Below are 41,352 nucleotides of genomic sequence, written 5' to 3'. Positions count from 1 at the left end.
AACAAAAGCTACGTGGTAGTGCAAAGCTATCCTATGCCCGGGCGTTCATACAGAATTTCATTTCAAATAACTATATAACAATAAATCCCATGAAACAGATTAAACTTAATTACCTATTTATCGCGTTAGCATTTGTAACGATACTGGCATCATGCCATAAAGATAAAGTAGCACCAACTCCCGAAACACCAACCGCGCAACGTGCCGGAATTTACGTATTAAACCAGGGTGGGTTCAGTAAAAACAACAGTACCCTAACTTATTATGATTATACCACCAAGCTGTTGGTACCAGACCAGTTTACTATAGCCAATACAACCAAATTGGGCGATACCGGTAATGATTTAGGCATATATGGTGCTAAAATGTTTATAGTGATAAACAACTCTAACCTGGTAACAATTGTTAATGCTAAAACAGCAAAACTCATCAAAACTATTGCCCTTACTCAGCCCCGTAGTGTTACTTTTTATAAGAGCAATGCTTTTGTTACTTCCTATAACGGAACGGTATCTGTAATTGATACTACATCATTAACCATAACCAAAACCATTACTGTTGGCAGCGACCCGGAACAAATGGTAGTAGCAAATGGTAAATTGTATGTAGCAAATTCGGGCGGATTAGACCCAACTCCGGGTACAACCTTATCTGTAATTGACCTGACTACTTTAACAGAAACGAAAAAGATAACCGTTATTGCCGATCCGGTTTCTGTTACTACAGATATTTATGATAATGTATACGTGCTATCATTAGGCAATTTCTTTAATGTGCCTGCCGGTATGACCGTAATTGATGATAAAACTGATCTTGTAAAATCAAAACCTACGGTAAACTTAGGGTATAATGTGCCGATTTTTGTTTTGGGCGATTTTGTTTACTATCCAAGTGCTGATAACAAAATAGCGGTATATAATGCAAAAACACAAACAGCAGCATCTGTCAATTTTATTACCGATGGTACGGTTATTAATACACCTTATGCTATTTCGGGCGATCCATTAACCGGCGAAATATTTGTTACGGATGCTAAAGATTATTCATCAAACGGAACATTAACAGCTTTTGATAAAACCGGTAAAAAGGAATACTCGATAGTTGTTGGTATTAGCCCGGGCAAAATAGCGTTGGTGAATAAATAATATTGTTAGTATTTTAGTAGAAATATGTAATTTTACCATTATGTCATTAAACAAAATAAATACCCGCAACATTGTATTGGCTTTGGTAATAGTTGCCATGGCAGCAATACGCCTGTTAACCTTAAAATACCAGGTTTGGAGTAATTTTACACCGGTTGGCGCCATAGCCATTTTTGGCGGCGTATATTTTAATGATAAATGGAAAGCGTATCTAATAATACTATTGACATTTTTTGTGAGTGATGTTATTATTAATCATTCGTACACGTCGCAATGGTCATTATGGAGCAGTTATACATTTTGGAACTGTGTATGCTTTTCGATAATTGTATTTGTTGGTTCACAGATAAAAAAGCTGAACTTTGTTAGCGGATTAGTGATCTTATTAGTACCCGTAACTACACATTGGTTAATTATGGACCTCCCGTGGATAAACGGCGCTTCATCGCTTTACCCTAACAGTTTATTAGGCTATTGGGAAGCTCTTGTAGCGGCTATACCATTTGAAAGAAATATGCTTTTAGGCGATGCTGTATTTGGCGTTATATTGTTTGGCGGTTTTGAACTGGCAAAAAGCAAATACACCGTATTGCGTACTAACAGAGAGATAGCACTTTAAACTAAACTTATTATAATTAAAAGCGGTCAGTTTACACTGATCGCTTTTTTTATGAAATTTATACCGATGAAAAAGATTGTTGTATTAACCGGAGCAGGTGTTAGCGCCGAAAGCGGTTTAAGGACGTTCAGGGACAGCGATGGTCTTTGGGAGGGTTATGATATACAAGAGGTGGCAACGCCCCAGGCATGGCAGCGCAATCCGCAACTGGTGCAGGATTTTTATAATATGCGCCGTAAAGACGCTATGAATGCAAAACCCAATGCCGCACATTATGCTTTAGCTGTGTTAGAGGAGCAATATGAAGTAACCATTATCACGCAAAATATTGATGACCTGCATGAAAGAGCAGGATCAACCAACGTAATACATTTGCATGGTATTATTACCCGGGCACAATCCAGTTTAAACGCTGCCTTAACTTACCCAATGGAAGGGTGGGAGCTTAAAATGGGAGAGGTGTGCGAATTAGGCTCACAACTACGGGCGCACGTAGTTTGGTTTGGTGAGGATGTACCCATGATTGAACCATCAATGCGGGTATGCCAGCAAGCGGATATATTCATCCTGGTTGGATCATCGTTAGCCGTATATCCCGCTGCCGGACTGATCAATTATGTACCTAACAATGTGCCTAAATACATTGTTGATCCCAACATCCCGGATATAAACCGGCTGAATAATATGATTAAGATAGAGGAGAAGGCAACCATTGGCGTACCGGAGCTGGTAAGGCGGTTAATGGAGTCTTAAAAAAATGCAAGCGAAGTGTTTCATAAAAATATGAAACACTTGAAACACTCTTTTAGCTTAACTTATTGATATATAATAAATTAAAAAAATGAGTGAAACACTTTGAAACAGTACAAAAGCTTTAGGTAAAATAGTATAAGTGTCTTACAATAAGTAATTTATGCTGTTTTACCGATTTTTGTAAATTTAGGGTGAAACACCTGATGTGAAACACTTTTTTTTGCCTGAAACAGTCTGCGAAAAAAAATTAGGGAACTATTTCACAATCTTATAAATAGTTCCTTTTGTATTTCCCGGTGAGGTATCGGGCGTGGTTATCACATACATTTCGCCTGATGGGTCCTCGCCCCAGCCGGTTATTTTTAAATTGGCCGGGTAGTTTTGCAGGGTAACTTTTCCTCTTTGCCATGCTTCGCCGGTTTTTTGTATATAATATATCGGGCCGGTCCAGTCGGCAAAAAAGTATTTGCCTTTTATGGCCGGTAATTGTTTGCCATTGTATACATATCCGCCAATAACACATACGCCGTCTGTGTGTTTATACTCGGCAATTGGTTTTATTGTTCCGGTAAAGTCACAGTTTAGTTTGGGGTTAAAGCAATGGACGCCTTCGGTTATGCGCCAGCCATAGTTGCCGCCTTTTTCAATAATATCCATTTCTTCCCAGGTGCTCTCGCCAACATCGCAGGTAAATAGTTGCTTTGTCGCCTTATCGAACGAAAACCGCCAGGCATTGCGCAGCCCATAGGCCCATATCTCCGGTTTTGTATCTGCTTTGCCAACAAATGGATTATCCTTTGGTATGGTATAGGTCGAATCGCTATTAACATTCAGTCGTAATATCTTGCCAAGCAGTGTATTCATATTTTGCCCGTTACCAATTGTGCCGTGTTTATCGCCGCCACCACCACCGTCGCCCATAGAAACGTATAAATAGCCATCAGGGCCAAATCTTATACAACCGCCGTTGTTGCCTTGTCCCGGTTCGTCGGCGCTAAATATAATTCGCCCGCTGTTGGGGTCTACTTTAGTTGAATTATTAGATAACGTATATTCGGCCACCACATCTTTATGATCTGATTTAGGCGCTACAGGAGGCGCGCAGTAAAAAATATACACTTTCCTATTCGTAATGAATTTGGGGCTTATAGTAAAGCCTAAAATACCCCTGACGTCAAATCCCTGGTTGATATTAACCAGCTTACTGGTAATATCTAATAACGGCGCGTCTGTTAGCTTACCATCTTTTACCAGGCGGATCTTGCCGGTTTGCTCTGCTACCAAAATATCACCATTGCCGGGAAAAGCCATATCCAGAGGCGCCTGCAGATCAGATGTTACCTGCCGGGCGTTTAAAGTTAAGGTTGGTGCCGTTGCTTCATCATCAACTAACGGAGCTTTGTGAAAAATATAGGAGGGAAGTATGAGTACGGTCGCTAACAGCGACAAAAAAACAGGTACAAATAACAATGATTTGGTTAGGGTAATCTTCTTCATGAATTAATTGGCATTATAATTTGGTGCAGCAATGTAGGTTTTTATTATGGTATTGGGTGAGGGTTGTGTATAATTACAGGGAAATCGCTTTTAAAAATTGACTGTACCAAACAGGTCATTTACCCATAATGGCGATTTTTTGGCTAAAGCCGGTGCTAATTCTTTTACGGGTCCGTCACATAAATGTGACGGCAATGATAGCAAAATAGTTTTTTCATTGCCGTTTGGCTTCAGCCAACGGGCTAAGATTATAATTATAGACGGGCTTTAGCCAAAAACCGGTACTTATATTTTGGAGTTATACCTGCCTGCAATTTTAAAAGCGATTGCCCTGATACAATTACCCCATATTCACCATAAAGTCACCGCCAAATATAATTTTGTTTAGATATTTTATAATTTATATATATTTATAAATCAATAGTTTACATACATCACCTCAACTAATAGTTATACCTAAAGTACGCGCCCTTAAAATCCTTAGCCATCTCTGCAAAACGAGCAGCTACCGTCTTTAAAAACTCCTCATCAAGCAATTCAAATACACTGTTAACGCCTTCGGTCAGGTCCATTTCGGCTATTTTGTAGCTTTGTTCCAATACGCCTTTCTCTATTTTCACAATGAATTTTTGGTTCATATTAAAGATGGATATCTTAAATTCAGGGTGCGGTAATTCTGCTATTATTCTCATTTTGTAAAAGTAAATTGTTTAAATTATTCAACGGGTCCTTCCCATTTATGGTACCAAAGGCAGCCACCGGTTTAAACCTGGCAAAAAGCTCTTCCTTGTACCAATTTTCAGTACGTGTTTTCTTAATAACCTCACTATGCTCGCGCGATTGGTAGGCAAAAGCCTTAACATCATCCAGACTTTCCCATACAGAAAACGTAGCCTGCCGGTATACCGGCGCCTCACCAATGCCAAATGAAGCCACATAGCCCTTTGCTACGGCCATTAAACGGGCAACGTCATCCACATTACTCCAAAATCTTTTAAGTTTGTTAAAACGAATGGTAGCGCGTGTAAGCACGGCTACCGGGCCCGTATAGTCGGCTACGTTAGGTGCGCCAAATGGTTCTTTGCCGTTCCATTTACCATGACTTTGCAATGGTTCGCAAAGTATTGTCCATTGCTCAGTCCGAAATAATTTCCACCAAGATACAATGAATGAATGTTTATAGAAGCTATTAAAATCTTCGCGGTTATTCCAAACAGCTAACAGTCCCCATTGTTGCCAGTCGGGTTGCAGGTCAAAGGTCCCGTTTTGACCGCTGCCCAATAGTTTCCAGAAAGTACATCCCTTTTGCAATCGCATAGGCAAACGATGTACAGCCATTGCCAGCAGCGCGAAAGGGATAAGCAATTTTGGATAACGAACTATGGTGAGGCTAACTATCATTGAAGTACTAAATAAAAGATTAAATATGATATTTGCCTTATTTACTTTTAAGAGTACGCACTTACCTTTGTTTTATGGCAGAAGATTTAACAATTATCACATCAGCAGATAAAGAAGAACAATACAGATCACTTATACCGCAGATAGAAGCATTGCTATTTGGCGAGACATATCTAATTGCTAATCTGGCAAATATATGCGCCGCATTAAAGGAACAGTTTAAGTGGTTATGGGTAGGGTTTTATTTGGTTAAGGATGGCAAATTGGTATTGGCGCCCTTCCAGGGACCGGTTGCCTGTACGCGTATTGCTAAAGGCAAAGGTGTTTGCGGCGCGGCATGGGAGCAGGCTAAAACATTAATTGTGCCCAATGTTGATGAGTTTCCCGGGCATATCGTCTGTAGCTCTGCATCACGGTCGGAAATTGTTTTGCCGTTATTTCACAACAATGAAGTAGTTGGCGTGTTAGATGCAGACAGTGAAAACTTAGCTCAGTTTGACCATATTGATGCTAAATACCTGGAACAGATTATAAGGCTTATAAACTTTAATGAGTAAGATATATTTAATAGCCGGATTAGGCGCCGATACCCGGCTTTTTAATAATATTGATCTGCATGACCATGATGTAATCCCTGTAGACTGGATAGAACCCAATGAATGTGATACTTTAAGTACTTATGCACAAAAGATTATATATCAATATAATATAAGTAAAAATTCTGTTGTAATTGGCGTTTCATTAGGTGGAATACTTGCTATTGAAATTGCTAAGTTGATGCCGTTAAATAAAGTGATCCTGATATCAAGTATTAAGACAATTGATGAAGCTCCATTGTATTTTAAGCTATTTAAAACTTTACCTGCTTACAAATTATTGCCTGGTAGGTTAATGGCTAATTTAGGGTTGCTTATAAAGCCGGTATTTGGCAAAATGTCTGCACAGGATGCGTGGTTATTTAATGATATGCTGAAAAAATCATCTCCTGTATTTATAAAATGGGCAATGAATGCGGTCCTTCACTGGAAAAACACCACCATACCGCCCAATGTTTACCATATAGTGGGTGATAAGGACCTGGTATTTAATTATAAAAGAATAAAAAATGCTACCGCGATTAAGGGCGGAACCCATATTATGGTATTTGATAAAGCAAAGCAGATAAATAAATTGTTAAAAGATATTTTAAAGAAAAAATGAAACTGCCCGAAAGCTTTTACCGGCGTAATGATGTAGTGACCATTAGCCGCGAGTTGTTGGGTAAATATTTATTTACCTGCATTAATGGTATAGTTACAGGTGGTTATATTGTTGAAACAGAAGCTTATAACGGAATTATTGATAAAGCTGCCCACAGTTACGGTAACCGTTTAACCCACCGAACTAAAACCATGTATATGCATGGTGGTGTAGCCTATGTGTACCTATGTTATGGCATACATGAAATGTTTAATGTGGTAACGGCTGTTGAAGGTGAGCCTAAAGCTATTTTAATCCGGGCGATACAACCAACCGATGGGACAGACATTATGTTACAGCGGCGCAAGATGAATGTTATTAAACCTGCCATAACTTCCGGGCCCGGATCTGTGGCGCGGGCATTAGGTATATCACGCGATATAAACGCTATCAGCTTGTTAAGCGATACGTTATGGATAGAAGACAGGGGCATGATAATTCCTGATGAAGCTATCGCGGCAGTGCCCCGGATAGGGGTTGCCTATGCAGCCGAGGACGCGCAATTGCCTTACCGGTTTTATATAAAAGGAAATGTTTATGTAAGCAAACCGAACAAATAAAGCGATCATATTCAATTTAAGCGCATTTTTAATGCCGATGTATTCTTACCGACAAAAGAATAAAAGTTGTTTATAAGACGTAATTCCGCCCTTATACTCAATTTTAATCGCGGGCAATAATAACGGGCCGCTTATCACGGTGATGTTTGCTGATGATTTTAAAACGGATATAAAGCAAAATCGCGGATACCATTAAACCTAATACCAGGCCGTACCATACGCCGGCAATACCCCAGTGTAAATGTATCCCCAAAAAATACCCTAACGGTAAGCCAATTACCCAATACGCTAAAAAAGTAATTACAGTAGGCACATTAACATCGCCCATACCCCTTAAAATACCAAGACCAACCACCTGGGTTCCATCAAATAATTGAAACATCGCGGCCAGTATAAGTAACTGTGATGCAATAAGTATCACTTGGTTATCTGAAGTATATATCCAGGGTAATGCATGATTGCCAACTGTAAATATGAGTGCCGTTATACACATAAACACAATTACCACATGGTAGCTTGCCGCGGCTGACAACCGCAAATTTTTATGATCTTTTGCCCCGAAATAATTACCCGACTTAATTGCTGCCGCTGCTGATAATCCGCTCGACATCATGTAAGTTATCGATGCCAGGTTAATTGCAATTTGATGTGCCGCGAGCTGAACCAATCCTATACTTCCAATAATAACGGCCGCGCCACTAAAAGCGCTTACTTCAAATCCGTATTGCAAAGCAACCGGTGCGCCTATGCCCAGAATTTTTAAACTACGCACCCGGTCAATATTTTTTAATGCAAAGCCTTTTAGGTATTGTTTAAAATTGTTTGATCTGAATACATATATACCCATCACCAAAGCCATTATACAGCGATCTATCAAAGTACTGTAACCAACGCCCATAATCCCCATTGGATAAACGCCAAATAAGCCTTTTACAAAAGTTATTCCTAAACATATATTAAGCACATTACCCCATATAGAAATAAGCATAGCTTGTTTGGTAAAGCCTAAACCCTCTGCAAACTGTTTAAAGGTATTAAATACCAGCATGGGTATAATTGAAAGGGCCAGTAACAATAAAAATGGTTTTGCCTGCCTCACAACTTCCGGAGACTGATGCAGATGATCCAGAAAGAAAATAGATCCCAGGGAAACAATGGCAAACAGCGCTATCCCGCTTAGCACATTAATAAATAAACTATTGGATAACAACTGTCCGCATTCTGCAAATTCTTTGCGCCCGTTGTTCTGCGCAATTAGTGGTGTAGAACCATAAGATACTCCAATACCTATAACTAACGGCACAACAAAAATGCTTGTAGCTAATGATACTGCAGCTAAACTAACAGTTCCGGCAAAGTGGCCAACTATAATTGTATCAGATGTTTGTACTAAGGTATGACCCAACTGAGATATAACAACAGGGATAGCAAGTTTTAAATTGTCGCCATAATAGGATCGGTATTTATTGTAGGTAGCTCTCATGGATAAGTGAATACTATGGCCATTAAGCAGCGGTATAATATTCTTCTTTTTCTGTTGTATGAATGCGGATAACACCTGAAAGTACCATATTCACCAATATTCGCTGAGCGGCCCTACGTCCAACTTTTATTAAATCGCAATATTCTTTTACTGTAATACGGCTGGTTTTTTCCAGGTATTCCAGTAATGACTTTTCTTTTGAAGAATATTCAATTAATACACCGTTAGTATTAGCCGAACGTTTAAGTACATCAACAACAATTTTACTGGCCAGCACACTTTTATCTTTTACACGTACATATACCCACCATTTACCGTCTTCTGCTAACGCGTAATGGGGTTTAAGCGAGCTTTGGGGAGTGTCAACTACCAATACCAGCTTATCATCAACATATACCTCTTCAAATATGGGTTCAAGAGCGGGCCTGGCAAACAGATGAGCCGCCCGGGTTATCATATACCGTTCTTCATCTTCAGATTTTACACCTTTTATGGTGCCATCGTCGGCAACGCCTATTAATAAACGCCCGCCCTTGTTATTGGCAAATGATACCATTGTCCGCGCTATTTTTTCGCAACTGGTAATGGTTTTTTTAAAATCAAGTGTTACGCCCTCGCCTTCAAAAATTTGCTTTTTTATGTTCATCTTCTTCTCCGTTAGGCATCTGGTAAGGCGTAAATATTTCCATCCAACTTTCAGGACGGGTTATCTCTGTAAATCCAAACTGACTATATAATCCATGGGCATCAGCGGTAGCTAACGACCATCGCCTTAATCCCTGCAATTCGGGATGTCGGGTAATGGTTTGTATTAACCATTTTGATAAGCTTTTGTTTCTAAATTCAGGCAGGATAAACACATCACAAATATAGGCGAAAGTGGCCTTATCGGTAACAATACGTGCAAAGCCGGCTTGTGTTTTATTATGATAAACACCAAAGCAAAAGGAGTTTTCAATCGCTATTTTAAGCTTTTCCACAGGTATTCCTTTTGCCCAATACGACTCCTTATCCAGGTAATTATAGATCGCTTCAAAATTAAGCAAGCTTTTATCTGTAGATATAGAAAATCCTTTTTTTAGGAATGCATCATTATTTATAAATACTTTCATCGCTTACAAATTTTCTTTAAAATTTAGGTTTCGCAAATAGACCTCGTTCATTAAGGTTACACATATTTCGCCATCGGTGTTATAAATATCAATAGGGTGCGACTTTGTGTATTTACCGCCGGTATTTAATACATGCTCGGCCTCGGCAATCTCCTCATCGCTTAAGCTGATATTAAAATACAATTTAGCTAACGCCGGCTTTATAAACTGTATCTCTGATGATTTTGACCAGGCAATTACATTATACCCCTTATGACTAAATAACTGGTGAAAAAGCAATGGATAAAATGGGTCTGCTGCTGAAAATATGGTGCCGCCGAATATAGAATTATTATAGTTCCGGTTAAAAACACTCTTGTTGATCTTTACCCTTACACCCTTAAATCCTCTATCAATTTTAACTACCCAAATGCGTTGGAAGAAAAGAGGAGGGTAGAAGCGCATTCCCCATTTTGATAAACTCTCTGATACCACCATAACGGCTAAATATCAGAAATTTAAACCGAATACAATTAAACAGATAATTGATTTTTCAACATTAGCATATGTAAATCACTCACGCTTAATTTTATAGAAGAAATAATTTAAACAATACCACATAAGATGGGTTATAAACTTAGGTTAAGTAAACACATTTTAATTACCAAAATTATCTATGAAAAAACATATTTTAAGTTTTGCGCTTGTCGTGGTGATGATTGGCGCAATTGCAGCAGGCTCAGGCTGTAGTTCAAAAAAGAAAACGAGTGGTTCTGATTCAACATCAACCGACACTGCTAAAATGACAAAACCCGATACTATGAAAAAAGATACCGGTAAAATGCCAATGAGGGATACAACAAAAAAACCGCCAATGTAGTGTCTGTTTTTTTGTTAAGGCTCAATATTTATTGGGCCTTTTTTATGTTAGATTATATTGATAACAATGAAATAAATTATAAGATGACATGTGTTATTTGTTAACCTTTATTTATCCCATAATTAACATTATGTTAAGTAGTATTGTCTTTTAAAAGCCTGCTTAATCAAAGCAGGCTTTTAGTATGTCTCCTATTATTATTTAATAGCGTCTATTCTTTTCTGAGTTTCTGTGGCCTTAGCAGGATTTTTAGTACCTAAATAGTATGTTTTTAAATTAGCCAAAGCATCTACTGATGTTGGATTTAACTCAACTGCTTTTAATAAATATGGTTTAGCCAATTCAAACTGTGCTGTTGCTTTTATAATTGCAGCATCATACTCTTTTTGTTTGTTTACAGGTAATTGATTAGCGGCATTATATTGATCAATTGCAGGGCTCAGCATAACATATCCCAAATTTAAATTAGCTTCAAAATAGCTGGGGTCTAATTCTATGGCTTTTTTGTAAAAATCAGCAGCTTTTGCAAAAAATTCAGCTCTTTTAGCTTGTAAAGAGGCTTTTGTGGCTGCATCCTTAGTTTTGGCAATTTCTTTTGAAACACCTTCGGCAAATAGTCCGTTTGTTAAACCTGCATAATAATATAGCAATTTGTTTTTAGGATCATTAACAATTGCGCTCTGTATTTTACTAAGTACTTCTTGTTGTTTTCCTGTTTGCAGGCTTATTTCAATTTCTCTTTTACGTAAATCAGCGTTTGTAGGATATTTCTGTATTCCTTCTCCAGTAATTTTTAACGCTGCTGCAGTATCTTTCTGTGTTAAATAAATAGATGAAAGTTCAAAATATATAGCAGGTTTTTGTGAAAATTTGGTTGTAAGAAGTTTGGTATAATTACTAACAGCCTCAGGATATTTACCTGATGAGGCTGCAGAAAGACCGGTATAATAAATAGCATTAGTATCCTCTGGTAGTGTTTGGCGATAATAATCAAATGAATTATAAGCAAGGTTATACTTTTTTTCCTTAAATTCTTTTACACCTTTATTTAATTGGTACTGGGCAAGAGTAACATGGGCTTCGTCAATTATCTTCTTATATTCAACTTTTGTATCTAATTCTTTAGCTTTTTTTAAAGCTTCGTCGGCAGTTGCAAATAAAGGAGCTGTTCTGGATACCGAAGTATCGGCAAGGGCTAATGACGCATAAATAGCTCCCTTTAAAGCATACGTTTCCGCAAGTCCGGATGTTTTTGCATTTGCAGAGGCATTATCAATTGATTTTTTAGCCAAAGCCAGGCTGCCATTAGCTAACATAGCCCCTGCTCCAGATCTGCTCAGTGTTGAATATTTATCATACGATTCTTTAGCATCCTTTAATTCGCCTTTTTGCGCAAATGCTGTTGCTGTAACTAAGCCCAACAGGCCTGCTATCAAAAATTTAATTCTCATGGTTAGTTTTATTGATTTGTTAACTGTTTTAGTTTGTTATTTATATTATTCAATTGGTTTTTACTACCGGTTTGCGCGTAAATAAGCTTCAAAATTTCTAAACACTTAATATTATTAGGTGATATTTCATTTGCTTTTTCTATCCACTGCCGGGCATAGCTTATGTTTTTTTCTTTATCACCCTCTTTTAAAGTACTTTTCTTTAAATAAAGCAGGCCCAAATCAAATATAGGGTCATAGGCCGAACTATTTAAATCTATTACATGCAAATAAAGCGATTCTGCTTTATCATATTGATATAAATGTTCGTAACAATTTGCTGCTACAAATACAATATCGGGGTTATTTATATTAATATCAAGCAATTTGGTCAATAATGGCGCTAATGATTTATAATCTTTCTTATTATTATAAATATTAGCCTCGTCAAGCAGCAAAAATTTATCTCCCGGTAATAATTTTCTCCCTTTTTTTAATACATCAATAGCTTTACTGGTATCTCCTATTGCTTTATAAATAGTGGATGCGGCTTCAATATATGCTGTTTTTGTACTATCGGTTTTAATCAGGGCATCATAATACCTGGCAGCAGCTTCTAAATTACCTAATTTATTATAGGTATAAGCTATATAAGCATTAAGGGGCTTAAATGAGGGAACATACCTATGTGCCCTTAAAAAAACATATTCGGCGTTGGAGTAATCAGAATTGTTTATGTAGGCAAACCCTTTGCGTATATAAACATTTGCCAAACATTGCCTGGCAAAATCCATTTCGGGTTGGTATTTATATATCTTTTTCCTGGTATTCAATAAATCAACCAGTGCAACAGTTTTGCCGAAAAAATCGGCAGGCTGATTAAGTTTATTTAAAGAATCAATATATAAAATACTGGAGTTTACCACGGCCCGATAAACATTTTTCTCCAAATTTGTAGAGTCAGGGCCAACCTTTATCAGGCTATCAATAGTTTTTTTGGCATTGCCTAAATATTTAAGCTCATTTTTTTGCTTGTAAAACGCCAAACTATTAACTACACCTTTTAGCACTTCTGTTTGGCAAAAGGCAAAAGATGTAGTTAATAATACTATTGAAACCGATAATATAATTTTACGGCCCTTCATTGTTTTTATTCAGTTATATCGCCCGGTGATGTTGGTTCTGTATCAGCATCCGGTGTTGATCCGGTAGGTGAATCAGGTGTTGGTTCTTCATCAGAATTTTCAACTGCACCTTCTTCGGCTTCTATATCTTCCTCATCATCATGCTCAATCTTAGCTACTGATGCTATTTCGTCATTACCTTTAAGAGTTATCAGCCTTACTCCTTGCGTTGCACGGCCCATGGTTCTTAATTCGCTAACTGCAATACGGATAATTACACCTGATTTATTAATGATCATCAGGTCCTCATTATCTGTAACACCTTTTATAGCTACCAGCTCGCCTGTTTTTTCAGTAACGTTAAGTGTTTTAACGCCCTTACCGCCGCGATTAGTTACCCGATAATCATCAATATCAGTACGTTTACCATAACCTTTTTCAGACACCACCAATACGGTAGTGTCAGGGTTATCAATGCTTATCATACCTACTACCTCATCATTATCACTATCAAGTGTTATACCTCTTACACCAGTGGCAGTACGGCCCATTGGCCTAACTTTAGCCTCGTTAAAGCGTATTGCCCTGCCCGATTTTAAAGCCATTACAATCTCGCTGGTACCACTGGTTAAGCTTGCTTCTAACAGTGAATCGCCATCGTTAACATTTATAGCATTGATACCATTTGCACGTGGACGAGAATACGCCTCTAACGACGTTTTCTTGATCACACCCTTCTTGGTACACATAATTATAAAGTTGTTTTCCAGATAATCTTTATCCTTTAAGTTTACAACCTTAATATAAGCCTTAATGTTTTCTTCCTTAGGAATATTAATGATATTCTGAATAGCACGGCCCTTTGATGTACGCGATCCTTCCGGAATTTCGAACACCCTTAGCCAGAAACATTGCCCCGACTCGGTAAAGAACAACATGTAGTTGTGGTTAGACGCGATAAGCAGGTGTTCAATAAAATCCGCATCACGGCTATTGCTGCCTATTGATCCTTTACCACCCCTGCCCTGCCTGCGATATTCTGTAAGCGGCGTGCGTTTAATATAACCCTCGCGCGAAATTGTAATTACAACATCCTCATCCTCAATAAAATCCTCGGTTTGCATTTCTGCTGATGAGTGTACCATTTCGGTTTTACGCTCGTCGCCATATTTCTCTTTTATCTCAATCAGCTCGTCTTTGATGATCTGCATCCTTAAACCTTCATCAGCTAAGATGGAGTTTAAATGATCTATCAGTTTCATCAAACCTTCATACTCATCTTTTATCTTATCACGCTCAAGTCCGGTTAACCTTCTTAGGGTCATATCCAGGATTGCGCGGGCCTGTATATCGCTTAAGCCAAACTGTGTAATTAAACCTTCGCGGGCCTCGTCAGGAGTTTGCGATGCGCGGATCAATTTAATTACTTCATCCAAATGATCTAAAGCGATCAATAAACCTTCTAATACGTGTGCGCGTTTTTGGGCTTCGGCCAGTTCAAATTTTGTACGGCGAACAACCACCTCATGCCTGTGCTCAACAAAATGATGTATCAGATCCCTTAGGTTCAACATCATTGGCCTGCCATGCACCAGCGCAATATTATTTACGCTGAATGATGTTTGCAGCGCTGTATATTTAAACAGGTTGTTCAACACAATGGCTGCGTTAGCCTCGCGTTTTATTTCATAAACAATACGTATGCCTTCACGGTTAGATTCGTCACGGATGGCAGATATGCCTTCCAGTTTTTTATCGTTAACCAAATCAGCAGTACGCTCAATCATTAGCCCTTTATTTACCTGGTAAGGTATTTCGGTTACGATGATGCGTTCACGGTCGCTGCCATGGGTTTCAATTTCGGCACGGGCTCTTAACACAACACGGCCACGACCGGTCTCTAAAGCCTCGCGCGGGCCTTCAAAGCCATAGATAATACCACCTGTTGGAAAATCGGGGCCCTTAACATGCTTCATCAACTCGCTAACTTCAATATCTCTATTATCTATTAAAGCCATTGTGGCATCAATTACTTCTGATAAGTTGTGAGGCGCCATGTTAGTGGCCATACCTACCGCAATACCAGATGCACCGTTAACCAATAAATTAGGGAATCTTGCAGGTAACACTGTTGGCTCTTGCAAAGAGTCGTCAAAGTTTAGTTGGAAATCAATAGTATCTTTATTGATATCAGCCAGCATTTCTTCAGCAATCTTTTCCAACCTTGCCTCGGTATAACGCATTGCCGCAGGGTTGTCACCATCAATTGAGCCATAGTTACCCTGGCCCTCAACTAACGGATAGCGTAAGCTCCACTCCTGCGCCATACGTACCATAGTATCGTATACAGAAGCATCACCATGCGGGTGATATTTACCCATCACCTCCCCTACAATACGGGCAGATTTTTTATAAGGTTTATTGTTATTTAAACCCAGATCGAGCATGCCGAAAAGCACGCGCCTGTGTACGGGTTTTAATCCGTCGCGGACATCCGGTAATGCCCTGGAAACGATAACCGACATTGAATAATCAATGTAAGCCGATCGCATTTCCTCGTCAATATTTATTGAAATTATCTTGTCTTCTTTGTGTGGATTATCGTTCTCTGTTCCTTCAGCCATTTTTATTTATTTGTAGTATTTCGCTTTATAATTGATCGTAATAAACAGGTTTTTTATTTGACCTGCGAAGTTAAGAAAATAGTTGATTTCTCGCACCTGTTTTGGTAACAAAATAGGTGCGAGAATGACAGCAAAGTATCCACATTTTGCTACTTACCAACTATATGCAGCGTTATGCCCGCCACAACGGGTTGCTTGTTTCACAATTGGTGAACAAAATGTAACAAGTGAAACAAGATTTCGACTTAAATTATTGTTTATGAGACAATTGATAAAAAGTGATGTAACAAAATGTAACAACGTATAAGTCGGTAAGGATAAGCATATATTTTTATTTTATCATTGATAATCAATGTATTGCAAATCGGTTAATTTGCATGTAGTGAAACAACATTTTTTGGGAAATATTAAAATATAGATCAGGGTTTTATTTTCTTCCAATAATCCTCTACCCTTGCGCCATTTGGCAATGTCGCATTTAAAAATAGGGTATCGTCTTTTACCCGGTACGAATATCGAACAACAACCCCAACCATTTCTTGCGATTGCAGGCAATACGTCTGGATTTCTAAACATGTATCGCCTTTCAGTGAATAATTACCGGCTTCATATTTCACCGGTTTTTCGCCTTTTTCTAACAAGTAGGCCTCGAAGCCTTTGTCGGTATATTTTCTTTGTTGTGAATATCCTTTAGGTGCCGGGGATATTTTGTTGTTGAATTTACCGCCGCGATATTCCCAAGTGCCTTTAAGTGTATTATCTTTTTGAGATGAAGATAATACCAGCATTGCCAGTAATGAAAACATCAACCTTTGCATATCTACACCCAATCAATTCCTTTTTTCAATAACGACAAAGTTCTCTCCTCTTCACTACCCGGTTTAGGCTGATAGTTATATAACCATTTAGCAGTTGGCGGCAGGCTCATCAGTATAGATTCAATACGACCATTTGTTTCCAGGCCAAATTTGGTACCTGCATCATAAACCAGGTTAAACTCGGCATAACGGCTGCGGCGCTGGTATTGCCATTGCTGTTGGTCGGCTGTAAAGGTTTCTTGTTTGTGGCGATTAGTCAGTTCGGTATAAATCGGAATAAAAGACCGACCCAAAGCTTTAGAAAATTCAAATATATTCTCCCAGCTCATATCTTCATTTGCTGTTAACCGGTCATAAAATATGCCGCCTATGCCGCGGGTTTCGTCGCGGTGCTTAATAAAAAAATAATCATCGGCCCATTTCTTAAAACGGGTATAAAATTCGCTGTTAAATTTATCGCAGACAGCTTTTAAACTACTATGGAAGAATCTGGCATCCTCATCAACAATATAATGCGGTGTAAGGTCTATTCCACCACCAAACCATCTTACCGGCTCCTTCCCTTCTGCAAATGATGAGGGCATTTCGAAATAACGAATATTCATATGGATAATAGGCACCAACGGATGATTTGGATGGATCACGATAGATACACCGGTAGCAAAGAAATCATCACTATCTATCTTCAGGCTCTTTTTAATGGCTTCGGGAAGCTGTCCTTCAACGGCAGAAAAGTTTACACCGCCTTTTTCAAATATATTACCATCCTGTATAACCCGGGTACGACCGCCACCACCGCCTTCGCGCTCCCACTTTTCTTCTTCAAATTTTGCTTTGCCGTCTACCTGCTCCAGTGCCCGGCATATTTCATCCTGGATGGTCTGGTAATCGGCCGCTATTTGTTCTTTATTAATCATTGTTGCAAAAATGGGTTTTTTTGTGATTATTAAGTGTCATATTACCCATTCATTGCCTGAGTGATCAATATAAAACTAAAGCCTTGAGCGATTCCCTCCCAACGGGAGGGTGCAGGGAGGGTTTTATGCGCTAACCATTCACCTACTTTAAGGACTGGAATTACATAAAGCATGTGCTTATTAATTATCTAATAAAGTAGTATCAAAACTCTTGGGCAATTTAATATTTGGTTTATGTTTAATAATTTCAATGATCTTTCCTTCAATAGCTCTTATAGCATTTATCATATCTTGCTTCATTTCAGCTTCGGTAAAACGGATAAATTTTATCCCAAACCTCTCTAATTTTATTTGTCTAACTTCATCTTTTGCAAAAGCCTCTTCATTGTTATGAGACATTCCATCTATCTCAATTGCTAACATCAGCTCTTTGCAATAAAAATCAACAATGTAATTGTCAATGCACCGTTGCCTGTCAAAATCAAAACCTAAAAGTTTATCTTCTTTTAATTGGTTCCAAAGTAGTACTTCGCCATAGGTCATGTCTTTTCTTAGCTTACGGGCTAATTGTTTTAACTTGGAATTATCTTACTCATTTCTTTGCAGGTTTATTAACCCCTCCTTGCACCCTCCCGCTGGGAGGGAATCGCACAGGGCCTTGCTTTAAGTAGTCATATTCAAACCATCTTCCTCTTCCACATAATTCAAATCCTTATGGAACGACTCTTTTAGCTGGCTCAAGGCAAATAATGCTATTGCGGTAAGTACAAACATTACAATATAGCCGCTTTGTATCATGCCGTAATGTATTACACATATATTGAACAGCGCATTTACCGGTATTAATGATCCTCTTACGAAGTTGGGCACCGTTGTAGTAACAGTCGACCGTATATTGGTACCAAACTGCTCGGACGCGATAGTAACAAATGTTGCCCAATAGCCTACAGCGAAACCCATAAACAGGCAAAGCCATATAAATTGCGAGGTGGTAATTCCCTTTGCATTGAGGTAAAGCACAACGCTTACTACAGAGAGTAATAAAAACACCAGCATGGTAGTTTTGCGTGATCTGGTTAGCTGTGCCAGTAAACCCGCAAATATGCCACCAACAGATATACCTACATAAGTATACAAAATACCATCACCTGCGCTAAGCGGAACTTTGGCACCTAAAGCTTTTCCAAACTCGGGCGATTGGGTAACCAAAACGCCTACAACAAACCATAACGGCGCGCCAATTAGTATGCAATACAAGTATTTTAAAAACCTTTTACCATTACTAAACAACATTAATATATTTCCTTTTGATACGTTGCTGTCTTTAATATTTTTAAACATGCCCGACTCAAAAGTACCCATACGTAATAACAGCAGCACAATTCCTAATCCGCCGCCTACATAATAAGCTGTGCGCCAATCATACTTACCAACCCAGGCAGCAGCAACCGCGCCTAAAAGGCCTATCATCGCTACAATTGTGGTACCGTATCCCCTGCGCTCTTTACTTAGTGTTTCGCTAACCAGGGTAATGCCTGCACCTAATTCGCCGGCAAGCCCTATGCCTGCAATAAGCCTTATAAACGCGTAGCTGCTAACATCATGCACCATTCCGTTTACAAAATTTGCAACAGAATATAAAAATATCGAGCCAAAAAGCACTTTAATACGGCCCAGTTTATCGCCTATTATGCCCCACATTATACCGCCAAGCAGCAAACCGAACATTTGCATATTGATAACATACACGCCCTGTAAGCGAATATCGGTTTCAGTAACCCCAATATCTTTCAGGCTTTTAACCCTTACTATTGAAAATAGCACAAGGTCATAGATATCAACAAAGTAACCTAAAGAGGCAACAAGAACTAAAAAAATAATGTTTCTGGTAGTTTTGGCCGAAGCAGCGTCAGTCATATTTAATTTATTACAATAATTGGTTGGGCCTAAAGTAACAGGAATTAAGCTATTTTTAAATTTTATGGCAAAAAAAAACCCCTGGGTTTACAGAGGTTCTTTTGTGCAGCTTAGTAAATTATATCTTTTTTACATTTACAGCCTGTAATCCTTTTCTGCCGTCTTCCACATCGTATTCAACGTTATCATTATCTTTTATGGCATTTACGCCGCCTTGTACATCTTTAAAGTGTACAAAAAGATCTTTGCCGTCTTCGGTAACAATAAAACCGTAACCTTTTTGTGTGTTAAACCATTTTACTTTTCCAGTTTTCATAATATTATTATAGTATTAAAATTTGTTTAAGATATATAATTAAGCCAAACTGAATACAAAACGGTATTAATAATCAGTGGAATAAATATACTGCTTTTCCAAATATATAAAAATAATTAATTAACCAAATAAAATTATTTATTGGGTTGCGGAGTAAGGCGCAAGTATGGTTTTACCTCTCTGAAACCTTTTGGAAATTTCGCGGGTATATCTTCAGTCTTTATTGCAGGTACCACAACCACATCTTCGCCATCCTTCCAATCGGCCGGTGTGGCTACGCTATGATAGGCTGTAAGTTGCAAAGAATCAATAACGCGTAATATTTCCTGGAAATTCCTTCCGGTTGAAGCAGGGTAAGTGATGATCAGCTTAATAGCTTTATCGGGGCCAATAATGAATAGGGAGCGCACAGTAGCATTTACAGAAGCATTAGGATGTATCATATCGTAAGCTTCGGCAATTTTACGGTCCTCGTCGGCAATGATCGGGAATTCAACTTCAACTCCTTGTGTTTCATTAATATCCTTTATCCAGCTTTTATGTGATTCAACCGAATCAACACTCAATGCCAGTACTTTAACATTGCGCTTGGCAAACTCATCTTTTAATGCAGCTGTTCTGCCCAGCTCTGTAGTACAAACCGGAGTATAATCTGCCGGATGTGAAAATAATACTCCCCAGCTATCACCAAGATATTCGTAAAGATTTATCTCTCCTACTGAGGTTTTTGCTGTAAAATCGGGGGCTTTGTCGCCTAATCTTAAACTCATAATATTTATGTTTTAATTGAATTTGTTTTTAAAGTTACGGCGATTGTTTTAATAATCAAGTGTTATATTAAAAATATTCTACTATTTACATAGACATTACATAATTTATTGGCAATCCTAAACAAACAAAAAGCCCCGTCCCGACAACTGTCAGAACGGGGCTTTTAAATTAATAAATTAATGGGGTTACTTATTTAACTCTTTTAAAATAGCTAATGTTGTTGTCATCTGTTACTTTCAGTACAATTTCACTGGTAGCGTTTTTAACATCAACAAAATATACCACAGGCTCTTCAATGTTTCTTGTATCATATTTTATAACATCGCTAACCTTATATCCCTGATAGTTTTTAGCTATCTTGGTTCTAACAGAAGCAGCTAACGTAGTATAGGCAACATTTTGTGTAACGCCTAAGTAATCGCCGCTTAAGTTATAAAATGCGGTATAATCTATATTATTATCAACAAAACTAACTTTCTGGCAGCTTGGTGTTACTGTCCAAAGTACATTGTCGGCACTTTTAAAATCACTTTTAAATTGATTAAGAGCAGCGAGCGTTACATTTTTTTCGCTTGCTTCAGTAGAAGGCTTTTTTCCGCCATCGGCAAATGCAGTTACGCTAAACATGGTAGCGATTGCTGCGGTGATAAATAGTTTTTTCATAGTTCTTAAATTTTAAATCCATAACAAAAGTACAGTCTTGTTATCAATATTTATAATAAAATTTAATTTTTATGAATATTTCATAATTTATGATGAATAATTATAGTAATTTGAAATTATATCAATTTACTTAGTGTATAAATTACAATATCTAAATTTAAAAAATGATAAAAAAGTACCTTGTTTTTATTGTAACGGGCTGTTTACATTAAATTAACATGAAAAGCATTTGATATTCATTGGTTTTTGGTGAAAAAAGACAAACCAATCTTGATGCATAGTATGGCGCTACTCTTAACGCCAAGCATAGTTGCTTGGCAAGGGTGTATAAGATCTCGCTCTATGAGGATTTTAATTATATTGATAGTCAATAACTTACAATATGTCATTATAAAATAATGGAGGTTAATACACAGTCATTTTACCCGTAACGCACATTTTGGCATAAACCTACAATGCCTTTACATAATCCAGAAATAAGTGCAAGGCTTTCTTTTTGCTATCGGTTAGATCAAAATCAAGTTTATACATTAAATAATCTTCCAGATCAAAATCTGCTACGGCTGGTAATTCCTTAAGCAGCTCTGCCCTATGGTCAAGCCCTATCTTTAGGGCTTTATTAAACTCCTCTATAAAATCCTGCGAAATGGATTTATTAGCTATCCAAGCAGCAAATACAAATGGTAAGCCGGTAAACTTTTGCCACTTTTCGGCCAAATCATACACAAACGGGTATTTATCTTTCTTACCAAAGGTACGATCACCTATCTGCACAAAGGCTGTGGTTGCATCGTCAGCAATTGAATAGTCTTTTGCGTTGGTAATTAATTCAGGGTCTACCTTCCAAAAGTTTTTAAGCAATACCCTGGCTAAATTATTTGATGAGCGCGACTGGGGGTCCAGTTGTAATTTAGTGATATCATGTATATCGCAATTGCTGAATATAAATACCGAATTAACTGCACCAACAGCGCCAATACAGTAATCTGATACAATTTCCCAATGCGGAAGGTTTAGTATGGCAGCTACCGGGATAAGGCCAATATCCACCCGGTCATCGATCAGCTTTTGGGCACAATCTGCAGGGATATCAAGGCTCAGGTCTATTTTATTAATGATGTCGGTATGTTGTATACCATATAAAAATGGTTTGGTATTAGTATAGCTTACAGCTGATATTCTTATTTTTTTCACAGAAGTGTTTAATCGTGTTTTAAATGTTCGGAGTTGTTAAAGCTGATGATATCGAATTTTTCACCATCAAAGGTTACTTTATACAATACCAGGTTTTGATGCGGGAAGCTATCCATTTCGGTAAGCGGCTTGCCGGTAAGCAGGCACAAAAATAAGCGCATCGCGCGGCCATGCATGCAAATTAATACATTTTCCTCTTCGGTATGGCTCATGATAATTTGCAGCGCCTCTAATTGCCTTAACCTAACCTCGTTGGGGCTTTCGCCATGTTCGAATTTATTATCCAATCTTCCGGCAACCCAATCGCGCATTATCTTTAAAAACGCGGCCTTGGTTTCGGGTGTATTTGGCTGGCCCTCATAAATACCCCAGGCCAGTTCATCCAGTCCTGGTAGTTTTTCATAGGGAATACCCAGGTCAATAAATTGTTGTATACTTTGCTGCGTGCGTTTAAGCGCTGATATGTATATCTTATTAAAAGGTACAGATTTGTACGCATTGTAAAACAAATTAGCCTGTTTGCGGCCTTCATCATTCAGATCAGTATCCCTGCCACGGCCTTGTACAATGCCTTGTTTATTCAGATCAGTTTGCCCGTGACGGACGATGTATAGCGTTTTTATCATTTATATTGTGTCATTAAGTCATTGTTCATTGAGTCATTGGTTTTTTCATTAAAATAATGACCTAATGACTCAATGATTTAATGACTAATTTATAACCGGCAGCTTATAATACTGTGGCTTCACCTCTTCGGCAAATTGGTAATCGTTGTAATCAGTAATTACATTATATAAAGTATCGCGCTCTATCGGGTAGCGGCCAACTTGTTTTATCAGCTCAACCAATTGTTTGGTGCTCATCCCCGGGTTTTGCTCTTCGGCGCCGGCCATCGAGTAAATTTTGGTGGTATCATCAAGTGTACCATCAATATCATCTACACCAAAGTTTAAAGATAATTGTGCCGTAGTACGGCTTATCATGGCCCAGTAAGCCTTAATATGATCAAAATTATCAAGATAGATACGTGATATAGCATAGTTACGCAGATCCTCCACCACAGTTGTTTCCGGAATGTGCGACATCTGGTTATCCTTGTTCCTGAATTTCAAAGGAATAAACGTTTGGAAACCTCCGGTTTTATCCTGTAACTGGCGCAAACGATCCATATGGTCTATCCGGTGCCAGTATTTTTCAATATGGCCGTATAACATGGTAGCGTTTGAGCGTGCGCCCAGCTTGTGCCATTCTTCATGTATAGCCAGCCATTGGTCGGCTGTACATTTATCTTTAGCTATTTGCTCGCGTATTTCAGGGTGAAATATTTCTGCACCACCACCCGGTATAGATTCCAGGCCGGCATCCAGCATCATTTTCATGCCAGTCGCATAATCAATCTTAGCTTTCTTGAATATATAATGATATTCTACAGGTGTTAATGCCTTAACGTGCAATTCGGGGCGATGCGCTTTTATTCTTTTGAACAGCTCTACATAAAACGGAACATCATATTGTGGTAATACACCACCTACAATATGCACCTCGGTAACCGGTTCGTTATCGTATTTGGTAACGATATCAAACATTTCATCCATAGTATATTCCCAGCCTTCCTCTTTTTGCTTTAGCAGGCGCGAGTATGAACAAAATTTACAATCGTAAACGCAAAGATTGGTAGGTTCTATATGAAAATTGCGGTTAAAATAGGTTTTATCACCATGGCGCTTTTCGCGGATGTAATTGGCTAAAACGCCCAGGTATCCTAACTCACCTTTTTCAAAAAGTAAAACACCTTCGTCAAAAGTTATACGCTCCTGATTGAGCACTTTTCCGGCAATGTGTTTTAAATCAGCAGATAAATCCGGATCCTGCAATAATACCTGTAAATTATTTTCAGCTCCCATTAAAAAACTTTTGCCAAAAATAAGAAATGTTAATGTAATGATGGTGTAACATTTATTAACTCATCATAAAACTTTAAGTTTGTGTTATGAAACCGGAAACCATAGCTATACATGCAGGCAATCAAAAAGATGATATAACAGGGGCAGTAATACAACCTATTGTATTGTCAACTACGTTTGAACGTAAAGAAGATGGCAGTTACCATGAGGGTTATATATATAGCCGTTCGGCTAATCCAAACCGTACATCGCTTGAAAAAGTATTAACGCAGTTAGAAAATGGTGCCGATGCTGCCGCTTTTTCATCGGGCAACGCTGCCGGGATGGCTGTTTTTCAATCTCTGCAACCGGGTACACATATTATAGCGCCTGATGATATGTATCATGGATTACGCAATCAGCTTAAAAATTTATTTGCCGGGATTTTAGAATTTGATTTTATTGCTATAGATAATACCGATGTATTAAACGCGCATATCAAACCCAATACCGGCTTAATATGGTTAGAAACGCCATCAAATCCGCTACTTAAAATAACTGATATAAAAAAGGTGGTTGCTATTGCAAGGCAGCAAAATATTAAAGTTGTTTGCGATAATACTTTCGCTACCCCTATTTGTCAGCAGCCATTGGCATTAGGTGTTGATATAGTAATGCACTCTACCACCAAGTACTTTGGTGGCCATAGCGACCTGATGGGTGGTGCATTAATTGCCGCCGAAAAAAACGACTGGTGGCAAAAAATACGCCAGGTACAGGAATTGGGTGGCGCCATCCCCTCGCCTATGGATTGCTATTATTTAGTAAGAAGTATAAAGACACTACCGTATCGTGTACGCGGCCACGTACAAAATGCGCAGCTATTAGCGGCGTTTTTACAGGTGCAGCCAAGTGTAGAGCAAGTACTCTACCCGGGTTTGCCTTCACATCCTAATCATGCAGTTGCAAAAGAACAAATGTTAAGCTTCGGCGGTGTATTATCTTTTTGCTTAAAGGGCGGTAAGGAAGAAGCTAACCGCGTTATAAACAAATTGCAATTATTTACCCGTGCTACCAGTTTGGGCGGTGTAGAAAGCCTTATTGAGCACCGAGCAATGGTTGAAGGGCCGGATACTAAAACCCCATTTAATTTACTGCGGGTATCCGTTGGTTTAGAACATATTGATGATTTGATTGCAGATATAAAGCAGGCATTAGCCTGAGGTAAAAGGCGAAAGACAAAGGGTTAAAGGTGACGGTCGTATTCTTTAATAAAGCTCACCTTTAACCTTTTCACTTTTTACTTTTCGCCTCAAATAAAATAAATTTGGTAATTAAAATATTATCACCTTATATTTGTAGCATAATCGGTAGCAATACCACGATCAATTCCCTCATACGGTTTTGGTTTATAAAGAAGCGGCGAGAGATCAGGCTCAATGACCCGCTGGCAACCCTCTAAGGTTAGAGAAGGTGCCAATTCCTGGCCCGGTAAATATCCCGGGAAATATAAATTAACAACATGGAAAATTTAAAAAACACTCATCCTGAAAATTCTATTAAAGCCGCTCAAGGCTTAGCATTTGTTTATAGCAAAATTTGCTATATGTGCCGCTGTTGCTAATACACAGTTAATACGTTTCCTTTTCTCTTTCTGAAAAAATACGTGCACTGTAAATGGATCAATTTATCCGTTCACTAATCCCAACAGCTAATCAATTACAAGAATCACTATGAATACGCAACTATATAAATACCAACAAACATTCGAACTGGAATCGGGCTATAAACTACCTGAGCTTGAATTAGGCTACCATACTTATGGCACACTTAATAAAAACAAAGACAATGTGGTATGGGTATGCCATGCTTTTACAGCCAACTCTGATGTTTTAGACTGGTGGAAGGGCCTTTTTGGCAAGGAAGATTATTTTAATCCGGCAGAACATTTTATTGTATGCGCCAACATGTTGGGCTCTGCCTATGGTTCAAGCGGGCCGTTAAGCATTAATCCTACTACCGGTCAGCCTTATTATTTAGCATTTCCGCAAGTTAGTGTTAGGGATATGGTAAAGGCACAGCAATTATTGGCTAAACACCTTGGCGTAGAAAGCATCCATACTTTAATTGGCGGTTCGCTTGGCGGCCAGCAAGCAATGGAATGGGCAATTATTGAGCCTGATTTTATTAAAAATCTAATTCTCATCGCTGCAAACGCGCGCCATTCGCCATGGGGAATCGCCTTTAATGAATCACAGCGTTTAGCTATTAGTGCCGACAGAACATTTTATGCCGGCAGCCCTAATGGCGGTAAAAAAGGATTAAAGGCGGCACGTAGTATTGCCCTGCTCTCTTATCGTGGTTATAAAACTTATAGCATCAGCCAGCAGGAAGATAATGATACGGTTATTGATAGTTTTAAAGCAGCAAGCTACCAAAACTACCAGGGCGACAAGCTGGTAAACCGTTTTAACGCTTATAGTTATTGGTACTTAACTAAAACTATGGATTCGCACAACGTGGGCCGTAACCGCAATAGCATTGAAAAAGCGTTAAGCTTAATAAAAGCACGTACACTGGTTATCGGTATAAAATCTGACGTATTGTTTCCTATAGAAGAACAGCAATACCTGTTCAGGCACATACCAAAATCAGCCTTTGCCGAGTTTGATTCGTACTACGGCCATGACGGTTTTTTAATTGAAACAGAAGCATTAACAAATATTATCACATCATTTTTTAAAACAGACGTAAAAGGAAAGATCATCCAATTACAGCAAATTGCATAATGAGCAAAAAACTAAATATCGGCCTGTTTGGCTTCGGAGTTGTTGGCCAGGGATTACACGATATCATCCGAACAAAAAATTTAAATCTTGAGATAAAAAAGATAGCGATTAAAGATAGTCATAAACAACGCTCCTTACCGGCACATTACTTTACTACTGACAGGTATGAATTACTGAATAATCCGGAGATTAACACTATTGTTGAATTGATAAATGATACCGAAGCTGCATATGAAATTGTTTCTACTGCTTTAAAGTCGGGTAAAAATGTGGTATCGGCCAGTAAAAAAATGATTGCTACTTACCTGGATGAATTAATAGCGATACAACATGAATATGGTACTTCCTTACTATATGAAGGAGCTGTTTGTGGTAGTATACCTATTATCCGTAACCTGGAAGAATACTACGATAATGAACTGCTGCATTCTATAAGCGGGATATTTAATGGTTCATCCAATTATATCCTGTCAAAAGGATTTTTGGAGAATATGGATTATGATACAGCGTTAAAGCAAGCGCAGGACCTTGGTTTTGCCGAAACCGACCCAACTATGGATGTTGGCGGATATGATGCCAAATACAAGCTTATTATTGCGGCGGCGCATGCTTATGGTGTGGTGATAGAACCTGAAAAGGTATTCAATTTAGGCATACAAAACCTTGCTGCAAATGATATCCAATATGCTCGTGAAAAGAACTTAAAAATAAAGCTGGTGCCGGTGGCAAAAGAGTTGGATGACCAGCATGTTACCTTATTTGTATTACCAAAATTTGTAAACGAAACCGAGTTTTTATATAATGTGGAATATGAGTATAATGGCGTAACCGTGCAGGCCGCTTTTGCCGATCAGCAATTCTTTTTTGGGAAAGGAGCTGGTGGCCACCCTACCGGATCGGCGGTATTGTCAGACATAGCCGCTCTGCGCTATGATTATCAATACGAGTACAAAAAAACCAAAGGAAGTAAGGGCTTAAATTTCACCAATGATATTGAGCTAAACGTTTATCTCCGTTACGAAAATGATGATTTGATTGATCTGTTGAAGTTTATAGAAATAAAAGAACGTTACTATTCGGGCACTTATAAATATGTTATAGGAAAAGTGAATCTTCAAAATCTCATTGACAATCAAGCCAGTATATACAAAGACAAGGCATTTCTTGCCTTCGCCGATCAGCTAACAGGGGTCAGTTTAGCTACGGGACAAAATTAAACGCGATAAAATTTTTCAGTAGTTTTATTTAAAGAAAAAAAGAGCTCTTAAAAGGAGCCTTTTTTATTATAAAGCGTTTTTAATACAAGTAGAGTCCTGCTCTATTTTTACATTTTTTAATCTATTTTTGCACAACCAAATTTCATATCCCATTAATGTTTAAACTCGCTAATATTATAAAATACAAGCCGCTGATAATTGCCTTATGGTTTGGTTTAAGCCTGTTCGCGGTAGGTAAGAGCGTTGTTTTGGGGCACAGCCATATACATAATAACTATTTTGTGTATAAATATAACTTCATCAATGTTATACATCAGCATAACTTATATCAGCATCAGCCGGAGCATTATTTTGATCTGAACCATTACGGCCCAATATTTTCATTCATTATAGCTCCATTTGCCTTAATGCCCGATAGTTTGGGTGTAGTTTTATGGGTAATGTTTACAGCATTCATCTTATTAATTGCTATACAGCAACTTCCCATTAAAAAAAACCATTCGCTGTTAATTGTATTACTTTGCGCGCATGAATTAATGACCTCGGCTGCTAATGTGCAGATCAACCCGCTTATTGCCGCATTGATATTGTTCAGCTATATATTTATTAAAAATGAAAATGATTTCTGGGCAGCATTAATGATAGCCTTAGGTACATTCATTAAGCTTTATGGCATTGTGGGGCTGGCTTTCTTTTTCTTTTCGAACAACAAACTAAAACTGGTTGGTTCATTTATATTTTGGTCGGTAATTTTGTTTGTTTTGCCGATGGTTATTTCCTCGCCGGCCTTTATTGTGCAAACTTATAAAGATTGGTATGCCGACCTTGTGCATAAAAACCTAAACAATATAGCTTCAATACGTGAGGATGTTTCTGTTATGGGGATGCTCAGGAAGATCTTTTTTCCGCAATTATCAAATATGTTTGTTTTGTTTCCGGGAATTTTACTTTTTGCTTTATCCTATATCCGCATCAAATCTTTTAATAATTTAAATTATCAATTACTTATTGTTGCATCGACATTGATTTTTCCGGTGATATTTAGTACAGGATCAGAATCACCCACTTATATTATAGCTTTTGTTGGCGTGGCGGTATGGTATATAAACAGTGAGCGACCGGTAACTATATTGGACATATCTTTGCTTATTTTTGCTTTAATACTAACCAGTCTGTCACCGTCAGATCTTTTCCCGCGATACCTGAAAGATCATTATGTTGATCCGTACGCGTTAAAGGCGCTGCCATGTTTTTTAATATGGATAAAAATTATTTATGAAACTTTATTCAGAAAATTCGATAAAAAGGATTTAATTGCAGTTGCGGTATGAAAAAGAAACTTTCCATAATAATCCCTGCTTTTAACGAGGAAAAGAATATCAGCCATCTTGTTGCCGAATTGAATAAAGCATTAAATTCAACTGGCTATGACTATGAATATATTTTTGTAAATGACGGCAGCAAGGATAATACGCTGAATGAAATTAAGCTGCAGGCAGAAATACAGCCAAATGTATTTTACATAGAACTATCTAAAAATTTCGGTAAAGATTATGCTTTAAAAGCGGGTATAGATATGGCGAATGGCGATGCTATTATAACCATGGATGCTGATCTGCAACACCCTCCTCACCTATTGCCGCAAATGCTAAAATATTGGGAAGAGGGATATGATATTGTTTACACCTATCGCGAGGATGCTAATCCGCATGTGAGCGGCTTCCAGAAATTGGCGTCAAAATTGTTTTATAAAGGTATAAACGCTATATCAGACATTACGCTTGAAAACGGCATATCAGATTTCCGGTTACTTGATCAAAAAGTTGTTAATGAATTAAAGCAAATTGATGAATACGAGATATTCTTCAGGGGGATGGTTAAATGGGTTGGCTTTTTACAAATAGGCATTCCCTACACCCCGGCAGCCAGGCATACGGGCGAGGCAAGCTATTCATTTTTTAAATTGGCTAAGTTGGCTATAGGCAGCATAATGGCCTTTAGTGTCAGGCCATTATACATTGCTACCGGGTTGGGTTTATTTTTTTCGGTATCAGCTTTGCTGTATATTCCTTATATTTTTATCAGCTATTTTTATGGCTATGACAATCTTTCTGGCTGGGCATCATTAATTGCTACTGTAGCGTTCTTTGGTGGCTTACAACTGCTTGTTTTAGGTATTATAGGCTCATACCTGGGTAAAATATTTTTGCAAACCAAACACCGGCCCAATTATATTATCCGTTCAACAAATCTGTTAAAAGCAAAAAATGATTCTGTTAGGGTTTGATGTTGAAGAGTTTGATATGCCGTTTGAATATGGTAAAACCATACCGTTTGACGAACAATTAGCCATATCAACAACGGGGACGCTCTTAATATTAGAACTATTAAAAACAACCGGAATAAAGGCTACTTTTTTTTGTACGGCCAACTATGCCGTTAATAAACCTGATATTATTTCAAAGATTGTAAATGATGGTCACGAAATAGCATCACATGGTTATTATCATTCTGATTTTAAGGTTGAACATTTAGCACAATCAAAAGCTAAGCTCGAAGAAATATCCGGCACTAAAGTAACCGGTTTTCGTATGGCGCGGATGATGCCGGTTGATGAAAAGGAAATACAAAAAGCGGGATATGCCTATAATTCATCCCTTAACCCTACTTTAATTCCCGGACGCTATAATAATTTAAAAAAGCCGCGCGCCTGGTTCTTTGACCACGATGTTTTGCAAATACCTGCTTCTGTATCACCATTAGTGCGCTTTCCTTTATTTTGGTTAACCTTCCATAATGTTTCACTATCCATGATAAAATGGATAAGCGGGGCGGCGCATCGTAAGGACGGTTACCTTAATCTATACTTTCATCCCTGGGAATTTACCGACCTGAAACAGCCGGAAAGATTTGGCTTTCCGAAATATGTTTCTAAAAACTCGGGAACAGACTTTGTGAAAAAGATAAAAAATTTTATTCTTTGGGGTCAATCTAAAGGGTATGAATTTGCAAGGACCGGTGATTTTGCGGAGGAAATTATAAAAAAAAGAGCCACCCCTTAAAGGCAGCTCCTTAATATATGATGCATTATTTGTTTTATTATTTATCAGCTGTTGCAGCTTCATTGGTGTTTAAAAACACAAATTGATTATCAAACATATCCAGTTTAATCTTACTGTCTTTATCCACTTTACCGGCTAATATCTGCTTAGATAATTCATTCAGTATTCTCTTTTGAATTACCCTTTTCAATGGCCTTGCACCAAACTGTGGATCGTAGCCCAATTGTGCCAGCCAATCCAATGCTTCATCTGATGCTTCTATGGATATGCCCATTTCGGCCAATGTTTGCTGCACATGTTTAAACTGTAGCTTCACAATATCACTTATCTCGTCACGGCTAAGCGGGGTAAACATAATGATCTCGTCAATACGGTTTAAAAATTCGGGCCTGATGGTTTGCCTTAACAGCTCAAACAATTGGCTCTTTGTTTTAGCCATCACTTCATCCTTATTATTATCATCAAAATCCTGGAAATTTTCCTGGATAATGTTGGAACCGATGTTTGAGGTCATGATGATGATGGTATTCTTAAAGTTTACCACCCTGCCTTTATTATCAGTTAACCGGCCATCGTCCAAAACCTGCAGCAATATGTTAAATACATCAGGGTGCGCTTTTTCTATCTCATCTAATAGTATTACACTATATGGTTTCCTTCGCACAGCTTCTGTTAACTGGCCGCCTTCATCATAACCCACATATCCCGGAGGCGCGCCTATTAATCTTGAAACCGCATGGCGCTCCTGGTACTCAGACATATCAATACGGATCATTGCGCCTTCGTCATTGAATAGATATTCGGCCAATGCTTTAGCTAATTCTGTTTTACCAACGCCGGTGGTACCTAAGAATATAAAAGAACCTATTGGTTTTTTCTTATCCTGCAGGCCAGCCCTACTTCTGCGTATAGCGTCACTTATAGCTTCAATAGCTTCCTGCTGACCGGCAATACGTTTATGTAACTCATCTTCCAGGCTCAGCAACTTCTCGCGCTCGCTTTGTATCATTTTAGAAACCGGGATACCTGTCCAGCGGGATACTACGCCTGCAATATCTTCGGATGTAACTTCCTCTTTTAACATTCTGCTATCCGACTGATTAGTCAGTAGTGCTTCTTTCAGTTTTTCAACCTCTTCCTGTGCTTCACGGATACGGCCATAGCGCAGCTCGGCCACTTTGCCATAATCGCCCGCGCGTTCTGCCTGATCTGCTTCTAATTTATAGTTTTCTATCTGCTCAACTTTTAGGTTGATGCCATCAACCACGTCTTTTTCACCCTGCCATTTGGCACGTAAAGAATCACGCTCGGCTGATAGGTTGGCAATTTGTTCACTCAACTCTTTTACTTTCTTATCATCCTTTTCACGCTTAATGGCTTCGCGCTCTATCTCTAATTGCATTATGCGGCGCTCCAGCTCATCCACTACTTCGGGTACCGAATCCATTTCTAAACGTAATTTAGAAGCAGCCTCGTCCATCAGGTCAATAGCTTTATCCGGCAAAAAACGATCAGCTATATATCGTTGCGACATTTCAACCGCGGCAATAATAGCCTCATCTTTAATACGCACTTTATGGTGAGCTTCATAACGTTCCTTTAAACCGCGCAATATGGAAATTGCATCAGCAGTATCCGGCTCATCAACCAGTACCATTTGGAAACGGCGCTCTAACGCTTTATCCTTTTCTACGTATTTCTGATATTCGTTTAAGGTTGTTGCACCAATGGCCCTTAATTCGCCGCGGGCCAATGCGGGTTTTAATATATTGGCAGCATCCATAGCGCCTTCGCCACCACCTGCACCTACCAGGGTATGTATCTCATCAATAAATAAAACAATCTCACCGTCGGCTTGGGTAACTTCTTTAATAACAGCTTTTAAGCGTTCTTCAAATTCGCCTTTGTATTTAGCGCCAGCAATAAGGGCACCCATATCTAACGAATAAACTGTTTTTGTTTTCAAACTCTCAGGCACATCACCCTTTATTATTCTGAAGGCAATACCTTCGGCAATGGCTGTTTTACCCACGCCCGGTTCGCCAACCAGTATAGGGTTGTTTTTTGTACGACGCGATAATATTTGAATTACGCGGCGGATCTCTTCATCACGGCCAATCACCGGATCAAGTTTTCCAGATTCGGCATATTCATTTAAGTTGCGGGCATACTTATTTAAAGCATTATAAGTTGCTTCTGCATTTTGGTCAGTTACCTTATTATCGCCGCGCAAGCTTACTATGGCTTTTTTAAGATCCTTTTCGTTTACACCAAAATCTTTTAGCGCAGTACTTGTTTTATCGCTTACTGATAGTATTCCTAACAGGATATGCTCAACAGAAACAAACTCATCCTTAAATTCTTTAAGATAAGCGTTTGCCTTTTGCAATACCGAATTAGAGGTAGATGATAAATAAACATTACTACCACTTACTTTAGGGAAGGATGCAATCTGTTCATCCAATATATCGTTTAGTCTGTTTAGGTTGACGTTTAATTTCTTTAATAAATAAGTTATAACATTCTCATCAACCAATAACAATCCCTTAAGCAAGTGTGCAGGTTCAATAGCCTGCTGCTGATTGCCGGTTGTTATCTCCGAAGCTTTTTGTACAGCTTCCTGAGCTTTTATGGTAAAGTTGTTAAAATTCATAGCGAAATGGTTATATCGGTTATAGTCAAAATACTTGCCATGCTACTTATTATGAAATAATGGCATTTCATAATACATTTCATGTGCCTTTTTGTCAAATCCATTATTACTAATAACACATTAGTTTAATAAAAGTTATGGCATGATGAATGAATAGAATGGTGAGTAGTAAATACCTGGACAATAGGTTTATTTATGCTAAAATTCACTATTCACCTGCTGCCCATAAAACTTATCATTAAAATTCACCAAAAACAACTCTTTGGTTGCCCGGGTGCAGGCGGTATAGAACCAGCGTAAAAAATCGGTATTAACCATTTCATCCGTTAAATATCCCTGGTCTACAAAAACAGCATCCCATTGGCCGCCCTGTGCTTTATGGCAGGTAATAGCGTATGCAAACTTTATTTGTAAAGCATTATAATAGGGATTAAGTTTTAGCTCGTTATGCTTTGCACGTTTGTTTGGTATATGGTCATAATCTTTCATTGCTTCCAGGTAAAGCCGTTTCTGATCTATGGGCTGCAAGGCCGGCGATTCTGAGTAAAGTGTATCCAATAAAACCTTACAATCTAAAACCGGGTCCTCAGCATAGTCAATAAACTCCAGTTGTACATCGGCAAAACGGAATCCATACATGTCTTCAAACTTGCGTACTTTCCTGATCCTGGCAATGTCGCCATTGGCAATAAAAGCAGTACTTCCCTCCTCCTGATCCTGCAGCCAGAAATAATTGTTCTTAACGATCATCAGCTGGTCGCCGCCGGTTAGCTCTTCCTCTCGCCATAGCAGCCGGGCGCGTATTTGTTTGTTATATAGGTTTGCATTTTTGTTCGATCGGCAAATTATAAGCGTATTTTCATTGCCATATTTATTGTAGGCATATTCAAGCCCTTCTTCCAACCGCTCACCTGTCATCCTGAAAACATCTGTATAACCTTTTGTTGTAATTTGTGGTATAATTTCTTTTTCCTGCCGGATGATATCACGTATCCGTGTAGCATTATATAATATACCTGAATCTTTTTGCTGACGAAGCACATCTGTTAATTCATAACTGAACACATTCAGGTTATAATCCAGTTTCATTAATTCCTCATCCAATGCGGGGCTATTATCAGAGCCTACAGGCGGTAATTGCGCGGTATCACCCACCAGCATTAACTTGCAATTTTTTTTATTATAAACATACTTAACCAGGTCATGTAGCAACGTATCGCGGTTATTGCCACTAATCTGGTCTGATATCATGGAAGCTTCATCAATAATAAACAACGTATTGGTAGCCAGGTTATCGGCTATTGAAAATGATTCATCAACATTTAGCGCTGTTTTTTTTCGGTAGATGCGCTTATGTATAGTAAAAGCTTTTCGCCCCGAATAGCTGGTAATTACCTTTGCCGCACGCCCGGTTGGTGCAAGTAATACTGATTTATAATTATAATTTCTGAGCGCTTTTACCAATGCTCCTACAATTGTAGTTTTGCCTGTGCCGGCATATCCTTTTAATATAAAACATTCGTCGCCTTCATCTTTTAATAAAAAGTTATGTAACCGGTTAAATAACTCCTGCTGCTGGGCAGTTGGTTCATGTGGGAAAGCCTTGCGGATATGATCAATTTCAGACACCTAACAAAAATGCGGATAAGTAATTAAGTAATTCAAAAAATATTACTTTTGTTAAGCATGACCGAACAAATTTACACTTACCGCGATCCTTCGTTTAATCTTAACCAGGCATACTACTATACGTTGTTAATGCAAATTGATGCAGTTTCGTTTTCGTATGCCATAACTTATAATAGGCAATTAATTGCCTGGGGTACCAATTGTAGCTTAACTGAGTTAAGCGATCCGCAGGAATTGGCCGAAGAACTATCTGCAACTTATAAAAAGGTTGTTATTGGTTTACCGGCAAATGGCTTTAGTTTACTGCCGTCTCATCTTTTTAATAAGGCGCAAATACCAAATTATGCCCGGTTATTAGATGTTAAACCCGACGAGAGGGTTTTAGCACAAGTATTGGACGATCAAAATTTTATTATTTATAAAGTTGATGAAAAGATAATATCGGCAGTACAAAGGTTCGACCTTGATAATACAGTTTATTTAAATAAAGGATGGATAACTTCCGTTACTAAAAATAGTCCTCAAAACCAGGATCTTTATCTGCATACAGAAAATGGGAAAGCCGAATTTTTATACTTTAAAGACGGCAAGATAAGGCTTTATAATAATTTCGATTTTACAACCGGGGATGACCTGGCGTATTATGCAGCTTTTATTACCGAAGAACTGAATTTAGATGCGCATGATATCCATTTTAAATTAAGTGGAAACATAAAGCCCGGGGATAAATACAGCACCCGACTGGCCGATTTTTTTCCGGATATCGTTTTTTATGATCCGCAAATATTGGAGCTGCCTGAACAAATACCTTCACAACAGATACTGACCTTAGCAGCATTATCATTATGCGGATCATTGGAGGTTCTTTAAAGGGATTAAGGCTTAATCCGCCAAAAAACTTACCGGTACGCCCCACTACTGATCTTGCAAAAGAAGCGCTGTTCAATATTTTGCAAAACCAGATTGAGTTTGATGACATTAAGGTGCTCGACCTTTTTTGCGGTACAGGCAACATAACCTATGAATTTGCATCGCGCGGGGCCAAACAGGTAATAGCGGTCGACCGCAGCATACATTGCATTAACTATATTAAGGATACTGCCCGCCAGCATGGGCTAATTCAAATAAAAACTTTCAAGGCCGATATTTTTAAATACCTGCAACTGGAAACAGATCAATATGATTTGATATTTGCTGATCCGCCGTATGATATGAACCAGATACCCGAGATACCAAAAAATATCTTTGATAAAGGTCTTTTATCACCTCATGGATTGCTTATAGTAGAGCATCAATCCATGCAAAACCTAAGTAACCATCCCGCTTTTATTGAACAACGGAAGTATGGACATTCGTCGTTTTCGTTTTTTAAGGCACCCGAAAATTGATCAGTCTACCAGCTAAACCTTATAACATTTCAACTTTACAACATAATAATTAACTTTACGTAAAAACACAACTCATGAAAATAGCCCTTTTCCCGGGATCATTTGATCCCGTTACCAAAGCTCATGTTGATATTGTGAAAAGATCGGTAGGCTTATTTGACAAGGTTTATATCGGTATTGGAGCAAACAGCACAAAGCCGGGTTTTTTGAGTATAGAAACACGTGAGAAAATGTTACGTGCTGTTTTTGAGATGGAACCCAAGATCCATATTATAGCTTACGAGGGATTAACCGTTAATTTTTGTAAAAGTATTGGGGCAACCTATATGATACGCGGCATACGTACCGTATCAGATTTTGAATATGAAAAAGCTATAGCCCAGATGAACCATTCGTTAATGCCCGATATTGAAAGTATATTTATTGTAAGCAAACCGGGTTATTCATCTATCAGCTCAACTATTGTGCGCGAAATAATGCGTCATAACGGTGATGTGGCTCAGTTTATTCCGAAAGAGGCACTGGCTTATCTTTAATCAGATCCATAACGGCCAGCACATCCATAATAGATGGAAAAGTATTAGCTAAAATAGCCTCAATATCATTTGGCTTAAACCAGCGTACATCGGTTATCCCTTCTTCTTTTTGCGGCCTTAGTTTATTTTGCCCCTTGCATTTCATTTTATACCAATATGTTTTCTTTAAAACAACTTGGGCCTTACTAATATAAACATGGTAGGTTTTACATATTTTTACACCAAGCTTGCTTACCACTATGCTACACTCCTCCTCTACCTCACGCACAGCAGCTTCTTTAACGGTTTCGCCTTTTTCAATTTTACCTTTAGGCAGGTCCCACTTATCATTACGGTAAATAAATAAAAGGTCCTTGTTTTCATTTTTAACCAGTCCGCCGGCTGCTTCAATAACAATAACACTTTCTTTTATTTGTTTTAAAAATGCTTTGGCATCCTTACACAATACATAAAAATACGCACTTTTATGCGCCAGTATCCAGGTGTAAATTATTTTCAAATCAAATGTCTGGCTATCAATCTTTTGGTAATGCTCAGTCTTTTTAGGTTCAGATTCTGTTAATAAGATAACTTTTTCGTTAATATAAATTCTGTATTTTTGAGCCATGTTTAATACTACTGAAACCGAACAACAGGTAGCGGAATTTCTGTTGCAAATTAAAGCAATTAAATTACAACCTAATAATCCTTTTACATGGGCATCGGGGTGGAAATCGCCTATTTATTGTGATAACCGTATAACGCTGTCACATCCAACTATCCGCACCTACATAAGGCAGCAGTTAGCTACAGTGATACAGGAAAAATTTGGGTCTGTAGGTTGTATTGCAGGTGTTGCAACAGCGGGCATACCGCAAGGTGTGCTGGTAGCGCAGGAATTGGGCTTACCATTTATTTACGTTCGCGCTAAACCAAAAGATCATGGTACAGGTAATTTGATAGAAGGCGATATATTAACAGGCAAAAGAGTTGTTGTAGTTGAGGATTTGATATCTACCGGCAATAGCAGCTTACAAGCCGTTAGCGCATTGCGTGATGCAGGTTATGATGTTGCCGGGTTAGCAGCTATTTTTAGCTACGGATTTGACATTGCCGAAGAAAATTTTAAAGCAGCCAATTGCCCATACATTACATTATCAAACTATACAGCTTTACTAAGTTATGCAGAACAGAACCAATATATATCACGTAAAGATGTTGAGGTACTAAGAGAATGGCGCGAAACCCCGTCAACGTGGGGAACCTGAGCAGTTGACAGTTTTGAGTTAGCAGTTGGCGATAATCGTTTATAAAATCAAACCTAAACCTCTAATTAACTAACCTCCAATCTATACTACCATGGCTACTTTTGAAAGTAAAGTAAATATAAATCGCCCTGTAAGTGATGTCTATCAGTATCTATCTGATTTTAACAATCACCAGCAACTAATGCCGGATAGTGTGCAGGATTGGACATCAACCACTGATGAGGCTCATTTTGGCATACAAAATATGGTGCAGCTTGCCCTGCAAATTATCGAAAGAGTTGAAAACAAGTCTATCAATATTATAGCCACCGGCAAACCACCATTTGCTGTTAAGCTTAACTGGAATTTAGCACCTGATGGTGAGGGCACCTTAGCCACCCTTACCATTAATGCCGATCTGAATATGATGATGAAAATGATGGCATCAGGCCCGTTACAAAAGCTTGCAGAACATGAAACCCAAAGATTGGCCGTCATATTAAGCTGATCTTTGGGGTTTTCAATATAATATGCTATTAATACACCTTTCTCTTAGCTACGTTATTTAGGGCAATTACAATATTAGCGACAACTAAGACTATCATTAAAGTAATCATGATTATTACAAATTAAAAGGAAAACAAATTGTTAATTAAGTAAAGTTGTCTCGAAATAATATTTTATCTTTTGGATTTATGTTATTTTAAACGCAGGTTGATAATATTTGTTTTATAGTTATCAAAAATATATGGTCAATGTATAAGTTTAATGATGCATAGTTGATTAATAATAGCCGTTTATGCTAATAATTTAAGTATTTACCGTAATTTTGCGGCAAATTACAGGTGCAGCATGATCTCGGTATCCAATCTATCTTTACGTTATGGTAAACGTACTTTATTTGAAGACGTTAACTTAAAATTCACACAAGGCAACTGCTATGGCATTATTGGTGCCAATGGTGCAGGTAAATCTACCTTCTTAAAAATTCTTTCGGGCGAAATTGATCCTACAAGCGGGCAGGTAAGCTTTACTCCGGGCGAACGTATGGCTGTATTAAGCCAGAACCACTACGCGTTTGATGAGTTTACTGTTATTGAAACAGTAATGATGGGGCATAAAGAAATGTATGCCATTATGAAGGAGAAAGACGCGATATATCTTAAAGAGGATTTTACTGATGCCGATGGCGAACGTGCCGGCGAACTTGAAAACCTTTTTGCCGAAATGGATGGCTGGAACGCAGAAAGCAACGCCGCTACCCTATTAAGTAACCTGGGCATTAAAGAAGAATTTCATTATCAGTTAGTAAAGGATCTTGACAACACGCAAAAAGTACGTGTGCTATTAGCCCAGGCCCTTTTTGGCAACCCGGATATATTATTACTGGATGAGCCTACTAATGATCTTGACATCCACACGGTAAGCTGGTTGGAAGATTTTCTTGCAAGCTACGAAGCTATTGTATTAGTTGTATCGCACGATAGGCACTTCCTGGATACGGTATGTACGCATGTGGTTGATATTGATTTTGCCAAAATGAGTATCTATACCGGTAACTACTCTTTCTGGTATGAGTCAAGTCAATTGGCTTTAAAACAAAGATCTGATCAGAATAAAAAGACAGAGGACAGGGTTAAAGAGTTGCAAGAGTTTATCCGCAGGTTTAGCGCCAATGCATCCAAATCAAAACAGGCTACCAGTCGTAAAAAAGCGTTGGATAAGATCAATTTGGATGAGATACAACCATCAAACCGTAAATATCCGGGAATTATATTTAATAACCTTGGCCGTGAAGCAGGCGATCAGATACTGCAGATAGAGAACCTAAGCAAGAAATTAAACGGCGAAGTATTGTTTGACAACATCCGCTTAATGGTAAATAAGGGAGATAAAATTGCTGTGCTATCAAACAATAGTTTAGCTACTACCGCTTTCTACAATATATTAACCGGCAGGGATAAAGACTACAAAGGCGAGTTTAAATGGGGCGTAACCATTAATCCTGCCGATATCCCGATGGATAATACCGAATACTTTAAAGGTAAAGATGATAACCTGATTGACTGGTTGCGCGAGTACTCGCCGGGCGAAAAGGATGATCAGTTTATCCGTGGCTTCCTGGGTCGCATGCTATTTTCTGGCGAAGAGGTTTTGAAGAAAAGCAGTGTTCTGTCAGGTGGTGAAAAAATGCGTTGCATGTTTAGCCGTATGATGTTGCAACAAGCCAATTTGCTGATGTTTGACGAGCCTACCAATCACCTCGACCTGGAATCTATCACAGCGTTAAACAATGGTATGAAGGACTTTAGGGGCACTATCCTGTTCACCTCGCGAGATCATGAGCTGGTTGAAACTGTTGCCAACCGCATTATTGAATTAACACCGGGCGGCATTATAGATAAGCTGATGACCTACGACGAATATATTAACAGCGACGCCGTACAAAAACAAAAAGACGAGCTTTACGCTATGGCGTAATAAGTATTATTTAAGAATTGGCATTTTAATATATTCCACTATATTT

41 protein-coding genes, 1 pseudogene and 1 riboswitch are annotated in these 41,352 nt (G+C 38.4%); of the genes and pseudogenes, 19 read left to right on the top strand and 23 right to left on the bottom strand.

Going from position 1 to position 41,352, the window contains the following annotated elements; all coding sequences use genetic code 11:
- The first annotated feature begins 89 nt into the window (after nt 1-89).
- The 3 genes from JWR23_RS04965 (at nt 90) to JWR23_RS04955 (ending at nt 2,517) form a co-directional block, all read left to right on the top strand.
- On the top strand, nt 90-1,145 hold the full coding sequence (locus tag JWR23_RS04965; protein WP_299513707.1) for a YncE family protein: 1,056 nt from the start codon (nt 90-92) through the stop codon (nt 1,143-1,145).
- 40 nt (nt 1,146-1,185) lie between these two features.
- The gene (locus JWR23_RS04960) at nt 1,186-1,764 is read left to right on the top strand and encodes a DUF6580 family putative transport protein (protein WP_299513705.1); all 579 of its coding nucleotides are present in this window, start codon (nt 1,186-1,188) and stop codon (nt 1,762-1,764) included.
- A 66-nt stretch (nt 1,765-1,830) separates the two neighbouring features.
- Nucleotides 1,831-2,517 (top strand): NAD-dependent deacylase, encoded by a 687-nt coding sequence (locus JWR23_RS04955; protein WP_299513703.1) that lies wholly within the window; start codon nt 1,831-1,833, stop codon nt 2,515-2,517.
- Between the two features lie 255 nt (nt 2,518-2,772).
- Here JWR23_RS04955 and JWR23_RS04950 read toward each other — a convergent pair whose 3' ends face one another.
- From JWR23_RS04950 to JWR23_RS04940, 3 genes are all read right to left on the bottom strand, one after another.
- A complete protein-coding gene (locus JWR23_RS04950; protein ID WP_299513701.1) occupies nt 2,773-4,014 on the bottom strand; it encodes a PQQ-dependent sugar dehydrogenase in 1,242 nt (413 codons plus the stop codon).
- Nucleotides 4,015-4,457: 443 nt separating this feature from the next.
- Nucleotides 4,458-4,652, bottom strand: coding sequence for a hypothetical protein (locus JWR23_RS04945; RefSeq protein WP_367277512.1), 195 nt, complete (start codon nt 4,650-4,652; stop codon nt 4,458-4,460).
- A 22-nt stretch (nt 4,653-4,674) separates the two neighbouring features.
- Nucleotides 4,675-5,415, bottom strand: coding sequence for a DUF3291 domain-containing protein (locus tag JWR23_RS04940; protein ID WP_299513695.1), 741 nt, complete (start codon nt 5,413-5,415; stop codon nt 4,675-4,677).
- A 74-nt stretch (nt 5,416-5,489) separates the two neighbouring features.
- Here JWR23_RS04940 and JWR23_RS04935 point away from each other — a divergent pair, with 74 nt between their 5' ends.
- The 3 genes from JWR23_RS04935 to JWR23_RS04925 are packed head-to-tail and all read left to right on the top strand — an operon-like array spanning nt 5,490 to nt 7,214.
- Nucleotides 5,490-5,972 (top strand): GAF domain-containing protein, encoded by a 483-nt coding sequence (locus JWR23_RS04935; RefSeq protein ID WP_299513692.1) that lies wholly within the window; start codon nt 5,490-5,492, stop codon nt 5,970-5,972.
- Entirely contained in the window at nt 5,965-6,615 is a 651-nt protein-coding gene (locus JWR23_RS04930) for an alpha/beta hydrolase (RefSeq protein ID WP_299513689.1), read from the top strand. Before JWR23_RS04935 ends, JWR23_RS04930 begins: the two co-directional genes overlap by 8 nt.
- A complete protein-coding gene (locus JWR23_RS04925) occupies nt 6,612-7,214 on the top strand; it encodes a DNA-3-methyladenine glycosylase (RefSeq protein WP_299513686.1) in 603 nt (200 codons plus the stop codon). The genes JWR23_RS04930 and JWR23_RS04925 overlap by 4 nt, the downstream gene beginning before the upstream one ends.
- A 103-nt stretch (nt 7,215-7,317) precedes the next feature.
- On the opposite strand, the gene JWR23_RS04920 is transcribed toward JWR23_RS04925, so the two are convergent.
- From JWR23_RS04920 to JWR23_RS04905, 4 genes are read right to left on the bottom strand one after another with little or no spacing between them, the layout of a single operon-like run.
- Nucleotides 7,318-8,697 carry an MATE family efflux transporter gene (locus JWR23_RS04920; protein WP_299513684.1) on the bottom strand — a complete coding sequence of 460 codons (1,380 nt, stop codon included), beginning with the start codon at nt 8,695-8,697 and terminating at the stop codon, nt 7,318-7,320.
- 22 nt (nt 8,698-8,719) lie between these two features.
- Entirely contained in the window at nt 8,720-9,343 is a 624-nt protein-coding gene (locus JWR23_RS04915; RefSeq protein ID WP_299513681.1) for a helix-turn-helix domain-containing protein, read from the bottom strand.
- Nucleotides 9,318-9,809: a GNAT family N-acetyltransferase gene (locus tag JWR23_RS04910; RefSeq protein ID WP_299513678.1), complete on the bottom strand. Its 492-nt coding sequence runs from the start codon at nt 9,807-9,809 to the stop codon at nt 9,318-9,320. The genes JWR23_RS04915 and JWR23_RS04910 overlap by 26 nt, the downstream gene beginning before the upstream one ends.
- Before the next feature lie 3 nt (nt 9,810-9,812).
- Entirely contained in the window at nt 9,813-10,286 is a 474-nt protein-coding gene (locus tag JWR23_RS04905) for a PaaI family thioesterase (RefSeq protein ID WP_299513675.1), read from the bottom strand.
- Between the two features lie 178 nt (nt 10,287-10,464).
- Here JWR23_RS04905 and JWR23_RS04900 point away from each other — a divergent pair, with 178 nt between their 5' ends.
- Nucleotides 10,465-10,668: a hypothetical protein gene (locus JWR23_RS04900; RefSeq protein ID WP_299513672.1), complete on the top strand. Its 204-nt coding sequence runs from the start codon at nt 10,465-10,467 to the stop codon at nt 10,666-10,668.
- 197 nt (nt 10,669-10,865) lie between these two features.
- On the opposite strand, the gene JWR23_RS04895 is transcribed toward JWR23_RS04900, so the two are convergent.
- From JWR23_RS04895 to mqnE, 13 genes and pseudogenes are all read right to left on the bottom strand, one after another.
- Nucleotides 10,866-12,119 (bottom strand): hypothetical protein, encoded by a 1,254-nt coding sequence (locus JWR23_RS04895; protein WP_299513669.1) that lies wholly within the window; start codon nt 12,117-12,119, stop codon nt 10,866-10,868.
- A gap of 8 nt (nt 12,120-12,127) precedes the next feature.
- Nucleotides 12,128-13,243 carry a hypothetical protein gene (locus JWR23_RS04890; protein WP_299513666.1) on the bottom strand — a complete coding sequence of 372 codons (1,116 nt, stop codon included), beginning with the start codon at nt 13,241-13,243 and terminating at the stop codon, nt 12,128-12,130.
- A 5-nt stretch (nt 13,244-13,248) separates the two neighbouring features.
- Nucleotides 13,249-15,846: a DNA gyrase subunit A gene (gene gyrA, locus JWR23_RS04885; RefSeq protein ID WP_299513663.1), complete on the bottom strand. Its 2,598-nt coding sequence runs from the start codon at nt 15,844-15,846 to the stop codon at nt 13,249-13,251.
- Between the two features lie 419 nt (nt 15,847-16,265).
- Nucleotides 16,266-16,664 carry a hypothetical protein gene (locus tag JWR23_RS04880; RefSeq protein WP_299513661.1) on the bottom strand — a complete coding sequence of 133 codons (399 nt, stop codon included), beginning with the start codon at nt 16,662-16,664 and terminating at the stop codon, nt 16,266-16,268.
- 2 nt (nt 16,665-16,666) lie between these two features.
- Nucleotides 16,667-17,581 carry an oxygen-dependent coproporphyrinogen oxidase gene (gene hemF / locus JWR23_RS04875; RefSeq protein WP_299513659.1) on the bottom strand — a complete coding sequence of 305 codons (915 nt, stop codon included), beginning with the start codon at nt 17,579-17,581 and terminating at the stop codon, nt 16,667-16,669.
- 180 nt (nt 17,582-17,761) lie between these two features.
- A pseudogene (locus JWR23_RS04870) lies at nt 17,762-18,148 on the bottom strand (endonuclease domain-containing protein); the annotation flags it as partial.
- A 96-nt stretch (nt 18,149-18,244) separates the two neighbouring features.
- Complete coding sequence (locus JWR23_RS04865; protein WP_299513657.1) at nt 18,245-19,498, bottom strand: MFS transporter; 1,254 nt, start codon at nt 19,496-19,498, stop codon at nt 18,245-18,247.
- 118 nt (nt 19,499-19,616) lie between these two features.
- Nucleotides 19,617-19,814 (bottom strand): cold-shock protein, encoded by a 198-nt coding sequence (locus JWR23_RS04860; RefSeq protein WP_299513655.1) that lies wholly within the window; start codon nt 19,812-19,814, stop codon nt 19,617-19,619.
- 134 nt (nt 19,815-19,948) lie between these two features.
- Entirely contained in the window at nt 19,949-20,584 is a 636-nt protein-coding gene (locus JWR23_RS04855; protein ID WP_299513652.1) for a peroxiredoxin, read from the bottom strand.
- A gap of 190 nt (nt 20,585-20,774) precedes the next feature.
- Nucleotides 20,775-21,248: a hypothetical protein gene (locus JWR23_RS04850; protein ID WP_299513649.1), complete on the bottom strand. Its 474-nt coding sequence runs from the start codon at nt 21,246-21,248 to the stop codon at nt 20,775-20,777.
- Between the two features lie 450 nt (nt 21,249-21,698).
- The gene (locus tag JWR23_RS04845; protein WP_299513646.1) at nt 21,699-22,442 is read right to left on the bottom strand and encodes a menaquinone biosynthetic enzyme MqnA/MqnD family protein; all 744 of its coding nucleotides are present in this window, start codon (nt 22,440-22,442) and stop codon (nt 21,699-21,701) included.
- Between the two features lie 8 nt (nt 22,443-22,450).
- Nucleotides 22,451-23,068, bottom strand: a complete 618-nt coding sequence (locus JWR23_RS04840) for a histidine phosphatase family protein (protein ID WP_299513644.1) — start codon at nt 23,066-23,068, stop codon at nt 22,451-22,453.
- Between the two features lie 84 nt (nt 23,069-23,152).
- Complete coding sequence (gene mqnE, locus JWR23_RS04835) at nt 23,153-24,346, bottom strand: aminofutalosine synthase MqnE (protein ID WP_299513642.1); 1,194 nt, start codon at nt 24,344-24,346, stop codon at nt 23,153-23,155.
- A gap of 86 nt (nt 24,347-24,432) precedes the next feature.
- Here mqnE and JWR23_RS04830 point away from each other — a divergent pair, with 86 nt between their 5' ends.
- The 6 genes from JWR23_RS04830 (at nt 24,433) to JWR23_RS04805 (ending at nt 31,393) form a co-directional block, all read left to right on the top strand.
- Nucleotides 24,433-25,548 (top strand): PLP-dependent aspartate aminotransferase family protein, encoded by a 1,116-nt coding sequence (locus JWR23_RS04830; protein ID WP_299513639.1) that lies wholly within the window; start codon nt 24,433-24,435, stop codon nt 25,546-25,548.
- 183 nt (nt 25,549-25,731) lie between these two features.
- A riboswitch (SAM riboswitch) is annotated at nt 25,732-25,841 on the top strand.
- Nucleotides 25,842-26,058: 217 nt separating this feature from the next.
- Nucleotides 26,059-27,114, top strand: a complete 1,056-nt coding sequence (metX, locus tag JWR23_RS04825) for a homoserine O-acetyltransferase (RefSeq protein WP_299513636.1) — start codon at nt 26,059-26,061, stop codon at nt 27,112-27,114.
- Nucleotides 27,114-28,331, top strand: coding sequence for a homoserine dehydrogenase (locus JWR23_RS04820; RefSeq protein ID WP_299513634.1), 1,218 nt, complete (start codon nt 27,114-27,116; stop codon nt 28,329-28,331). The genes metX and JWR23_RS04820 overlap by 1 nt, the downstream gene beginning before the upstream one ends.
- A 155-nt stretch (nt 28,332-28,486) precedes the next feature.
- Nucleotides 28,487-29,662 carry a glycosyltransferase family 87 protein gene (locus tag JWR23_RS04815; protein WP_299513632.1) on the top strand — a complete coding sequence of 392 codons (1,176 nt, stop codon included), beginning with the start codon at nt 28,487-28,489 and terminating at the stop codon, nt 29,660-29,662.
- Nucleotides 29,659-30,618 (top strand): glycosyltransferase family 2 protein, encoded by a 960-nt coding sequence (locus JWR23_RS04810; protein WP_299513630.1) that lies wholly within the window; start codon nt 29,659-29,661, stop codon nt 30,616-30,618. Before JWR23_RS04815 ends, JWR23_RS04810 begins: the two co-directional genes overlap by 4 nt.
- A complete protein-coding gene (locus JWR23_RS04805) occupies nt 30,599-31,393 on the top strand; it encodes a polysaccharide deacetylase family protein (protein WP_299513627.1) in 795 nt (264 codons plus the stop codon). The genes JWR23_RS04810 and JWR23_RS04805 overlap by 20 nt, the downstream gene beginning before the upstream one ends.
- Nucleotides 31,394-31,430: 37 nt before the next feature.
- Here JWR23_RS04805 and clpB read toward each other — a convergent pair whose 3' ends face one another.
- Both clpB and JWR23_RS04795 read right to left on the bottom strand, forming a co-directional pair.
- Complete coding sequence (gene clpB, locus JWR23_RS04800; RefSeq protein ID WP_299513625.1) at nt 31,431-34,046, bottom strand: ATP-dependent chaperone ClpB; 2,616 nt, start codon at nt 34,044-34,046, stop codon at nt 31,431-31,433.
- 198 nt (nt 34,047-34,244) lie between these two features.
- Complete coding sequence (locus tag JWR23_RS04795) at nt 34,245-35,675, bottom strand: ATP-dependent RecD-like DNA helicase (protein ID WP_299513622.1); 1,431 nt, start codon at nt 35,673-35,675, stop codon at nt 34,245-34,247.
- A gap of 57 nt (nt 35,676-35,732) precedes the next feature.
- Between JWR23_RS04795 and JWR23_RS04790 the strand changes: the two genes are divergently transcribed.
- The 3 genes from JWR23_RS04790 to coaD all read left to right on the top strand — a co-directional run bounded on the left by JWR23_RS04790 (nt 35,733) and on the right by coaD (nt 37,599).
- A complete protein-coding gene (locus JWR23_RS04790; RefSeq protein WP_299513619.1) occupies nt 35,733-36,545 on the top strand; it encodes a DUF3822 family protein in 813 nt (270 codons plus the stop codon).
- Nucleotides 36,521-37,063 carry a 16S rRNA (guanine(966)-N(2))-methyltransferase RsmD gene (gene rsmD, locus JWR23_RS04785; RefSeq protein WP_299513617.1) on the top strand — a complete coding sequence of 181 codons (543 nt, stop codon included), beginning with the start codon at nt 36,521-36,523 and terminating at the stop codon, nt 37,061-37,063. The genes JWR23_RS04790 and rsmD overlap by 25 nt, the downstream gene beginning before the upstream one ends.
- 74 nt (nt 37,064-37,137) lie before the next feature.
- The gene (coaD, locus tag JWR23_RS04780; RefSeq protein WP_299513615.1) at nt 37,138-37,599 is read left to right on the top strand and encodes a pantetheine-phosphate adenylyltransferase; all 462 of its coding nucleotides are present in this window, start codon (nt 37,138-37,140) and stop codon (nt 37,597-37,599) included.
- Here coaD and JWR23_RS04775 read toward each other — a convergent pair.
- The gene (locus JWR23_RS04775; protein WP_299513613.1) at nt 37,568-38,206 is read right to left on the bottom strand and encodes an NUDIX domain-containing protein; all 639 of its coding nucleotides are present in this window, start codon (nt 38,204-38,206) and stop codon (nt 37,568-37,570) included. The two genes, coaD and JWR23_RS04775, sit on opposite strands and share 32 nt — an antisense overlap.
- Between JWR23_RS04775 and pyrE the strand changes: the two genes are divergently transcribed.
- The 3 genes from pyrE (at nt 38,205) to JWR23_RS04760 (ending at nt 41,306) form a co-directional block, all read left to right on the top strand.
- Nucleotides 38,205-38,846, top strand: coding sequence for an orotate phosphoribosyltransferase (gene pyrE, locus JWR23_RS04770; RefSeq protein ID WP_299513611.1), 642 nt, complete (start codon nt 38,205-38,207; stop codon nt 38,844-38,846). The two genes, JWR23_RS04775 and pyrE, sit on opposite strands and share 2 nt — an antisense overlap.
- Nucleotides 38,847-38,937: 91 nt before the next feature.
- Entirely contained in the window at nt 38,938-39,333 is a 396-nt protein-coding gene (locus JWR23_RS04765) for an SRPBCC family protein (protein ID WP_299513609.1), read from the top strand.
- 344 nt (nt 39,334-39,677) lie between these two features.
- On the top strand, nt 39,678-41,306 hold the full coding sequence (locus tag JWR23_RS04760) for an ABC-F family ATP-binding cassette domain-containing protein (RefSeq protein ID WP_299513606.1): 1,629 nt from the start codon (nt 39,678-39,680) through the stop codon (nt 41,304-41,306).
- The last annotated feature ends 46 nt before the right edge of the window (nt 41,307-41,352 follow it).

The sequence above is a fragment of the Mucilaginibacter sp. genome (assembly GCF_028288205.1).
Taxonomy (GTDB): Bacteria; Bacteroidota; Bacteroidia; order Sphingobacteriales; family Sphingobacteriaceae; genus Mucilaginibacter.
This window is presented reverse-complemented; position numbering and strand designations above follow the sequence as displayed.

Bases quoted from the DNA above. Each gene is read 5' to 3' on its own strand.
- JWR23_RS04965 (WP_299513707.1), top strand. From the start codon at position 90: ATGAAACAGATTAAACTTAATTACCTATTTATCGCGTTAGCATTTGTA.
- JWR23_RS04960 (WP_299513705.1), top strand. From the start codon at position 1,186: ATGTCATTAAACAAAATAAATACCCGCAACATTGTATTGGCTTTGGTA.
- JWR23_RS04955 (WP_299513703.1), top strand. From the start codon at position 1,831: ATGAAAAAGATTGTTGTATTAACCGGAGCAGGTGTTAGCGCCGAAAGC.
- JWR23_RS04950 (WP_299513701.1), bottom strand. From the start codon at position 4,014: ATGAAGAAGATTACCCTAACCAAATCATTGTTATTTGTACCTGTTTTT.
- JWR23_RS04945 (WP_367277512.1), bottom strand. From the start codon at position 4,652: ATGAACCAAAAATTCATTGTGAAAATAGAGAAAGGCGTATTGGAACAA.
- JWR23_RS04940 (WP_299513695.1), bottom strand. From the start codon at position 5,415: ATGATAGTTAGCCTCACCATAGTTCGTTATCCAAAATTGCTTATCCCT.
- JWR23_RS04935 (WP_299513692.1), top strand. From the start codon at position 5,490: ATGGCAGAAGATTTAACAATTATCACATCAGCAGATAAAGAAGAACAA.
- JWR23_RS04930 (WP_299513689.1), top strand. From the start codon at position 5,965: ATGAGTAAGATATATTTAATAGCCGGATTAGGCGCCGATACCCGGCTT.
- JWR23_RS04925 (WP_299513686.1), top strand. From the start codon at position 6,612: ATGAAACTGCCCGAAAGCTTTTACCGGCGTAATGATGTAGTGACCATT.
- JWR23_RS04920 (WP_299513684.1), bottom strand. From the start codon at position 8,697: ATGAGAGCTACCTACAATAAATACCGATCCTATTATGGCGACAATTTA.
- JWR23_RS04915 (WP_299513681.1), bottom strand. From the start codon at position 9,343: ATGAACATAAAAAAGCAAATTTTTGAAGGCGAGGGCGTAACACTTGAT.
- JWR23_RS04910 (WP_299513678.1), bottom strand. From the start codon at position 9,809: ATGAAAGTATTTATAAATAATGATGCATTCCTAAAAAAAGGATTTTCT.
- JWR23_RS04905 (WP_299513675.1), bottom strand. From the start codon at position 10,286: ATGGTGGTATCAGAGAGTTTATCAAAATGGGGAATGCGCTTCTACCCT.
- JWR23_RS04900 (WP_299513672.1), top strand. From the start codon at position 10,465: ATGAAAAAACATATTTTAAGTTTTGCGCTTGTCGTGGTGATGATTGGC.
- JWR23_RS04895 (WP_299513669.1), bottom strand. From the start codon at position 12,119: ATGAGAATTAAATTTTTGATAGCAGGCCTGTTGGGCTTAGTTACAGCA.
- JWR23_RS04890 (WP_299513666.1), bottom strand. From the start codon at position 13,243: ATGAAGGGCCGTAAAATTATATTATCGGTTTCAATAGTATTATTAACT.
- gyrA (WP_299513663.1), bottom strand. From the start codon at position 15,846: ATGGCTGAAGGAACAGAGAACGATAATCCACACAAAGAAGACAAGATA.
- JWR23_RS04880 (WP_299513661.1), bottom strand. From the start codon at position 16,664: ATGCAAAGGTTGATGTTTTCATTACTGGCAATGCTGGTATTATCTTCA.
- hemF (WP_299513659.1), bottom strand. From the start codon at position 17,581: ATGATTAATAAAGAACAAATAGCGGCCGATTACCAGACCATCCAGGAT.
- JWR23_RS04865 (WP_299513657.1), bottom strand. From the start codon at position 19,498: ATGACTGACGCTGCTTCGGCCAAAACTACCAGAAACATTATTTTTTTA.
- JWR23_RS04860 (WP_299513655.1), bottom strand. From the start codon at position 19,814: ATGAAAACTGGAAAAGTAAAATGGTTTAACACACAAAAAGGTTACGGT.
- JWR23_RS04855 (WP_299513652.1), bottom strand. From the start codon at position 20,584: ATGAGTTTAAGATTAGGCGACAAAGCCCCCGATTTTACAGCAAAAACC.
- JWR23_RS04850 (WP_299513649.1), bottom strand. From the start codon at position 21,248: ATGAAAAAACTATTTATCACCGCAGCAATCGCTACCATGTTTAGCGTA.
- JWR23_RS04840 (WP_299513644.1), bottom strand. From the start codon at position 23,068: ATGATAAAAACGCTATACATCGTCCGTCACGGGCAAACTGATCTGAAT.
- mqnE (WP_299513642.1), bottom strand. From the start codon at position 24,346: ATGGGAGCTGAAAATAATTTACAGGTATTATTGCAGGATCCGGATTTA.
- JWR23_RS04830 (WP_299513639.1), top strand. From the start codon at position 24,433: ATGAAACCGGAAACCATAGCTATACATGCAGGCAATCAAAAAGATGAT.
- metX (WP_299513636.1), top strand. From the start codon at position 26,059: ATGAATACGCAACTATATAAATACCAACAAACATTCGAACTGGAATCG.
- JWR23_RS04820 (WP_299513634.1), top strand. From the start codon at position 27,114: ATGAGCAAAAAACTAAATATCGGCCTGTTTGGCTTCGGAGTTGTTGGC.
- JWR23_RS04815 (WP_299513632.1), top strand. From the start codon at position 28,487: ATGTTTAAACTCGCTAATATTATAAAATACAAGCCGCTGATAATTGCC.
- JWR23_RS04810 (WP_299513630.1), top strand. From the start codon at position 29,659: ATGAAAAAGAAACTTTCCATAATAATCCCTGCTTTTAACGAGGAAAAG.
- JWR23_RS04805 (WP_299513627.1), top strand. From the start codon at position 30,599: ATGATTCTGTTAGGGTTTGATGTTGAAGAGTTTGATATGCCGTTTGAA.
- clpB (WP_299513625.1), bottom strand. From the start codon at position 34,046: ATGAATTTTAACAACTTTACCATAAAAGCTCAGGAAGCTGTACAAAAA.
- JWR23_RS04790 (WP_299513619.1), top strand. From the start codon at position 35,733: ATGACCGAACAAATTTACACTTACCGCGATCCTTCGTTTAATCTTAAC.
- rsmD (WP_299513617.1), top strand. From the start codon at position 36,521: ATGCGGATCATTGGAGGTTCTTTAAAGGGATTAAGGCTTAATCCGCCA.
- coaD (WP_299513615.1), top strand. From the start codon at position 37,138: ATGAAAATAGCCCTTTTCCCGGGATCATTTGATCCCGTTACCAAAGCT.
- pyrE (WP_299513611.1), top strand. From the start codon at position 38,205: ATGTTTAATACTACTGAAACCGAACAACAGGTAGCGGAATTTCTGTTG.
- JWR23_RS04775 (WP_299513613.1), bottom strand. From the start codon at position 38,206: ATGGCTCAAAAATACAGAATTTATATTAACGAAAAAGTTATCTTATTA.
- JWR23_RS04765 (WP_299513609.1), top strand. From the start codon at position 38,938: ATGGCTACTTTTGAAAGTAAAGTAAATATAAATCGCCCTGTAAGTGAT.
- JWR23_RS04760 (WP_299513606.1), top strand. From the start codon at position 39,678: ATGATCTCGGTATCCAATCTATCTTTACGTTATGGTAAACGTACTTTA.